This is a genomic window from Gulosibacter sediminis (assembly GCF_030011715.1).
Taxonomy (GTDB): Bacteria; Actinomycetota; Actinomycetes; order Actinomycetales; family Microbacteriaceae; genus Gulosibacter; species Gulosibacter sediminis.
In genome coordinates this window covers 1-53,520 of record NZ_JASCYH010000015.1, presented here as the reverse complement: position 1 = coordinate 53,520, position 53,520 = coordinate 1, and the positions used below count along the sequence as shown (strand labels likewise).

Below are 53,520 nucleotides of genomic sequence, written 5' to 3'. Positions count from 1 at the left end.
AAGCGACGCATCGCGTCGCGCGGCGGGCGCCGGCGAAGCCGGTTCCCGGGTTCTGAAGATTCCCGAAGACCCGACAGACGCAGCGAAGCTGCGGATGGAGGGGATGACGGGAATCGAACCCCGCACGCCGATCAAGCGACGCATCGCGTCGCGCGGCGGGCGCCGGCGAAGCCGGTTCCCGGGTTCTGAAGATTCCCGAAGACCCGACAGACGCAGCGAAGCTGCGGATGGAGGGGATGACGGGAATCGAACCCGCGTGACCAGTTTGGAAGACTGGGGCTCTACCATTGAGCTACATCCCCGCGTCGTGCAATACGACTTAGCAAGTCTAGCGGAAAACTGCTGAATCCCGCGCGCCGCATACCTTGCGTCAGCTTTCGGCTACTCGTTGTCGTCCTGAAGGTGTCCTTTGTGGATAAACCGGCGACCCGTGATCCACGTTCGCCTAATCTGCGAAGAGGACGGGACTTCAAGGAGCGGCTATGGACTCGGGCAATGGCACCCACGCACCGCGGTTTCCGGAAAGCCCGCAGGATCTTCGGTCGACGACGACGTGCCCCTATTGCTTCACGCCGACGCACGGCGCCCCGCAGTGCGTGAGCTGCGGCATCGACCTCACGAACCCGCGGCTCGCCGAGGTGTTCAAGCTCTCGACGCAGAGTGCCGAGCTGATAACGCGGCGGGGGCGCCTGCTCGCCGAGATTCGGGCGGAGCAGGACGCGCAGTTCGTGGCGGCAGCGCCCGTCGAGGAACCTGTCGAAGCACCTGCCGCGGCCCCAGTGAACGAGATGCCGCCTCTGCCCGCGCTGCCCCAGCAGGCGCAGGAGCAGCACCCACACGGCTCCATCGCCGGCGCCTGGCTCAACCAACCGGCACCGCCGCTGCCGGAACAGCCTCAAGCAGCGCCTTCTGCGCCAAAGCGCTCCGGCGTGCAGCTCGCCATGCTCATCACGGGCATCGGGTTCCTCGCCGTCGCCGCGCTCGTCTTCGTGACGGTGGCGTTCGTGCTGTTCGACCTCGTGGTGCGCGCGGCGATCACGGTCGCGATCACGGCGGGCGTCATCGGCCTCGCCAGTTGGCTGCGGCGCCGCAAGCTCGGCGCGACGGCGGAGGGCGTCGCGGTGCTCGGCGCCGTGCTGCTCGCGCTCGACGCGTGGGCGATACCGGCGCTGAAACTCTTCGGGCTCGACCAAGCCGACCCGGCCCTCTACTGGGGCATGGCGCTGCTCGTGCTCACAGCTATCTTCGGCGCCTGGTGGCGCTGGTCGAAGCTCGCGACGCCCAAGCTACTCGCGTCGATCACCTTGCTCCCGGCCATCACACTGCTCGTGGCCTGGCTCGCCCACCTCCCGCTCGACGACCACCTCGGCTGGGCGCTCGGCCTGGCCACGACGAGCGTCGCGAGCGTGGGCGCCGCCCGCGCCTGGCAGCGCGCGGCCGAGGCACGCAACGACACCGACCCGCTGCCTGTGGGCATCTCGCTCTCGCTCGGCGTCGCCTCCCTGCTCATGGTGCCGACGGTGCTCGGCGTCGCGCCCGAGCCAGATGCGGGCATCCTCGTCGCGATCCTCGCGCTCGCGATCGCTGCAGTCGCGGCCGTGCTCATGGTGCTCTGGGCGACCCGCGAGCCGCAGGCGCGCAACTTCGCCTCCTTCGCCGACCTCGCGGCAGCCTTCGCCGCGGTGCTGCTGCTCGGCATCGGCATTCGCACCGGGGCCGCGATCGTGCGTGCCCTGCCCGAGTATCCGAGCGGCATCGGCGACGGCCCGGTCGTCGTGGGCTTCGGCTTCGCGCTCCCCTTCCTGTTCGCGGGCGTGCTCGCGTGGCGCGTGATCGCGAGCAAGCAGCCCGCGCTGCGTCGCAGCGCCGCGTTCGGCTCATACAGCGCGGCCGCCCTCGCCGTCATTCCCCTCCTCGTCATCCTCCTCCAGCTCGCGCACGCCGGCATCGTCTTCACCGACCGGGGTGCGGATGCGCCGGCCCACCTCGCGCTCCTGCTCGCGAGCCTCCTCGGCCTGATCGTGAGCGCCGTGCCGCTGTTCGGGCGCGTCGACGCGCAGCTCGGCAAGGGCTTCCCGAATCTCCTGCCGATAGCCGCCCCTGTTGCCGGCACCCTCGCTACGGTGACCGCCGCGGCGCTCCCCGGCGCAGCTCTCGGCGCCGGCCTCAGCGTCATCACCACGGCGGCCTGCGCCGGACTCGTCGCGACCCGCTTTATGTCGCCCGAGCGCACCGTCACGCTGCGGTTCGCCTCAATCGCCGCGCTCGCCTCGTCGCTCGTGCTCATCACGCTGTTCGTCGGCGTCGGAGAGTTGCTGCCGACGGTGCTGCTCGCGAGCGTCGCGGGCATCCTGCTCGTCGCGCGCACGCTACGCCCCGCAACCCCGGGCCTCGCGCTCACCATCTTCGCGATCATCCTGGCCGGTATCTCCTGGTGCAGCGTCATCGCGGGGATCGCGCTCGAGCTCGAAGTCGTGGCGAGCGCTGGGTTCATGGTGCGCATGGTCACGGGCGTGGTGATCGTCGCGATGCTGCTCGTGGTCGGCGCCGCAGGGGCTCGACTTGAGCTGCCCCGGGGTGAATCGCACTTGGTCGCCATCGTCGGCTTCGTGATCGCGTACACCAGCATGCTGCTGTTCACCTTCGACACCAGCGACATCACCAGCGACAGCGACTGGATGTTCTGGTGCCTGGGTGCGCTATTCCTGCTCGTCGTGGCGAGCCTCGTCGTGGCAATCCTCTGGGATGCCCGAGGCAGTTCTCCGCAGCCGACGCCGCGCTTCCAGGGCACGATCGCACTCACCTCGCTGTGGATGCTCGTCGGCACCGCCATGTTCGCGTTCGGTCGGCCGCTCACCGACGAGTTCCGCTTCGGCTGGGGCTACGCGCTGATAGGCGTCATCGTCTTCGGTCTCACCCTGCTCATCCGGCGCGCGACCAACGGGCATGTCAACACGGTGCCGGCCGAGGCCTTTGGGCTAGTAGGCGTTATCAGCGCGTTCGGCGCAGCCTTCATTCGTGCCGACCCGGACCGGCTCTGGCCCTGGTTCGTGTTCGCGATCGCCTGCGCGACGCCGCTGCTCGCCCGAGTTCGCCCCGACGCGGTTCACCCCGGATGGTCGCGCGCTGCGACCTGGATCAGCGCGAGCAGCCTCGCCGTGATTGGCCCGATCTTCGTAGCTAGGGCGGTGCCGGATGCGCTGGCCGTCGTGATTGCCGCGCCGACCCTGCTCGCGCTCGCGATCGTCGCCACCGTCGCCGTGGTGCGCGCGTCGCGCTACTCGGCCGCTCCCGCGCAGGCGACGATTGCGCTGTCGCTCGGGCTCTCGCTCGCGACCGCCACCCTGCTCGCCGACTGGCAGACCTCGCCCACGGCCTGGTTCGCGTTCGCGCTCGGTGCCGCCGCCATCGTTGCGGCCATCCAGCTGCCCGCCCGCGGCGTGTGGGAGTGGGCCCGGCTCGGGCTCGCGGCGCCCGGCGGCCTCGGGGCGTCCCTCGGTCTCGCCGCGCTCGGCCTCGAGCCGCTCGCCGCCATCGAGCGCACCGGCAGCATCCCGGGCGGTCTCGCCTCGACTCTCTTCGTCGTTCTCGGGCTAGTCGTGCCGCTCGTCTCGCTCGCGCCCATCAGCCGCGTGCTCGGCACCTCCCCCGGCATCGACCCCGAGCTTCGCCGCAATCTGCTGCTTGGCGTTTGGGCCGCGGTGCTGCTCACGACGACGATCGCGCCCATCGGCATCGCGGCCACGAACGCGCGCTCGGTCGACCTCGTCGGCACGCTCGTCGGTGTGGCCGCGGCAGTCGCCGTGCTCACCGCGATGTTCCGGCGCACCAACCTGCTCGTCTGGGTCGTTGTCGCGCTCATCGCGGGCGGCGCGCACGCGTTCTTCATCGCCACCGAACCCGTCGGCGTCTCGAGCGAGCTGCCGCTCGTCGTCGCCTCGCTCATCGGCCTCGGCGCGCTCGCGACTCTGAAGAGCGCCAGGCCGCTGCTGCCACTCGCCGCCTGGCTCGTGCTCACGGCGCTGCCGCTCGCCGGCACCGGGCTCAGCCTGTGGTGGACCGTGATCGCCGCGGGCCTGCCCGCAGTCGCCGTCGCGATCCTCGCCGTGGTGCGGTGCCGCCGTGACCGCGACGCGACGCCGACGCTCGATCTGCTCACCCTGCTGCTGCCGCTGTTCGCGACCGGCCTCACGCTCGACACCGACGTCATCAAGCTCGGCCTGCTGCTCAGCGCGGTCTCGGGCCTGGTGGCGGCATTCGGCATCACGCTGCCCCGGCCCCGCACGAGCTGGGGTCCGGTCGCCCGGGCGGGCACGGCCGTCGCGACCATCGCGGCGGTGCTCTGGCTCTGGGAGGGCAGCGACGAACTCGCGATCGGCGTGCCGGTCGGCGTCATCCTCGCCGCCTTCGTCGCTGGGCTCTGGCTGCTGCTACGCCTCGCCGAGCGTGCGAGCAGCGATGCGGAACGGGCCGGCTACGCCGTGGCGGTGCCCGTGGCCTTCACGATCGCCGCGGTGCCGGCGCTGCTCGAGCATCCGGTCGCAGCCGGCGTCGCGGCCGTCGTCGGCGCGGCTGTCGCAGCCACGCTCGCCAGCGTCTCGTTCTTCGCCCGCCGCCTCGACCTCCGGCTCGGCGGCATCGGCTTCGGCGTGGTGAGCGTCTGGTTCGCGGCGATCACGGTCACTCAGGGCGTCACGGCGAGCGACGCCTGGGTGCTGCAGCCACTCTGCCTCGCCGCCGCCACCGTCGGCGCCGTCGCCCTGCGCGCGTTCCCGAAGCTGCGCAGCTGGGCGGCGCTCGGTGCGCCGATCATCGCGTCGCTCGCCATCGCGCTCGCGGCCGAGCTGCCGCAGCCGACCTGGTGGCGCATCGGGCTCGCGACGGTGCTCATCGTCGCTGCGATCCTCATCGGCGCCCTGCTGCGCCTCCAGGCGCCGCTGCTGCTCGGCATCGTCGCGGCGGTGCTCCACATCGTCGTGATGTGGCAGGTGTTCCTGCCGCCGATCGCGGTGCCGTGGTGGGCGTGGCTCGCGGCCGCGGGCGTCGTACTCGTGTTCGTCGCGGCGACCTACGAAAAGCGGATGCGCGACGCCCGCAAGCTCGCGGCGAGCATCGGCAGCCTGCGCTAGCTCAGGCCTGGCAGCTCGGGCACCAGTAGAGCTTGCGGTTCTGCATCTCGGCGAGCGAGATCGGGGTGCCGCAGCGACGGCAGGGCTCGCCCGCGCGACCGTAGACCCAGTGGCGATGCCGAACATCCTGCAGCGCCGCCTGATATTCGTCGCCGGTGAGCCCGTCGATCGTCATCATGCGGCCAACCTCGACACCGACGTTGAGCAGCTTGACCCAGTCATCCCAAATGCCGTGCAGGACGTCGAGCGGCACCGCATTGCCCGGCGTGTAGGGGTTGAGCCGGGCGCGGAACAGGATCTCGGCGCGATAGATATTGCCGATGCCCGCGACGACCGACTGGTCCATAAGCAGCTGCCCGATAGGCACGCGCCGCTTGCTCGCGCGCTCGATAAAGCGGCGCTCCCCCACCTCGAGCTCGTCGACGAGCGGGTCGGGGCCGAGGCGGTCGAGCACGGTGTTCACGCCGGCGGCGTCGAGCACCTCGCAGGCGGTCGGACCGCGCAGGTCGGCCACGACATCCTCGGTGAGCAGGCGCAGCCGCACAGCACCGACCGGCTCGGGCGGCCAGCCCTGGTCGAGCTCGGTTTCCTTCTCCTGTTCGGCCATGCGCAGGCGGGCGCGACGCGGCGCACCGATCGACGACAGTGAGTCCTCGGCATCCGCATCCTCGATGCGCGTGCCGCGACCGTACTCGCCAGTCTGGCCGAGCTTCGTCGAGAAGTCGCCCGCGAAGTCCCAGGCACCGTAGATGCCGAGGTGCACGCGCAGCCAGACAGACGCATCCGCGTCGGGCGCCGCCGGGTCATCGCCGAACTCGGCGAACATCTGCTTACCGACGGCGAAGCAGCGCAACATCTCGCGCCCCGACAGCACCGACGCGCCCTCGGCGAAGCGCCCCTGCGGGCTCGAGGCCTCGCAGATGCGCCCGACGAAGTGCTTCGTGAACTGGCGCGCGATGCGATGAACGGAATGCCCCTCGGGCACCCCTATGCCTCCGCCATGGGAAGAACTGCCGGCACGTCGGGGTTCGTCGGCGCCAGCACCTCCTTGCCCGCGATCGCGCCGGTCTGCTCGTACTCGCGCAGCTGCGAGATGCGACGTACGTGGCGCTCTTCGCCGGGGAATGGCTCGGCGAGGAACGTGTCGACGAGCGTAACGGCCTCCTCGAGCGAGTGCTGGCGGGCGCCGATCGAGATAACGTTCGCGTTGTTGTGCTCGCGCGCAAGCTTTGCGGTCGCTTCGCTCCACACGAGCGCTGCGCGCACGCCAGCGACCTTGTTCGCCGCAATCTGCTCGCCGTTGCCGGAGCCGCCGAACACGACGCCGAGCGAGAACTCGCCCGCCGCCCAGTCGTTCGCGACCGCCTGGGCGGCGTTGATGCAGAACGACGGGTAGTCGTCGACCGCGTCGTACTCTTCGGGACCGTGATCGACGACCTCATGCCCTGCATCGCGCAGGTGCTTCTGCAACTGCTGCGAGAACTCGAGGCCGGCGTGGTCGGTCGCTAGGTGGACCCGCATTAGTCGAACTGCGGGCCGCGCGTGCGCGAGCGCTTGATCTCGAAGAACCCCTCGTAGCCAGCCGCGGCAACAACGCCGTCGAACAGCTGCAGCGCCATGTCACCCTTCGGGGCCGGCGAAATCACGGGGCCGAAGAACGCGACGCCGTTGACGGCGATGACGGGCGTGCCGACCTCGTCGCCGACGCGGTCAATCGCGCCGTTGTGCGAGGCGAGCAGCACCTCGTCGAACTCGCCGGCGTCGGCGCGGGTGAGGATCTCGGCCGGGATGCCGGCCTTCTCAGCCGCCTCCTCGAGCGTGCCCGCCTCGCCCGAGCGACCCTCGGGGTGGTTGATGGTGCCGATGGCGTCATAGAACTTCACCATCGCCTCGTTGCCGAGCTCGGCCTTGACGCCGGCGGCGACGAGGCAGGAGCGCTTCGAGAACGCGTGCGCCTTGCGGTGCTCGTCAGACATGTCGCTGCCCTCGTTGAGGATCGCGAGCGACATGACGTTCCAGTCGACCTCGACGTCGTCGCGCAGGCGCTCGACCTCCTGAATCCAACGGGACGTCATCCATGCCCACGGGCAAATCGGATCAAACCAAAACTCAACCTTGGTGCTTTCAGCCATGCCCCAAGACTACTGGGTGCTACAGCGACTCTTGCCAGGCCCGGTACAGCTGCGCGAAGCGCCCGCCGGCCGCGATGAGCTCGCGCGGCGAACCGTCCTCGGCGATGCGGCCGTCGTGCACGACGAGCACACGATCGGCGATCATCACGGTCGCGAGCCGGTGCGCGATCATGATCGCGGTGCGGTCGCCGAGCAGCTGCTCGAGGCCGTTCTGCACGGCCCGCTCGCTCGGGATATCAAGCGAGCTCGTCGCCTCATCGAGGATGAGCACGCGCGGGTCGGCGAGGAACGCACGGGCAAACGAGACGAGCTGTCGCTGCCCTGCCGAGAGACGGCCGCCGCGCGTGTGCACGTCGGTGTCGTAGCCGTCCGGCATGCGCTCAATGAACGCGTGCGCGCCGATCGCCTTCGCCGCGGCCTCGATCTCGTCGCGGGTCGCGCCGGGCTTGCCGATCGCGATGTTGTCGGCGATCGAGCCGCCGAACAGGTACGACTCCTGCGTCACCATGACCATCGCTCGGCGCAGGTCTTCGTCGCGAAGATCGCGCAGGTCGACGCCGTCGAGCGTCACCCGGCCCTCGCTCGCGTCATAGAACCTCGAGATGAGTTTCGCCACGGTCGACTTGCCCGCGCCGGTCTGCCCAACGAGCGCGATGGTCTGCCCGGCGGGGATGCTGAGGTCGAGCGGATGCAGCACCGTCGGCCCATCCTCGGTGTAGCGAAACGACGTGCCCTCGAAGCGGATCGCGCCGCCGCCCGACGCGGGCAGCTGCTTTGGCTCGGTGGGCTCGGGGATCTCGGGGTCTTCGGCGAGCAGCGCCGAGATCTTTTCGAGCGCCGACACGGCCGACTGCAGCACGTTGTAGAAGTTCGCGATCATGTCGATCGGCTGGAAGAAGCGACGCGAGTAGAGCACGAGCGCGAGCAGCATGCCGACGTCGAGGTTGCCGCTGAGCACGCGCAGGCCGCCCACGACGAGCACGATGACGACGATCACGTTGCCGAGCAGGCGCAGGCTCGGCTGGTAGATACCCCAGATCTTGATGGCGGCGAGCGACGAGCGGCGGTAATCGTTCGCGATCTCGCCATAGCGGCGGTCGTTCGCGGCCTCGCGGCGGAACGCCTGCACCGCGCGCATCCCGCCCATCGTCTCGACGAACTCGACCGTGAGCCGCGCCGAGTGCGTGCGCTGCTCACGGTAGGTGCGGCTCGAGGCCTTCTGAAACCAGCGGCTCATGAACACCGCCGGGATGAGCATGAGCAGCATGATGAGGCCGGTGACCCAGTCCATCCAGAGGATCGTGATGACGGTGAGCACCATGAGCACGGGCGCGCCGACGATGGTCTCGACGCCGAACTCGAGCAGCTCGCGCAGCGACTCGGTGTCGTTCGTCTGTCGCGAGATGACGCGGCCCGAGGTGTAGCGCTCGTGGAAGCCGAGGCTGAGGCGCTGCGTGTGGCGGAACATGCGGCGGCGCAGGTTGTAGAGGATGTTCTGGCCGGTCCAGGTGGAGATGCGCAGGTACCAGTAGGTGGCGAGCGCCCGCGCGATCGCGGTGAGGATGTAGGCGACGCCGACGCCCACCGCGAGGGCCGCATCGCCCGCGATGAGACGCGGCAGCGCGGTGTCGATGCCGTACGCGATGAGCGCGGGACCGATGACGGTGCCGAGCTGCACAAGCAGCGTGAGCACCGCGACCCAGGCGACTTGCCAGCGGTACGGCTTGATGAGCCCGCGGAGGAGCCCAAGCGAGCGACGGCGCTTGTCCTTATCGCTCAGCGCGTCGGCGGCGAGGCCGCCATCGAGGTCTTCCTGGGTGGTGTCGCTGCTCATCGTTCCTCCTCCCGGAGCTGTTCGAGGTCGAGCGCGCCCGTGAGGTTGAAGCTCGAGCTCGAGAGATTGGCCATGACGAAGCCGTAGCGCGGGTCGTTGAGCAGCAGCTCGGTGTGCGTGCCGACGGCGACGACGCGGCCGCCGTCGAGCAGCGCGACCCGGTCCGCAAGCGCGACGGTCGAGGTGCGGTGGGCGACGACGATCGTGGTCGTGCCGGCGAGCACCTCGCGCAGGCGTGCCGTGACGCGTTCCTCGGTGCTCGTGTCGAGCGCCGAGAGCGGGTCGTCAAGCAGCAGCACCTTTGGCTTCGCGGCGATCGCGCGGGCGAGAGCAACGCGCTGGCGCTGCCCACCCGAAAGTGACATGCCCTGCTCGCCGATGCGGGTCTCGATGCCGTCCGGCAGCTCGTAGGCAAACAGTGCGTCGGCGGTCTCGAGGGCGAGGCGCGCGAGCTCGTCGAGCTCCTCCTCGCTCATGCCGGCCGCCGCACCGAGCAGCACGTTCTCGCGCACGCTGCCCGAGAGCAGCGTCGCGTCCTCGAACGCGACCGAGGTGAGCTGGCGCAGACGGTCGAGTGCGTAGTCACGCACGTCGACACCGTCGATACGGATGCTGCCCTCGGTGACGTCGTAGAGGCGCGGCACGAGCTGCAGCAGCGTCGACTTACCCGAGCCCGTGATGCCGACGAGCGCGAGCGTCTCGCCCGGGCGCACCCGCAGGTTTGCGTCCTGCAACAGCAGGTCTTCCTCGGCCGCATCCGGGTAGCGGAAGGTGACGTCGTCGAACACGACCTCGCCGCGCACGAGCTCGGGCTCGGTCGCGTGTGCCGGCGTCGTGATGGTCGCCGGCTCGTCGTGCACCTCATTGATGCGCTGCAGCGAGGTGATGGTCGAGATGAGGTCGCTGATCTGCATGCCGAGCATCGCAACCGGCATCGTGATGAGCATCGCGGTGGCGAAGAACGCGCTCAGTGCGGCCACGGTCGTTGTGCCGTCGGCCACCTGGAACAGGCCGACGAGCAGAGCGACGCCGAGCGCGATCTCAGGCAAGAGCGCGATGACCGAGTCGAAGCTCGCGACGAGGCGGCCGCGGCGAATCTCGGTAGCGCGCACCCGGCCGGCGTACCCGGAGTAATCGTCGAGCGCATCCTCGGCCCGGCCGAAGGCCTTGAGCACGCGGATGCCGTGCACCGACTGCTCGACGTTGGTCGCGAGGTCGCCCGCCTGGTCTTGGCTGAGGCGCGAGATCTTCTGGAACCGGGTGCCGAAGTTCGCGAGGATGATGACGAGCGGCAGGGCCCCGGCGAGATAGATGAGTGCGAGCCAGCCGCTCGCAAACGACATGAGCACGATGCCGACCACGAGCATAAACACATCGTTGACGAGCATGATCGAGCCGAACGCGAGCCAGCGGCGGATGCTCGTGTGGTCGCTCATCGAGCGCGACAGCAGCTGCCCCGACTCCCACGCGTCATGGAAGCTCATCTGCAGCCGCTGCACTTTGGAGAAGAAGCCGCGACGCATCTGGTACTCGACGCCCATCGCCGGGTCGACCGTGAAGACGCGGCGGAGCCAGATGAACACGGCGTCGAGGATGCCGATGCCGAGTAGCGCCGAGCCGGCCACGAGCACGGTCGTGACCGACGCATCCTCGCCAAGCACGTTGCTCACGAACGCCGCGAGAATCTGCGGCATGGCGAGGGTGGTCACGGCTGCGAGCAACGCCACCACGAGGCCGAGCAGCATTCGGCCGCGAATTGGTTTGGTGACTGCCCACAAACGCCGCATTCAGCCCATTATGCCCCGTCGGCCGCCGTGACCGACATCCGTCGAGCGGCGGACAGTCGCCCGTCGTGCATCTCGTACTGGGCGTCGAAGCGCGGCAGCTGCCCGAGGTCGTGCGTCACGACGACCGTGGCAAGTTTGCGCTCGTGCGTGAGGTCGCGCAGCAGGCACATGATCTCGTCGGAGCGGGCCTCGTCGAGGGCGCTCGTGGGCTCGTCGACGAGCATGACCTGGGGGTCGTTGACGATGGCGCGGGCGATATTGACGCGCTGACGCTGACCACCCGAGAGCTGTGAGGGCATGAAGTGGGCGCGGTCGAGCATGCCGACTTCGTCGAGCGCGTGCTTAATGCGCTCGCGCAACTCGCCCTTCGAAAGGCCAGCGAGCGGCTTCGCACCCATGCGGGCCACGACCTCGAGCTGCTCGCGCACCTTGAGCGAGCCGATGAGGTTCGGGGCTTGGAACACGATGCCGAGTTTGTCGCGGCGCAGCTGGGCGGCCTGCGCGGTCGAGAGGGCGGATGCGGTGACGCCGTCGATCGTGACGGTGCCGCGGTCGGCGGTTACGAGCGTCGAGGCGAGCGCGAGCAGGCTCGACTTGCCCGAGCCCGAGGGCCCGGTGACGGCGATGAATTCGCCGGGCGCGACGGTGAGGTTCGCGTCGTCGACAGCGGTGAGGCGGCGGTCGCCGTCCTGGTAGGTGAGCGTGAGGTGGTCGAGCTTGAGCATGGCGGTTCTCCTTAGGCGAGTTACGCGGCGGTGGCGTTGAGGGCGACGAGCGGGTCGACGCGGTTGATCTGGCGCAGCGACACGAGGGCGCCGATGAGGCCGGCGACGAGCATCGCGAGGGCGGGCGGCAGGATCGTCCACCACGCCACGATGAAGGGGGCGACCGGGGCGATGAGCGCGCCGAGGCCGAGCGCGAGGCCCGAGCCGATGGCGATCGCGACGACGAGCAGGAACGCGGCCTGGCCGAGGGCGTCGCGGCGCAGCCACCCCATCGGGGCGCCGAGCGCCTTGAGCACCGAGATGTCGCGCTGGCGCTGCATCGACCAGACGAGGAAGAAGACGCCGACGATGAGGGCCGAGATGCCGAACAGCATGCCGAACAGCATGCCGAGCGTGCCGATCTCACTCTTGAAGGCCTCGAGGCCGAGGAGCGAGGGCAGCAGGCCCTGCGCCTGGGTGTCGCTGTCGGCGGCGACGGTGTCGGCCTGGTCGATCGTGCCGTTGACCAGCAGCACGCTCGCGGTGCGCTCGGGCTGCATGGTGTCGCGGAGGTAGCCGCGCCAGTCGTCGAGGGTGAGACGGGCGATGTCGGTGTGCGAGAACTGGCCCGTGTCGGCGACGGCCGCGACGGTGAGCTGCTTCCCCGCGAGCTCGATGGTGTCGCCGGTGCCGACGCCGAGGCTCGTCGCCGCGTCCTCGGGCAGCACGATCTGGCCGGTTTCGAGCGGCGCGAGATCGGTGCCGAGCGGGGTCGCGTCGGCGGGCTCAGCCCAGAGCGTGACGGCAGCGCTCGCGTCGCCGTCCTCAAGGCGGGTGGTCGAGACGCCGACAGGCGTGACGGTCGCGTCGGTGCCGGCGGCCGCATCCTGCCAGGCGGCGAGCTGGGCCTGGTCGACCTGCGCGGTCGACCAGCTGAAGTCGTCGTCAGAGTTGGCGGCGACGACCGACGAGGCACCGGTGCCGAGGATGCCTGAAATGTTCTGCCCCGCGAGGCCACCGGTGAGGCCGGTGAGGAAGCCGACGAGCAGCATCATGAGGGCGATGACGGCTCCGATGAGGGCGAAGCGTCCGGGTGCGTGCCGCTGGTCACGAAGTGCGAGGTACATGCGAAGTCCTTTCTGGGATCTCTGATCCGATACCTCCACAGTCCTCGCGCCCGGGCCCGCGCACAGCGGCAGAACGGTCGGATTCGATCCCCTCCGTTTGGAGGAGGCGCTCGGCCGTAGGACACCTAGCATCGAGGTATGGCTGACCCGACAGCGCCCAGCGCGACCCGCCGCATACAGCTGGCCACGCTCGCCGCGCTCTCGCTGCTGCTCGCGGTGCTGCTCTGGGTGCCCATCGCGGTCGCGGTGGCCGACCCGATCACCGCGATCAGCGGCCGACTCGGCTGGATGCTGTTCTCAGCGATCACGGGCACGGGCATCGCCGCCGGTGTCGCGGTCATCGCCTGGCGTCGCCCCGACGCGTTCGGCGCGCCCGCGCGACAGCTCAACCCGCTCGGCATCGTCTGCGCGGCGCTGCTCGCGCTGCCGGTCGCCGCAATGACCGCGTTTTCGGTCGAGGGCGCCTACTCGGCGCTCGCCCTCTTCTTTATCGTGCTTTGGCTGCTGCCCGAGGGCCTCGGCGTGGTCACGGTGCTGGCGCTCACGCTTGGTGTCGTCGCGGGTGTGGCAGTGCACCACGGCCTCGGCTTCGGCGGCGTTGCGGGCCCCGTGATCAGCGCGATCGCCGCGATCGCGGTGATGTGGGGCTACCGCATGCTCGTGCGCTCTGCCGACGAGAACGCGAGCCTCGTCACTGAGCTGCGCGAGACGCAGGCGGCCCTCGCCGCGACCGAGCGTGAGGCGGGCCGAGGCGCCGAACGCGCCCGGCTCGCCCGAGACCTCCATGACACGACCGCCCAGCACCTGTCGAGCATCCGGCTGCTCGCCTCGAGCGGCGCCAGCCTCACCGACATCGAGCGCACCTCAGGCGAGGCCCTGCGCGAGGTGCGCGGCATCATCGCCGACCTCACCCCGCCCGAACTGCGCGACGTTGACCTCGCGGCGGCGCTCGACCGCCTCGCCGCGGCGCGCCCGGGTGTCAGCTTCCGTGCCTCCGGTGACGCGTGGCCGCTCAGCGTCGGCGCGAGCACCGCCCTGCTGCGGGTCACGCAGGAGGCGCTGAACAACGCCGAGACCCACGGCCAGGCCGCGCACATCGCGGTGCGTCTGCAGTTTGCCGACGACGCCGTCAGCGTCGAGGTCGACGACGACGGTGTCGGCTTCGATGCCGAGCGCTGGTTCGAGCAACCCGAGCTCGCCGCGGCACGCCCCGACGGCAGCGGCACCGGACTGCGCGGCCTGCAGGCCCGCCTGCGCGAGCTCGGCGGCTTCGTCTCGGTCGTCGCCGACCCCGGCGAGGGCACGCTCGTGCGCGCCGAGCTCCCCCGCTCCGCCGCCGAATCGAGGCCCTCATGACCCGCGTGCTCATCTGCGACGACCACCCGATCGTGCGCGCCGGCCTGCGCGCCGTGCTCGAGCACGCCGACGGTCTCGACGTCATCGGCGAGGCCGCGAGCGCCGACGAAGCCGTCGCCCTCGCGCCGGACGCCGACGTCGTCACGATGGACCTTCGCCTCGGCGACGGCGGCGACGGGGTCGACGCGACCGCGCGCATCCGGGCCCTGCCCTCGCCGCCCGCCGTGCTCATCCTCACCAACTACGACACCGACAACCACATCCTCACCGCCATCGAGGCCGGGGCGTGCGGCTACCTGCTCAAGGATGCGCCGCCCGAGCGACTCGTGCGCGCCGTGCAGCGTGCTGCGGCGGGCGAGAACGTCATGGACGCCGACATTCTCGAACGGCTCGTCGGCACCCTGCGCGCGCCCCGCATCCACCTCACCCCGCGCGAGGCCGACGTGCTGCGCCAACTCGCGACCGGCGCGAGGAATCAGACGATCGGCGAGCGCCTGCACCTCAGCCCGACGACGGTGAAAAGCCACCTCGCCGCGATCTACGGCAAGCTCGGCGTCTCGAGCCGCACGGCCGCCGTGAGTCGGGCGCGCGAACAGGGCCTGCTCGACTGACCGCACTAGGCTGGTCGGGTTGCCAAAAGCGGCACTCAATACAACTGAACGAAAGGACGCACATGCCGGGCGAAAACCTCACCCGAGTCGAAGCCGACGAGCGTGCAGACCTCATCGCGGTCGACCACTACGACGTGGCGCTTGACCTGACGACTTCGGACACGACGTTCCGCACCATCACGAAGGTCACCTTCTCTGCCACGGCCGGCTCGTCGAGCTTCATCGACGCCATCACCGCGACCGTGCACCGCATCGAGCTCAACGGCGAATCGCTCGACCCCGCCCAGCACGCCGACGGCGTGCGCATCGCGCTGCCGAACCTCGCCGAGCGCAACGAGCTGCTCGTTGAAGCTGACATGTTCTACATGAACACCGGCGAGGGTCTGCACCGTTTCGTCGACCCCGCCGACGGCGAGGTCTACCTCTACTCGCAGTTCGAGGTGCCCGACGCGCGTCGCATGTACCCGAACTTCGAGCAGCCGAACCTCAAGGCGACGTTCGCGTTCACCGTCACCGCGCCCGCGGCGTGGAAGGTTGTGTCGAACCAGCCGATCGCGCAGCGCACCGAGCTCGGCGAGGGCGTCGCGAAGTGGGAGTTCGAGACCACCGCACGCATCTCGAGCTACATCACCGCGCTCGTCGCAGGCCCGTACCAGGAGTGGACCGACGAGCTCACCTTGTCGGACGGCCGCACGATTCCGCTCGGCGTATTCAGCCGCGCCTCGCTCGGCGAGTTCATGGACCCGGAGTACATCTTCGACATCACGAAGCGCGGCTTCGAGTTCTACGAGCGCGAGTTCGGCGTGCCGTACCCGTTCGACAAGTACGACCAGCTGTTTGTGCCCGAGTACAACATGGGCGCGATGGAGAACGCGGGCTGCGTCACCTTCACTGAAACGTACGTCTTCCGCTCAAAGGTGGCGGATGCGGTGCGCGAGCGCCGCGTCGTCACCATCCTGCACGAGCTCGGCCACATGTGGTTCGGCGACCTCGTCACGATGAACTGGTGGAACGACCTCTGGCTCAACGAGTCGTTCGCCGAGTTCATCTCGACGCTCGCGACCGCCGAGGCGACTGAGTGGACGAACAACTGGGTCACCTTCCTCGCCTCCGAGAAGACCTGGGCCTACCGCCAGGACCAGCTGCCCTCGACGCACCCGATCGTCGCCGAGATCCGCGATCTTGACGACGTGCAGGTGAACTTCGACGGCATCACCTACGCCAAGGGCGGTTCTGTGCTGAAGCAGCTGTTCTTCTGGGTCGGCCGCGAGGCGTTCTTCAAGGGCGTCAACGCGTACTTCACGAAGCACGCGTTCGGCAACACCGAACTGCGCGACCTGCTCGTTGAGCTCGAGGCGGCCTCGGGCCGCGACCTCAAGGACTGGTCACAGAAGTGGCTCGAGACGGCCGGCGTGAACACGCTGCGCCCGAAGATCGAGGTCGACGCCGAGGGCGTCATCACGAAGTTCGTGATCGAGCAGACCGCGCCGGCCGACTACCCGACGCTGCGCCCACACCGCCTCGGTGTTGGCCTCTACGACCTCAGCGACTCGGGCGACCTCGTGCGCCGCGAGCACCTCGAGCTCGACGTCGATGGCGCCGAGACCGACGTGCCGGAGCTCGTCGGCAAGGTGCGCGGTGACCTCGTGCTCGTCAACGACGAGGACCTCGCGTACGCGAAGATCCGCTTCGACGAGCAGTCGCTCGCGACCGCGCTCGCGCACGTCTCGGGCATGACCGACCCGATGGCCCGCGGCCTCGTGCTCGCGAGCCTGTGGGATGCAACGCGCGACGGCGAGCTGCCCGTGGCCGACTTTATCCAACACCTGCTCACCTCGGTCGAGCACGAGACCGAGTCGACGACGCGTCGTCAGCAGCTCGGCCAGCTCGTGGTCGCCGCCCGCCGCTTCACGCCGAAGGCGCAGCGCCAGGCGACGGTTGAGGGGGTGGCCGACCGCCTGCTCGAGCTTGCGAAGGGCGCCGAGCCAGGCTCAGATGCGCAGTTCGCGTTCGTCCGTTCGTTCAGTGACTTCGCCGCGACCGACGCGCAGCTCGACGCCGTGCAGGCGCTGCTTGACGGCAGCCTCGCGCTCGAGGGTCTCGAGATCGACACCGACCTCGGCTGGGAGCTGCTCACCGCGCTCGTCGCCGGGGGTCGGGCCGGCGAGGCCGAGATCGTCGCTCGCAACGAGCAGGACAAGACGTCGGGCGGCAACAAGCACGCCGCCGTCGCCCGCGCCGCAGCCCCCAACGCCGACGCGAAGCGCGCGGCCTGGGACCTCGTGTGGGTCGGCAGCGACCAGCCGAACGAGATCGTGCGCGCCACGATCTCGGGCTTCTGGCACGCTGACGACGAGCAGCTCGTCGCCTCGTACCTCGCGCCGTACTTCGCCGAGTTGCGCAGCATCTGGGATTCGCGCAGCTTTCACAGCGCGGAAGACCTCATTGAGGGCTTCTACCCCACTTCGCTGCCGAGCGACGAGGTCGTCACGGCCGCTGAGGCCTGGCTCGAGGCGAATGCGGATGCGCCCGCCGCGCTGCGCCGCATGATCGTCGAGGGCCTCGACGACACCCGCCGTTGCCTGCGCGTGCAGGCTGCCGCGAAGTAACCGCTCGCAACGCAACAACGCCCGGCGCCCATTTGGGTGCCGGGCGTTGTCGTTGATGCCGCGTTACGGGAACAGCACGCCGAAGAGCAGCGATGACAGGGCGAGGCCCGCGAGGAGGTTGACGATCGTGCCGGCGAAGAATACGAGCACCGGCTTCCACCCCGCGTCGCGCAGCGCGCCGAAGCGGAACTCGAGACCGATCGACACGAATGCGAGCGTGAAGAACACCGTCTGCAGCGTCTTCGCGGCGCTCATGCCGTTGTCGAGCCACGCGCCGTCCTCGAGGGCGGCCGGGAACGCGGCGGCGAGCATCGACACAACGAGCGAGGCGGCGATGAAGCCGAGCACGAACTTCGGGAAGCGCGACCAGACCTCGCCCCAGCCCGAGCGGGTGACCTTCATCGCATCCACGCCGGCCGGGCGGTCGACGCGCAGGGTGAAGTAGATCGAGAGCGCCACCGCGACGAAGCCGATGAGGGCGTTCTGAATCATCTTGACGATCGAGGCGTACTGCAGCACCTCGTCGCCCGCGACGGCGCCGGCAGCGGTCACGGCGGCGGTCGTGTCGATGTTGCCGCCGATCCAGGCGCCGGTGACGATCGGCGAGAGGCCCATGAGGTCGGCGAGCCACGGCAGCAGGAAGATCGCGGGCAACGCGAAGACGATCACGAGGCCGGCGACGTAGGCGAGCTGCTCCTTCTTCGCGTGCACGGCACCTGCCGCGGCGACGGCGGCCGAGACGCCGCAGATCGAGAGCGCGGAGGCGAGCAGCGCGCGCAGGTGCGGCTCGAGGCCGATGAGGCCGGCGAACCACCAGGTGAAGAAGAAGACGACGGCGATGAGCAGGAGCGCCTGAAGCACCGCGGGCAGGCCCATGTCGAGGATCACGGTGACGTTCACTCCCGCGCCGAGCAGCACGAGGCCGATCTTGATGAAGAACTCGGTGCGGAAGCCGCCCGACATGCGGTCGCGAATGCCGAGCAGCGAGAGGATGCCGTTGAAGGCGAAGCCGAGGATGATCGCGTAGACGGGGAACTCGATCGACTTCGAGACTTGGCCGAACCAGGTGCCCTCCGTCCAGTCGGGCAGGTTCGTCGTGAGCACCTGGACGACCCAGGCGAGCACGAGCACGAGCACGAAGCCCGCGAAGCCCCAGGCGGGAGAACCCTGCGGCTGCTCCTGCGCGTCCTCGTGAACGATGGGCTCGTTCGTATTCGTAGTCGCCATCAGAGGAACAGCCCCTTGATGTCGGGGATGACCTGCAGCAGGCACAGCCCGAGAATCACGAGACCGACGGCGGTCGCCGCCCAGTCTTCGTTGAGCGAAAACTTGCCGTGCGCATCCGGCGCTTCGACGTTGCTCGGCGGCACGTCGACGTATTCGCCAGATTGGTTCGCCTGGGACATGGCGGCTCCTGTGTTACAAGATGTTCCGGTGACCTAACAATTCGTCATTGTAACCACGGCGCGTGGCTCTGAGGTTGCCCCGAGGTAACGGGCGATGCAGGATTTCTCACGGTTGGCGCCCTACGCTCGTGGACGATATGCAAGAGTTTTTCGACAACGTCATCACCGCACTCGGCCCGTTGTGGCCACTGGTGCAGGTCATCCTCATCATCGTCGGCGCCTGGCTGGCGCACTGGTTGCTGCAACAGCTGATCAAGCGGTTCGTGCGGCAGATTGTCGAGGGGGTGAAGCGCAAGCGAGGCGTCGACGACACCCAGATGCTCGCGATTCGCTCGCCGCTCGAGTCGGTGCGCACCGTGCAGCGCACCCGCACGATCGGGCAGGTGCTGTCGAACATCCTCACCGTCGTCATCGTCATCATCGTGGTGCTCTGGTGTATCGGAGTCATCAGCCCGAGCTTCCTCCAGTCGCTCACCGTGCTTTCCGCTGCGATCGGTGCCGGCCTCGGTTTCGGTGCGCAGAAGGTCGTCGGCGACGTACTCAACGGCATGTTCATGGTGATCGAAGACCAGATCGGCGTCGGCGACGACGTCGACATGGAGTACGCGATCGGCACGGTCGAGGCCGTCGGCATTCGCGTCACCCAGGTGCGCGACGTCTACGGCCAGCTCTGGTACGTACGCAACGGTGAGATTCAGCGGGTCGGAAACTACTCGCAGGGCTGGAACCGGGCGATCATCGACCTGCCTGTGCCGTATTCCGAAGACCGCGAGCGCGTTCAGCGCCTCGTCGAGCAGGTCGGCAGCGACATGTACGAAGACATCGACTGGATGATGAAGCTGCTCGAGAAGCCGAGCGTGTGGGGTCTCCAGACCCTCTCGGCCGACGCGGTCATCATGCGCCTCGCGGTGAAGACCTCACCGGGCGAGCGCTGGAGCGTCGAGCGCGAGTTGCGCGCGCGCATCCAGGATGCACTCAAAGCCGAGAATATCGCGCTGCCGCCAATGAACCTCGTGCGCTTCGACGGCCCCAACGGCATCGAGCCCCGCCCGGCCGAGGAGAACTAAACCGGCGTGCCTCGGCCGCGGAAGTGATCCATGCCGTGGTTAAGACCGAACGCGTCGAGGATGCGCTCGGCGGCGGGCACCGGCACGAGTCGTGTCGCGTAGATCGTCGAGGCGAACGGCGGCGTGACGAGTCGCGCCCGGCCTCGCTCGATCGCCTTGAGGATCTGAATCGCGACGGCGCGCGGCTGCTGGATCGGTAGGAGGTGCGGGAAGCGCGTGGTCACCCCGGCGAACATGCCCGTGTCGATGTAATACGGGCACACGACGAGCGTGCGCACTCGCGACCCCTCGGCACGAAGCTCGTTGCGCAGCGCCTCGGTGAAGCCGACCGCCGCGAACTTGGACGCGGAATAGTCGGACTGCCGAGCGACCCCGACCAGCCCCGCGGCCGAGGCGATGTTGACGATGAGCCCGCGGTCGCGCCGCACCATGCCTGGCAACACATACCGGGTCGTCGTGTGCAGCGCGATCGCGTTCACCTCGTAGGTGCGGCGCACCTCCTCGCCGCTCGTGGCGGCGAAGGGCTTGCCCGTTGCGATGCCCGCGTTGTTGATCAGGATGTGGACGACGCCGAAGCGTGCCTCGGCCTGCGCCGCCGCGTCGGCCACCGCATCCTCATCGGTGACGTCAACGCGGGCGGTGATCACCTCGCTACCGAGCCGGCGCACCTGGGCTGCGACCCCATCGAGCTCGGCGAGGTCGCGATCCCAGAGCACCACGCCTGCCGCGCCGCGCGTGGCGGCGCCGAGCGCGAGGAGTCGACCAATGCCGCGCGCGGCACCCGTAATCAGCACGATTCGTCCCTGAATCTTCATGGGACGATGCTACGGCGGGCCGCCTAGGTAGTCGCCACCTGGCTAGGCTGGAGGCATGTCTGATGCGCCGCTCCACACCCTCTATGACGAAGTCGGCGGAATGACGACCTTCGAAACGCTTGTGCGTCGCTTCTACGACGGCGTGCAGCAAGATCCGGTGCTCTGGCCCATGTACCCGGCCGACGACCTCGAGGGTGCGATTTGGCGCCTGAGCCGGTTTCTCGGCCAGTACTTCGGTGGGCCGGCCACCTACTCGTCGATGCGCGGGCACCCTCGCCTGCGCATGCGCCACGTCGAATTTCATGTGAACCCCGACGCCCGCGACCGCTGGCTCACGCACATGAGCGCGGCCCTCGACACCATGGGCTTTTCGCCGATGGTGCGCTCGTCGATGGATGCCTACTTCGACCGCGCCGCGCACGCGATGGTGAACACGTTCGAGCCGACGCCCGAGCAATAACCACCACGCGGAAAACGAGCAACGCCCCGCCTGATGACCGGGGCGTTGCTCGTAGTGCGGTGCTTACTGTTCGAAGACGAGCACGGGCTTGATAACCTCGCCCGACTTCGACGCCTCGAAGGCCTCGTTGATCTGCTCGAACGAGAAGGTCTTCGAAATCTTCTCGATCGGGAACTTGCCGAGGCGCCACAGGTGCACGAGGCGCGGAATGAAGTCCTGCGGCACGGCGTCGCCCTCGACGATGGTCTTGAACGACCAGCCCTTGATGAGCGAGGCGCCCACCTCGAAGTTCACCTCGGCGCCGGGCTTCGCGGCACCGACGAGGCCAAGGGTGCCCTTCACTGCGAGCAGCGGCGCGGCCGAGCTCGTCACGGCGGGCACGCCGGTGGTGTCGAGCACGAAGTCGAGCCCGCGGCCGCCGGTGATCTCGGCCACGCGAGCCTCGACGTCCTCCTTGCCCGAGTTGATGCTGTGGGTCGCCCCAAGCTCCTTCGCGAGCGCGAGGCGGTCGTCGTTGAGGTCGAGCGCGATGATCGTCGTGGCGCCGATCGCGGCGGCGGCCATGATCGCGGCCGAGCCGACCGCGCCGGTGCCGAAGACACCAACGCTTGCGCCCGCGCCGACCTGGAGCGAGTTGATGATCGCGCCCGCGCCGGTCGAGAGGCCGCAGCCGAGGGGGCCGAGCAGCTCGAGCGGGGCGTCGTCGTCAACCTTCACGACGTTGCGCTCGGTGGCGATCGCGTAGGTCGCGAAGCTCGACTGGCCGAAGAAGTTGCTGCTGACGGGCTCGCCGTCGCGGCTGATGGCGCTCGAGCCGTCGGTGCGGCCGCCGCCGAAGTTGTAGGCGTTGAACTCGAGGCAGTACGCGGGCTTGCCGCCGAGGCAGTTGTCGCAGTGGCCGCACGAGTTAAAGCCGAGCACGACGCGGTCGCCGGGCTTCACCGAGGTGACGGCGGCGCCGACCGACTCGACGACGCCGGCGCCCTCGTGGCCGAGCACGACCGGGAAGTTCGTGGGGTACCCGCCGTCGCGGATGAACGCGTCGGTGTGACAGACACCGGTCGCGACGAGCTTGACGCGAATCTCGTTCGCGCGAGGATCCTCGAGGTCGAGGGTCTGAACTTCAAAACCGGCGGAGGCCGCCGAAACGACTGCTGCACTGATTTGCATGCGTTTTCCTCTTTTCTGACGGGAGTAACCGTACTCCCCCTGCAAGAGGAAAGCATGCAGGTTCGTTGATACGTGTGTGTTAGGCGTCGCCGAGGCGAATCGACGAGTCGATCGTCTCGATCAGCGCCACACTGTCGTCGGTGTCCGCGCCGGTAAATTCGACGGCGTAGATGGTGCCGGTCTTCTCGTCCTGGAGAAACCACCAGTGCCTGACCATCTCGGTGCCGGCCTCGGTCACGAAAGAGTGCTCGGCGGTGCGAGCGGTCACCGCGCCCGGATATGGCTGGCCGGGCTGCATCGTCGAGCCGGTGATGCCGTGCTCGGTCTCGGCGTCCTCGTCGGGCGCACTCACCTGTGAGACCGCCTCGGCGACGGTCGTCGCGTCGTGATAATCGGGCGAGAACCGCAGCGTCGAGGTCTCGCCACCCTTGTCGGTGCTCGAGTAGGCGACGGGATACACCTCGGTCGCGTCCGAGCGGCTCACGTCTTCCCAACTCGTGGGGACGTCGCAGCGCAGCGCCGCGATCGAGATCGTCTCGGTCGCCATCGTCTCGCCCTGGCTGTCGGCCGCGCTCCATTGACTCGAGGTAGTCGACAGCGTCGGGGCGCAGCCAGTGAGGCACACAGCAACCAGGGCCGACAACGCTGTCACCACTACTCGCCTCGATTGCACCCCTAGACACTAGCAACACCTGAACCGATGCAAAAACTGATTCTGCTTGACTGGCTACATGCGCACATACGAGGTGTCCCCCGCCAACCCCAAACCTCGGCGCTGGCCTGCGGTTTTGCATCCCGCCGTGCTGCTCGCGGTGATGTGGCTCGTCGAGATCTTTGACCGGATCCTCCCAGGTCAATGGGAACGCTTCGGCCTACGGGCATGGGATTTCTCATCGCTGCCGGGCATCGTGCTCGCGCCGCTGCTCCACAGCGACTGGAATCACCTCATCGGCAACTCCGTGCCGTTCCTCGTGCTCGGCATGCTCATCGCGTTCGAAGGTGCGCGGCGATTCTGGCTGGTGACGCTCATCGTCGCGGTAATCGGCGCGCTCGGGCCGCTCTTCCTCACCGCGCCGGGCACCATCACGGTCGGCGCATCCGGGCTCGTGTTCGGCTACTTCGCCTACCTGCTCACCCGCGTCTTCGTCGCGCGCGAGATGCGCCACCGGCTGCTCTTCGGCGTCATCGCGGTGGTCGTCGCGCTGCTCTACGGCAGCGCGATGCTCACCGGCATCTTCGCGGCGGGCGCGGGTGTCTCGTGGCAGGGCCACCTCACGGGTGCGCTTGGCGGGGTCGCCGCGGCCCTAGTGCTGCGAGGTCGACCACGCGATCCGCAATCGTCGTCGCCTCTTGGCGGTCGTGCGTGACGTAGATCGCGGCCGTGCCCGTCGACTTGAGAATCGTGCGGAGGTCGACCGCGAGCCGCCCGCGCAGCTCGGTGTCGAGCGCCGACAGCGGCTCATCGAGCAGCAATAAGCGCGGCGTCACCGCGAGCGACCGAGCGAGGGCGACCCGCTGCGCCTGCCCGCCCGAGAGGGTCTGCACCGCGCGGTCTTCGTAGCCGGGCAGGTCGACGAGCTCGAGCATCTCCGCGACGCGCTCGCGGCGCTGCGCCTTCGGCATGCCCGCGACCTCGAGCCCGTAGGCGAGGTTCTTCGCGACGGAGCGGTAGGGAAACAGCTGGCCGTCCTGAAACACCATGCCGCACCCACGGCGGTGGGTGGGCAGCTCGTTCACGAGCTCGCCGCGCATCCGCACCTCGCCCGCGCTGACGCGTTCGAGGCCCGCGATGCCACGCAGGAGCGACGACTTGCCGAGGCCGGATGCGCCGAGCAGCGCGACGACCTCGCCATCGGCGACCGTGAGGTCGATGTCGCGCACGGGCGTGCTGCCGTCGGGGTAGCGCACGGTCACGCCGCGCAGTTCGAGTGCCGGTTCGGTCACCAGGCACCTCCGATCGTGGTTCGGGCCGGGCGTGGGCGCAGGTACTCGCTGAGCAGCATCATGGTGCCGCAGATGACGGCGAGGAGCACCGACGCCGCGAGCGCCATGCCGTAGTTGTCGCCGCCGGGTCGGCCGAGCAGGCGAGCGATGAGAATAGGCAGGGTCGCGCGCTCGGGCGAGGCGAGGAAGCTCGTGGCCCCGAACTCGCCAAGCGAGGTGGCGAACGCGAAGCCCGCCCCGATGCCGAGCGCCCGCGCGAGTACGGGTCCGTCGACGGTGCGCAGGATGCGCCAGGGCGTCGCGCCGAGGGTCGCTGCAGCGTCACGCAGTCGCGGGTCGATGGCGCGCATCGCGGGCACGAGTGAGCGCACGACGAGCGGCAGGGCGACAACCGCCTGCGCGAGCGGCACGAGCGTGCCGGAGTGCGCGAGCTGCGGAGCGACGGCCTGGAGCGAGACCACGTAGCCGAAGCCGAGGGTCACCGCCGAGACGCCGAGCGGCAGCATGATCGCGAGGTCGAGCACGCGCTGGCCGGCGGCCGCGACCCCACGCACGCGCCGTGATAACAGCAGCGCGAGGGGAATGCCGAAGAGCAGCGAGATCCAGGTGGCGTCGACCGCCGCCTGCAGCGAGTGCTGTAGCGCGGCGAGCACGGTCACTCCCCCAGAGAAGCCGTCGCCGCTGCTCGAGAGCGCCGCGTAGTTGTGCAGACTCCAAGCGCCGTCGACGCGCACCGAGCGGATGAGCAGGGTCGCGAGCGGCAGCAGCTCGAGACCGAACACCGTGAATGCGGCGATCACGGCGGCGGGGACGTCCTCGCGGCCCAGCGGCAGCTCGGGGTTGTCGCGAAGCTTGAGGCGCGACTCGGTGCGGCGGTTCAGCCGGGCCGAGACGACCAAGGTCGCGACGACGATGAGCAGTTGCAGAGTCGAAAGCACCGCCGCGGTCCGCAGGTCGAGGAACACCGTGGTCTGGGTGTAAATCTCGGTCTCGAGCGTACCCGGCGCGGGCGTGCCGAGCGTCAGCACGATGCCGAACGCGGTCGAGCAGAACAGCAGCACGAGACACGCCGAGGCGACGATCGCCGGCACGAGCTGCGGCAGCGTGACGGTGAGGAACGCGCGCGTTGGCGACGCGCCAAGGGTGCGCGCCGCCTCGGCGAGACGCGGGTCGAGGCCGCGCCAGAAACTCCCCACCTGCCGGGCAACGACCGCGACATTAAAGAAGACGAGCGCGAGCACGACCGAGAATGTCGTGCCGTCGAGCCCGAGCCAACCGAGGGGGCCGGTCGACCCAAGCAGCGCCCGGAAGGCGACACCGACCACCACGGTGGGGAGCACGAACGGCACGGTGATGAGGCCGCGCAGCAGCGCGCCGCCGGGCACGCGCCGGCGGTAGAGGATGCTCGCGGTCGGCACGCCCAGCACCACCGCGCCGAGCGCGGCGGCGAGGGCGAGGCCGATCGTGTTCGCAAGCAGCTGCCAGGTGCGAGCGCTGGTAAGCACCTCACCGTAGCCGGTGAGGTCGATGCCGGAGTCGCTCGAAATGCCTCGCCACAACATGCTGGCCACGGGCCAACCGAAGAAGACGGCGAGGAACGCGAGAACTGCGGCGCCCGCGACCCAGCTAGCTCGCCTCATACAGTGTGTTCCACTCCTCCAGCCAAGTGTCGCGGTTGCTCGCGACCTCAGCCGCGTCGAGGTCGAGTGGCTCATCGACGAGGCTCGCGTGCTTGGCCCACTCGCTCGGCAGCTCGACGGCGTCGTCGACCGGGTACATGTACATCGACTCGGGCAGTGCTTGCTGGAACTCCGTGCTCAGCATGAAGTCGATGAATGCCTGCGCGCCGGTCGGGTTCTCGGCGCCCTTCGTGACGCCGGCGTACTCGACCTGGGTCGTGCAGCTCGCCTCGAGCACGCCCGTGGTGCCGCCCGATTCGGCCGGCGACGACGAATAGCTCAGCACGAGCGGGAACTCGCCCGCGCCCTCGGCTCCCGAGAAATCGACGTAGTAGACGTCCGACCAGCTGCCCTCGACCTTGGCGCCGCCGTCGAGCAGTTGCTGCCAGTAGTCCTGCCAGCCGTCGCCGTACTCGGCGATGGTCGCGACGAGGAACGCGAGGCCGGGCGAGGAGGTGAGCGGGTTCGTCACGGCGAGCAGCGGCGCGTACTCGTCGGTGGCGAGGTCGTCGAGCGTCGTCGGCTCGTCGATGCCGTTTGATTCGAACCACTCGTGGTCGATGTTGACGCACACCTGGCCCTGGTCGATCGGCGTGAGCTGGTCGCTGAGCACCAGGTCGTCGGCGGATGCGGGCAGGCTCGGCGAGGTGTACGACGCGAGCACGTCGGCGTCGACCACGGTCTGCGCTGAGTAGTTGTCGAGGCCGTATACACCGTCGACGCCCGGGGCATCGCCCGCGAGCAGCAGCTGGCTCGTCACGACGCCGGCGTCGCCGGGCGAGGTGATGACGAGGTCATAGCCGGTCGCCGATTCGAACTCGGCGATGAGCTCGTCGCTCACGTTGAACGAGTCGTGCGTGAGCATCGTGACGGTGCCCGGGGCGGACGAGCTCGGCTCGTTTCCCCCAGCACCGCCGACAAGCGTGCACCCGCTCAGTAGCAGCCCCGTCGCCACGAGGGCGGCGGTTGAGGCAAGTCGGGTAGATGATCGACGTAGCATTCAGTCCTCCATTCGCATGGAGGGCATCCGCGCGCGACACAGCGCCCGGATGGAGAGAACTCGACTTCCTTCGCCGGTACTAGCCGGATCAGGTTCGAGGGTCTGCCAGTGTGGCACTCTCAGCGCCGCTCGGCGCTCCCCTGTCGTTCTCGTTCATCCTACCCGGCTGGCGGGCAGGGGCGAATCGGCCTAGACGAGGCCCTGCGCGATCATCGCGTCGACGACCTTGGTGACACCGGCGATGTTCGCGCCGAGCACGTAGTCGCTCGGGGCGCCGTACTCCTGCGCGGTGGCACGGCAGGTCTCGTGCACATCGACCATAATCTCTTCGAGGCGCGTCTCGGTGTAGTCGAAGGTCCAGCGGTCGCGCGAGGCGTTCTGCTGCATCTCGAGCGCGCTCGTGGCGACGCCACCGGCATTCACGGCCTTCGCCGGGCCGAACAGCACGCCTTCGGTCTCGCGCATGAGCGAGGCGGCGTCGGCGGTGAGCGGCATGTTCGCGCCCTCGGCGACGACCTTGAGGCCGTTGTTGATCAGCGTCTGCGCGGCGTGCACGTCGAGCTCGTTCTGTGTGGCGCAGGGCAGCGCGACGTCGACGGGTACCTGCCACACGTCGTTGCGGTTCTCGTGGAACTCAACGCGGCTGCTGCGGCGGTCGGCGTACTCGCTGATGCGGCCGCGCTCTTCGAGCTTGATCTGCTTGAGCAGGTCGAGGTCGATGCCGTCGGGGTCGTAGATCGAGCCCTTCGAGTCCGAGGCGGTCACGACGACCGCGCCGAGCTCCTGCGCCTTCTCGATCGCGTAGATCGCGACATTGCCCGAGCCTGAGACCGAGACGCGCTTGCCGTCGAAATCTTCGCCCTGGGTCGCGAGCATCTCGCGAGCGAAGAAGATGGTACCGTAGCCGGTCGCCTCGGGGCGCACGAGCGAGCCGCCCCACGAGAGGCCCTTGCCCGTGAGCACGCCCGACTCGAAGCGGTTGGTGATGCGCTTGTACTGGCCGAACATGTAGCCGATCTCGCGCGTGCCGACGCCGATGTCGCCCGCGGGCACGTCGGTGTACTCACCGATGTGGCGGTAGAGCTCGGTCATGAACGACTGGCAGAACGCCATGATGTCGCGGTCGCTGCGGCCGTGCGGGTCGAAGTCGCTGCCACCCTTACCCCCGCCGATGGGCAGTCCCGTGAGCGAGTTCTTGAAGGTCTGCTCGAAGCCGAGGAACTTCACGATGCCGAGGTTGACCGTCGGATGGAAGCGCAGCCCACCCTTGTACGGGCCGAGGGCCGAGTTGAACTCGACGCGGTACCCGCGGTTGATGTTGACGTTGCCCTTCGAGTCGATCCACGGCACACGGAAAATCACCTGACGCTCGGGCTCGCAAAGGCGGCGGATGACGTCCTGGTCGAGGTACTCCGGGTGCGTTTCGAGCACCGGGGCGAGTGAGTCGAGGACCTCGACCACTGCCTGATGGAACTCCGGCTCACCGGCGTTGCGGGCGAGCACATCGTTCTTGAGCGCCTCGATGGTGGCGTGCATTGTGGTCAAGGTGTGGATCCTCTCGGTTATCGTCCCTAGCCTTTGCAGCCTACTGCGCGCTGGCGTAATTTCTGCGCCGCACCAGCACTTGGCCCGCGGCGAAGCCGAGGCGCCACCAGCCCGGTGCCGTCGAAAGTGTCCCAGTTTCTCCGGTACGAAGAAACCCCAGAGCGTGTGCCGCGAAGGCCGCGCCCGCAGGCGGAAGCCGATCAGGAGCATCCTGATCGGCGATGTCGCTCGCGATCACGTCGTCGGGCAGCATGCGCGTCCACACATCGGTGCGCACCCGCTCGGCGAGCAGCTGGCCGAGTTCGTTGCCGGTTGCCTGCGTGATTTCGGCGATGCCCGCATCCGCGACGCGCGTGAGCACACCGGCGTCGATGGTCGTGACGCGGTGCCAGCCGCCGAGCGGCGGTCGGGTACCGGTCCAGGCCTCGTGCAGCCGCTCGGGCGGGAGCGGGATGCTGCGGGCCTCGGCGTCGGTCTCGGGTTCGCGGGCGAGGCGGTCGAGCATGCCCCGCAGCGGCACGACGGCGTCGAAGTAGCCGTCGAGCCGGTCGGATTCGTCGGCGTCGGTCACCCGTGCGCTCAGCGCGCGCACGCCGATGACGAGCGGCGAGTTGGTGAGGATGCCCGCGGGCCGCAGCACCGGCACCCAGAGCGCGATGCCGGATTCGGCGACCTGTTGGATGCGCACGCCCGAGTCCTCGATGCGGCCGGCGCGGCCGAGATAGGTCGCGAGGTCGGCGCGGGCGATGGGATTGCCGAGTTGCAGGGTCGCGGTCATGCGCGCAGCTTCTTGTCGGCGCGCATCTCGACCCGGGGGCCGACGTACGGCTGCCAGGCGGCGCGTTCGGCGTCGGTCAGCCGACGTGGGCGACCGCTCGCGGCGTCAATGAACACGATCGTGCTGCGCGCAACGGTGAAGAGCGTGCGCTCGGCGTCGCCCACGGGGCTCCACACCTCGTACGACACCTCGGCCGAGGCCGCGCCGATCTCACTGATCCACAGCGCGATGTCGAGGGGACGATGCAGTTGCGGAATCGGCGCTCGGTACTCGATCGACTGCGCGGCGATGAGCGTGTTCGTGTCGGCATCCGCGCCGGCGTTGACGACGCCGAGCGGCCTGGGTGGTTCGCCACTTTCAGGCGGAACCACCCAGAACGCCTGCACGCGGGCCTCTTCGAGCAGCGTGAACATGGTCGCGTTGTTGACGTGACCGTAGCCGTCGAGGTCGCGCCAGCGCACCGGAATCGGCACGTGGTAGCGACGCTCGCCGTCGACGTCGCCGCTCGACCAGCACTGTGCGCCGCTCGACATTAGTCGCGCGTGAGCTTGCGGTAGGTCACCCGCGACGGCTTGGCCGCCTCGGGGCCGAGCCGCTCGACCTTGTTCGCCTCGTAGCCCTCGAAGTTCCCCTCGAACCAGTACCAGTTCGATGGGTTCTCTTCGGTGCCCTCGTAGGCGAGGATGTGCGTCGCGACCCGGTCGAGGAACCACCGGTCGTGGGTGATGACCACAGCGCAGCCGGGGAACTCGAGCAGCGCGTTCTCGAGGCTCGAGAGGGTCTCGACGTCGAGGTCGTTCGTCGGCTCGTCAAGCAGCAGCAGGTTGCCTCCCTGCTTCAGCGTGAGCGCGAGGTTGAGGCGGTTGCGCTCACCACCCGAGAGCACGCCGGCCTTCTTCTGCTGGTCGGGACCCTTGAAGCCGAATGACGAGACGTAAGCGCGCGAGGGAATCTCGACCTGGCCGACCTGGATGTAGTCAAGTCCGTCGGAGACGACCTCCCACACCGACTTTTCGGAGTCGATGCCCGAGCGGCCCTGGTCGACGTACGAGATCTTGACGGTCTCGCCGACTTTGAGGTCGCCGCTGTCGAGGGGTTCGAAGCCGACGATGGTCTTGAACAGCGTCGACTTACCGACACCGTTCGGGCCGATGATGCCGACGATGCCGTTGCGCGGCAGCGAGAACGAGAGGTTGTCGAAGAGCACACGGTCGCCGAAGCCCTTCTTCAGGTCTTTCGCCTCGATGATGATGCTGCCGAGGCGCGGCCCCGGCGGAATCTGGATCTCTTCGAAGTCGAGTTTGCGGGTGCGCTCGGCCTCGGCAGCCATCTCTTCGTAGCGCGCGAGACGCGCCTTCGACTTCGCCTGGCGGCCCTTCGAGTTCGAGCGAACCCACTCGAGCTCTTCGGCGAGACGCTTCGCGAGCTTCGCATCCTTCTTGCCCTGCACCTGCAAGCGGGCCTGCTTCTGCTCAAGGTAAGTCGAGTAGTTGCCCTCGTAGGGGTAGAGGCGACCGCGGTCTACCTCGGCGATCCACTGGGCGACGTGGTCGAGGAAGTACCGGTCGTGCGTTACGGCGATGACTGCGCCGGGATACTTCTGCAGGTGCTGCTCGAGCCAGAGCACGCTCTCGGCATCGAGGTGGTTGGTGGGCTCGTCGAGGAGCAGCAGGTCGGGCTTCTCGAGCAGGAGCTTGCACAGCGCGACGCGGCGACGCTCGCCACCCGACAGATTCGTGACGGGCTCGTCGGCGGGCGGGCAGCGCAGCGCATCCATCGCCTGCTCGAGCTGGTTGTCGAGGTCCCACGCGTCGGCCGCGTCGATCTCGGTCTGCAGCGAGCCCATTTCTTCCATGAGCGCGTCGAAGTCGGCGTCGGGGTTTGCCATCTCGGCCGAGATCTCGTTGAATCGGTCGAGCTTCGCCTTGATGGCGCCGACACCCTCCTCGACGTTCTCGCGGACGGTCTTCTCCTCATTCAGCGGCGGCTCCTGCAGCAGGATGCCGACGGTGAAGCCCGGCGTGAGCTTCGCATCGCCGTTCGAGGGCTCATCGAGACCGGCCATGATCTTGAGGATGGTGGACTTACCGGCACCGTTGGGACCAACCATGCCGATCTTGGCGCCGGGGATGAAGGACATGGTCACGTCGTCGAGGATGAGCTTGTCGCCCACCTTCTTGCGAGCGCGGACCATTTGATAGATGTACTCGGCCATATGTTCCAGTCTACTTACCAGTCGATGTCTTGGGTCTTACCGATGAGGCACTTGCCAGTGCTCATGGGCTCGGCAACCATCGAGGCGTACCCCTTGCTGCCGCGCTGCCCGATGAGGCACTGGTCGTCGGGCATCTTGACCGACACGATGATGTAGTCAGTGTCGAGGTCGATGGTGGTCTTGTCGAACGTGACCTCCATCTGTGACTTGTCGAAGCCCGCGTCGACGAGGGTGTCGACGAAATCGTGCGAGCTCGCCTTGTCGTTGTCGGCGAGCATGCCCTTCAGCGTCGCATCGAAGAAGGCCTTGTTCGCCTCGGCTCCCCCGTTCGGGTCAAACGTTGGCTCGGCGGTCTGCGTCGCCTGCGTCTCATTGGGTTCGGGGTCGGCGTTGCCGGCACAACCCGCGAGGAGGGCGATCGCTGCCGCCGCGGTCACAAGCAGGCGGAACGGGCCGGGCGTCCGAGACGTGCGCACTCGCATCCTTTCAACGACTCTCTAGAGGCGATGGCCGAGAGGCGGCCATGACGAACCCACACTACTGGAGCGGCATGGCCGGTCCCTCCGTTGAGCCGCTGACTGCTCGGCCCAGCTGAAGCAGGTCACGGTGCGTCCTGCCACCGCTTCAGCAGTTGGTCTGGAGCGGACGTCAGCGCCGTGTCGGACGTGGTGGTGGCGCGTACTTTCTGTTGGCGGTGTCGCCTCGCGCGGGTTGCGGAGGTACCTGCCACCAAACTTGGCCCGCCTCCAGCCCGGCCAGCAAGAATGCAGCGCCACTACTGGCTCAGAACGTCGGCTCGACCACCGCGTCGGTAAGACCTGCCCACGCAGGCGGCGCCGTTACAGACTCGGGCTCGCTCGCCGAGGGGGTCTCGATCTGCTGCGGCTTCGGCCGTTGCGCATAGGCGAGGTCGCGACCGATGTGCGAGGCAATGACTTCGATGCCGTTGCCGGTCGAGCCGTCGGAGCGCTCGAAGGTCGTCACGCGCTGCTTTCCAGTGAGGATGACGCGCTGACCCTTGTCGAGCACCTCGCTGGCGTTGTTCGCGAGCTTGCCGAACGCGGTAACCGAGTACCAATTCGTGTGCACGTCCTCCCACTCACCATCGCGCTTCTGGCGGCGCTCGGAGCTCGCAAGGCGGAAAGTGAGGCGGTCGATCGCGTTGCCGGCGCCGACTTTACGGAGCTCGGGTTCGGTGCCGATGGTGCCGGTGAGGGTGATGTGGTCGGTCATGATGCTCCTTCGTTCGAGAGTGTGCGCGGCCCGGCGCGGAGGTGCCGTGCGAGGTGGTGGTTCCGCGCCGGGACGCCCCCACAGCTTGCGGGGCCGCGCCGACCGCCGCAGTTACCGGGCGTTGCGCGGTGGAAAACCACGCATCCACAGCTCGCCCGGTTGCGGAGCCGGCTGAACGCGACCTGCGGGTTTCGGCGACGTGAGCTGCTCGCCGGGCACGCACCGCGAAGGCACCGGAGGCCTACTGGCCGCTCGCCTCTTCGGCCGCGACGCGACGTGCCTCGACCCGCGCAGCAGCCGCATCCGCGGCCTCCTTGCGGCCGCGAATGGCGACGATCGCGCCCGTCTCAGTGAACTCCCGCTCGATCTCCTCGTTCGGCTTCGGCGCCGCGACGCTGACGATCATCGCCGCGGCGAGCGCGAGGATGAACGCCGGCAGGAGCTCGTAGAGGCCGATGCCGAGCGCCGAGTCGATCGCCTTGTAGACGAACACGGTTACCGCGCCGACGACCATGCCCGCGAGCGCGCCCCAGTTCGTGAGCTTGCGCCAGTAGAGGCTGAGCAGCACGATCGGACCGAAGGCGGCGCCGAAGCCGGCCCACGCGAAGCTGACGAGGCCGAGGATCGAGTCGTTCGGGCTGATCGCGAGCACGCCCGCGATGATCGCGATGACGAGCACGCCGGCGCGACCCAACCAGAGCAGATTCTTCTGGCTCGGCGGGGTCTTCTTGAGCGCACGGTACGTGTCCTCGACGAGCGCCGACGAGCAGACGATGAGCTGGCTCGACAGGGTGCTCATGATCGCCGCGAGCACGGCAGCGAGCACGAGGCCCGCGACGAGCGGGTGCAGCAGCACCTGCGAGAGCAGCAGCACGACCGTCTCGGGGTCGGAGGGGCCGTCGCCGAACTTCGCGAAGTACGCGATACCGACGAGACCGCTCACCACGGCGCCCAAGAGCGAGAGGAACTGCCAGCTCGTGCCGATGCGGCGGGCCGAAGCTGCCTCCTGCGGCGAGCGCAGCGCCATGAAGCGCACGATGATGTGCGGCTGGCCGAAGTAGCCGAGGCCCCACGCGAGGCCCGAGAGGATGAACATGACGACCGCGACCGTCGAGAGCGAGCCGTCGCCGAACAGTGAGAGCGCGACGGGGTTGTTCTCGGTGATGAGCGTCGTTGTCTCTTGGAAGTTACCGATCGTGAACAGCGCGACGATCGGCACGACGATGAGGGCGATGACCATCATGAGGCCCTGCACGACGTCGGTCATCGAGGCGCCAAGGAAGCCACCGAACAGCGTGTACGCGAGCGTGACGACCACGACGAGGATCATGCCGAGCGTGTAGTCACCGCCGAACGCCGACTCAAAGAACTTGCCACCGGCAACCATGCCGCTCGACGCGTAGAGCGTGAAGAACACGAGGATGATGATGCTCGAGACCGTGCGCAGCAGTCGCGTGCGGTCGCGCGTGCGGTTCTCGAAGAAGCTCGGGATCGTGATCGAGTTGCGCGAGACCTCGGTGTAGGCGCGCAGTCGCGGTGCGACGAGGCGCCAGTTGAGGTACGAGCCAATCAGCAGGCCGATCGCAATCCAGCTTTCGAGCAGGCCGCTCACGAAGATCGCGCCGGGCAGGCCCATGATGAGCCAGCCCGACATGTCGGAGGCGCCGGCGCTCAGCGCCGCCACCCACGGGGGCAGGCCGCGCCCTCCGAGCATGTAGTCCTCGTGGTCGCTGGTTCGGCGGAACGCGAGGTAGCCGATCAGCAGCATGGCGACGAAATAGATTCCGAGTGCGATATAGAGGTACACCTGGTCAGACACCGTTGTCACCTTTCTCTCTCTATTGGGCGGCCGCGACGCGGCCAGGATAGTCGGACGATAGGCCGTCGGAGACTAAATGAGCCCCTCCGACAGATGGTTCGGTGTGCCGAAACGATGGGCGGTGATGGAGACCGCCTGCTCACGCAAGTGTGGCAGCATTTCGACCCGCCCGGCGCGAACGACGTCACCCGAGTACACGGCAATGTCGGGCTTGCCGGCGCTCGCCTCGATGATCGCGGCGAGTTCGGAGGGGTGCGAGGCACCGGCGACGAGGCGGATGCGCGCCCCCGCGTGCGGCCCGTCCTGCGCGGCGAGGCGCGCGACTCGGCCACACCAGATGTCGTCGTCCTCGACCACGACGGTGGCGCCGAGGCCGCGCAGCTGCTCGGCGATTCCGGCGGGCAACGCGGTGGCGGTCGAGACCGTCGGCGCCGACTCGGCGGCGAGTGCGGCCGCGAGCACGCGCACGGCGTCGCGCAGCTGGGCGTCGGCTGCGATGCGCACCGTGACGGGCACGGGGCGGTAGCGCAGTAGGTTGCGCTCGACGCCGAGCTGCGACGCGTCGCGGGCGATGCCGAACTCGTCGTTCCACGCGTGGGCGTCGGAGCTCGCGGCGTCGCGCAGCCACTCGAGGTCGCTACCCGCGACGCCAGCGCGCTCCGCCGAGTCGAGCAGCTCGGCCACGCGCGGACGGGGAGCTGCGGGCGCGGCCGTGACCGGCGCATCCGCCCACTCGCCCAGCGCGTGCAGGTAGTTCGGGCCACCGGCCTTCGTGCCGGGGCCGATCGCCGACTTCTTCCAGCCACCGAACGATTGGCGGCGCACGATCGCGCCCGTGATGCCGCGGTTGATGTAAAGGTTTCCGGCCTCGGTGCGCTCGAGCCAGGTCGCGAGGTCGCCACGGTCGAGCGAGTGCAGGCCCGAGGTGAGGCCGTAGTCGATCTCGTTGACGATGTCGATCGCCTCGTCGATGGTGTCGGCGGTCATGATGCCGAGGATCGGGCCGAAGTACTCGGTGAGGTGATATTCGGAACCGCGGCGCACGCCCTCGCGCACACCCGGGGTCCAGAGCTTGACGTTGCCGTCGGCGTCGCTCGCGAGCGGGCCCGCGTGTTCGACGGGCTTCGGCTCGACGAGCCACGACTCACCCTCGCCGAGCGTCGTGAGGCCGCGCAGCAGCTTGCCGCCGGGCGCCGCGATGATCGGGCCCATCTGGCTCTCGAGGCGGTCGGGGGTGCCGACCTTGAGCGAGTTCACCGCGTCGAGCAGCTGGCGGCGGAAGCGCTTCGACTTCGCCACCGAGCCGACGAGCACGACGAGCGACGCGGCCGAGCACTTCTGGCCCGCGTGGCCGAAGGCCGAGTTCACGACATCCTTGACCGCGAGGTCGAGATCCGCGTGCGGCGTGACGATGATCGCGTTCTTGCCGCTTGTCTCGGCGAGGATCGGCAGCGCGGGGCGCAGTTTGCGCATCTGCACGGCGGTCTCGTAGGCGCCGGTGAGGATCACGCGGTCGACCCGCTCGTCGGCGACGAGCTTCGACGAGAGCCCGCGGTCGGCGAACTGCACGTACTGCAGCACCTCGCGCGGCACCCCGGCCTCCCAGAGCGCCTCGACCATGACCGCACCGGTGCGGGCGGCCGCTGAGGCGGGCTTGAAGATGACGGATGCGCCCGCGGCGAGCGCCGCGAGGGTGCCGCCGGCCGGGATCGCGGTGGGGAAGTTCCACGGCGGAATCACGGCGATGAGGCGCTTCGGCGCGTAGTTCGCGCCGTCGACCTGCTCGAGCGCCTGCCCGAGGCTCGCGTAGTAGTGGGCGAAGTCGATCGCCTCGCTCACCTCGGGGTCGCCCTGGTCGAGCGTCTTGCCGCACTCCGAGCCCATCGCTTCGAGCAACTCCGCGCGACGGGCCTCAAGACGTTCGCCGGCGCGGTGAAGGATGCGCGTGCGCTCCTCGACGCCAAGGTCTTGCCAGGCCTGCTGGGCGTCGACGCCGCGGGCGATGACCTCGTCGAGTGCAGCCTCATCGGCGATGCGCGAGCTGCCGGCGAGCTCGACACCGAGCTGCGACGCGACCATTCGCTCGGCGATGCCGCGGCCCCACGCGCGGTTGCCTGGGAGGTCGGGGTCGGTGTCGGGGGTGTTGTGGAAGCCGTCGATGCCGCCGGTCGTCCACTCGGCGACGCGCGCCTCAAGGCCGGCCTCGTCGAACTCGCGGCGGTCCTGGCGCCGATTCGGTAGCGGCACCGCGTAGTGCTCCTCCGAGCCGTCGCCGGTGATGGTCTCGAGCTCGGCGAGCGAGGCGAGGAAGCGACCGCGTTCGCGGTCGAACAGCGTGGGCGAGTCGTGCAGCTCGAACACTGCTGACATGAAGTTCTCGTGGCTCGCGCCCTCTTCGAGTCGGCGAATGAGGTAGGCGATGGCGACGTCGAACTCGTTCGGGTGCACCACCGGCGTGTAGAGCAGCAGCGAACCGACCTCGCTCTTGATGACCTCGGCCTGCCCGGTCGCCATGCCGAGCAGCATCTCGAACTCAACGCCCGTCTCGGCGCCGCGCGCCTTCGCGAGCAGCCAGGCGAGCGCGACGTCGAAGAGGTTGTGGCCGGCGACGCCGACGCGCACGTGCCGCACGTGTTCGGGTCGCAGTGCGTAGTCGAGCACAGCCTTGTAGCTCGTGTCGCTGCCGCGCTTCGTCGACCAGGTGGCCTGCGGCCAGCCGTGGACCATCGCATCGACGTGCTCCATCGGCAGGTTCGCGCCCTTGACGACACGCACTTTGACCGGCGCCCCGCCGAGCGCGACGCGCTCGGCGGACCACTCCTGCAGCCGCATCATTGCGCCGAGCGCATCGGGCAGGTAGGCCTGCAGCACGATGCCAGCCTCGAGGTTGCGGAACTCCGGGCGGTCGAGGATGCGCATGAACACCGCCATGGTCAGGTCGAGGTCCTTGTACTCCTCCATGTCGAGGTTGATGAACTTCCGCGGCGTCGCGGCAGCGGCCTTCGCGAACAACGGCACGAGCTGCGATTCGATGTGGTCGACGGCTTCGTCGAACGACCAGTGGTTGTGCGGCGCGACGGTCGCCGACACCTTGATCGACACGTAGTCGACGTCGTCGCGGTCGAGCAGTCGGTGGGTACCCTCGAGGCGGCGCTGGGCCTCGTTGTCGCCGAGGATGGCCTCGCCAAGCAGGTTGATGTTGAGGCGGACGTCGTCGCGCTTGATCTTCGCGATGGCGGGGCCGAGCTTCTCGTCGGTTGCGTCGATGATGAGGTGGCGAACCATTTGGCGCAGCACCGTGCGCGCGATCGGCACGACCACGCCGGGCAGCACCTTGCCGGCCGCGCCGCCGAGCCCGATGGCGCCGCGCAGGGGTGCAGCGAGGAACTTCGGGGTGATCGGCGTGAGCTTGGCGAGGTTGGCGGCGGCCGCCGAAAGGTCTTCGGGGCGCACGACGCCGTCGACGAAGCCGACGGTGAAGTCGAGGCCGTTTTCGTCGCGGAGCACACCGGCGAGTCGCTCGGCCGCGGCGTCGACGGGCTGATTCGCCGATTCATCGAGCCAGCGCCGCACGAGGGCGATCACCTCGTCAGCGAGGTCTTGCGGGCGAACTTCACGGGTCACGTTGGGGTGCGACAGCACAATCGGCCTTCCGACAGATCGAGCACGGCTCGATGAATGGGGCGTCGCGTCAAACCATCTTTGGCCCGCGGTCGCCGGGATTGACTCAAGTGTGCCGCCGAGAAACCTTGACGTAAAGTAACGACTTGTACCGATTACGGTGCAGTTTTTCTACCGTATTTGACTGGAGTCGACCTTGCTCGAGATGAAGCGCCTGCGCCTGCTCTGGGAGCTCAGCACCCGCGGCACCGTCGCGGCCGTCGCCGACGCACTCCGCTACACACCGTCGGCAGTCTCGCAGCAGCTCGCGCTGCTCGAACGCGAGGCCGGTGTGCCGCTGCTGCGCAAGTCGGGCCGGCGGCTCGAGTTCACGGCCGCAGGCTTGTCACTCGTGCGCGAGGTCGAGGGCCTCCTCAACGGCCTCGAGCGCGCCGAAGCGATGCTCCACTCCGCTGGCGACGAGATCACCGGCACGATTCGCGTCGCCTCGTTTCAGACCGCGGTGCTCGCGCTCTTTCCCTCCGCGCTCCGCCACCTGCGCGAGACAGCGCCGCACCTGCGCGTCGAGCTCGTGCAGTACGAGCCCGGCGCGGCGCTGAGCGAGACCTGGGCCCGCAGCTTCGACCTCGTCGTCGCCGAGCAGTACCCGCATCACGCGACCCGGCACATCCCTGGGCTCGACCGCATGCCGCTGACGACCGACCGCATCCAGCTCGCCGTGCCGCCGCGCGGCAGTGGCGTCGCCGAGTTTGATGCGGTCGAGTCGATCGCCGACACGGCCGGGCTGCCCTGGGTGATGGAGCCGCAGGACGCCGCCACCCGGCACTGGGCCGAGCAGGCGTGTCGGATCGCGGGGTTCGAGCCGGATGTGCGGTTCGAGACTGCCGATCTCCAGGCACACGTGCGACTCATCGAAACTGGCAACGCCGTCGCGCTGCTGCCGTCGCTCGTGCACATCTCGACGCCACGGGTGCGCCTGCTCGAGATCGAGGGCGCGCCGAAGCGCACGCTGTTCACGGCGGCGCGGGAAGCGAGTCGGGGGCACCCTGCGATCTCGGCCGTGCGCGACGCGCTCGACGTCGTCGTGCGCGAGGCCGAGGCGGCGCGGCTTACTTCATCCACTCCGTAAAGCCGGCGCGCACCTTGTTCACCTTGGGCACGGCGACCGCGAGACAGTAGCCCTGGCCCGGGTTCTTCGCGAAAAAGTCCTGGTGGTAGTCCTCGGCGTCGTAGAACACATCGGCGTCCTCGAGCGAGGTGACGACACCGCCGCCCCACATCTCATTCGCGCGCTCGACGGCGGCCTCGAAGAGCTCCCACTGGTCTTCGTCACTCGGGAACATCGCTGAGCGGTACTGCGTGCCGATGTCGTTGCCCTGACGGTTGAGCTGGCGCGGGTCGTGCAGCGTGAAGAACATGTCGAGGATGACGTCGCCGGGAATCACCGACTCGTCGAACACCACCTTGACCGCCTCGGCATGGCCGGTGCTGCCGGTGCAGACGAGCTCGTAGTTCGGGTGCTCGACCGTGCCACCGATGTAGCCGGAGATGACGTCGTCAACACCCTTGACGTTGCGGTACACCGCATCGAGGCACCAGAAGCATCCACCCGCAAGAACGTACGTCGTAGTCATGCGTCAATGCTAGGCGCCGTTGCTGCGCGGCCGCCAAGTGCGGCGGGTTCGACGCCATGTCGGAGGCTCGGCTTAGCGTGCGAGTACGCAGCACGCGGCGCCACAGGCGCCTTTGCGGAAGGAATCACGATGACCATCACCCTCCTGCCCCGAACCACCGACCTCGTCCGCGAGCGCGCGGGCCTGCGCATCCACCAACTCACCGAGACTCGCTGGCGCGTGTCGCAGCCCGCCGGCGCCATCGTCGGCTATCTCGAGCAACGCGGCGACGAGGTCGCGGTCATGCGCATGACCGCCGACCGGCGCAGTTTCTTCGACCTCGGCATGTTCGACGACGTTGACGAGGCGTTCGACGCACTGCGCCGCATGTAGCCGGGGCTAGCGCCACCAGGTATCGAAGGGCGTCACCGGCACGGTGCGCTTGTGACGCGTGCGGGTGAAGTAGCTCTCGAGTTTCTCGGCGACTTCGTCGGCCACCTCGCCGCCGGTGAGGTAGGTGTCGATGTCGGCGTAGCTGAGGCCGAGTTCGTCTTCATCGGCGCGACCGGGCGTGCCGTCGAGGAGGTCGGCCGTGGGCTGCTTGAGATAGAGGCGCTCGGGCGCGCCGAGGTGCTCGAGCAGCTGTCGCCCCTGCCCCTTCGTGAGACCGGTGAGCGGCGTGAGGTCGCAGGCGCCGTCGCCAAACTTCGTGAAGAAGCCGGTGACGGCCTCAGCGGCGTGGTCGGTGCCAATGACGAGCGCGCGACGCTCGGCGGCGATCGCGTACTGCGCGACCATGCGGGTGCGCGCCTTCGAGTTGCCGCGGGTGAAGTCGGCGAAGGTAAGGCCCTCGGAACCCTCGTCGAGGCCGTCAACCGCGGGCTTGATGTTAAACGTCACCGCGTCGTCGGCCTGGATGAACTCGAGCGCGAGCTGCGCATCCGCTTCATCGGCCTGCACGCCGTACGGCAGGCGCACGGCGGTGAACCGTGCGTCGTGGCCCCCGGCGCGCAGCCGCTCTACTGCGAGCTGCGCGAGGCGGCCGGCGAGGCTCGAATCCTGGCCGCCCGAGATGCCGAGCACGAAGCCATGGCTGCCGGTGGCGACGGCGTAGTCGTGCAAGAAGGCGACGCGCGCCTCGACCTCCGCGCCGGGGTCGATCTGCGCTTTCACGTCGAGTGCTTCGATGATCGCTGCCTGTGCCTCTCGCATGCGACTAGTTTTGCACGATGCGCGACAGTTGACGCGAAATATTTAACTTAGGCTAGGCTTACCTACCTGGAATCCTTGCCGCCTCCCCCACGAGAACGAGTCATGTCAGAACCTCACTCGCTGCACGCCAACAATCTCGTCCTGCGATACGGCGGCACCGAAGTAGTTCACGAGGTGTCGCTCGACCTCACGCCGGGGCGCGTCACCGCGCTCGTCGGCCCGAACGGCAGCGGCAAGTCGACGGTGCTGCGCTCGATCGCCCGGCTGCATCCGCTCAGCTCGGGCACCGTTGACCTCGTCGATGCCACGAGTGCCGAGGCGACGCCGACCGCGACCCGGGTCTTCAACCCACGCGAATTCGCGCAGCTCGTGACCCTCTTCTCGCAGTCGCGCCAGGCGCCGCAGGGCATCCCGGTGCGCGAGGTCGTCGCGTTCGGGCGGCACCCCTACCGCCGCCGCTTCAGCGGCCTGGCCCCCGCCGACCGCGAGGCGATCGAGTCGGCGATGCAGGTGACGGGCATCGAATCGATGGCCGACCGCACCGCCGGCGAGCTCTCGGGCGGCGAGCTGCAGCGCGTCTGGCTCGCGGTCTGCCTCGCCCAGGACACCGGCGTCGTGCTGCTCGACGAGCCGACGAACCACCTCGACCTGCGCTACCAGTTCGAGACCCTCGAGGTCGTGCGCGACCTCGTTGAGCTCAAGGGCGCCGCCGTCGGCATCGTGTTGCACGATCTCGACCAGGCGGCCTCGATCGCCGACACCCTCATCCTCATGCATTCCGGGCGTATCCACGCCGCCGGGGCGCCCCTCGATGTGCTCACCGCCGAGAACATCCGAGAGGTCTACGAAATCGACGTCGAGGTGGGGTTCGACCCGGCCGCGAAGCGCCTGCGCATCGACCCCGTGGGTCGGCGCGCGCACCCGACGCCAGACGACGGCGCGGACACCCGCGTCGCGATCCCCTACGAAAGTGAGCACCTGTCATGACCCGCACTTCGCGGCTCGCCGCTCTGACCGCGACGGCTAGCATCGCCGCCGTGGCGCTCGTCGGCTGCGGCACCACCGACGTCGAAACGCCCGCCACCGATGACGCGGCCGCCGACGTTTCGGCGACCTGCGCCGGCGACACGACGACCACGTCGACCGACCCCGTCAGCCTCACCGACCAGCTCGGCCGCACGGTCGAGCTCGACAAGCCCGCCGAGCGCGTCGTCGTGCTCGAGTGGCAGGACGTCGAAGATGTGCTGAGCCTCTGCGTCAACCCCGTTGGCGTGGCCGACCCCGAGGGCTACAGCACCTGGGTGAGCGCCGAGGAGCTGCCCGAGGGCACCGCCGACGTCGGCCAGCGAGGCGAGCCCGACCTCGACTCGATCTACGCGCTCGACCCCGACCTCATCATCGTCGAGGCGTTCAGCGCCGACGACGAGCAGCTCCAGCTGCTCGAAGAGGGCGACGTGCCGGTGCTCGCGACCGTGGGCGCCGACAGCGCCGGCCAGATCGACAACATGAAGACGGTGTTCTCGACCATCGCCGAGGCGCTCGGCCGCAGCGACTGGGGCGACCAGGTGCTCGACGAGTACGACGCGCACCTTGCCGCCGCGAAGGAGACCCTCGCCGACGCCGACCTCGAGGGTCAGAAGTTCCTCTACATCGACGGCTGGCTCGAGAGCGGCAACCTCTCGATTCGCGCCTACGGCGAGGGCGCGCTCATGACCGAGCTCGGCGCCGACCTCGGCCTGACCCCGGTGTGGACCTCGGAGCTCGACGCCGAGTACGGCGACGGCGGCGTCAACGACGCCTATGGCCTCTCGCAGATCGACGTCGAATCGCTCACCGCGATCGGTGACGCCATGATCATCTACGCGAACGACGGCAGCGAAGAGAACTCCGCGACCGAACTGCAGAAGAACGAGGTCTGGCAGTCGCTGCCAGCAGTGCAGGAGGACCGCGCCTACGCGTTCCCGCCGAACGTCTGGGGCGCCGGCGGCCCCCGCTCGAACATGCAGGCGATCGACGGCTACGTCGACATCCTCTCGTAGCTTGACCGCCACCCTCGAAACCGCACCCCGGGAGCGCGCCGCACGTCGGCCCGCTCCCGGGGGCATTCCCGACGCCCTCGTCACGATCGCCGGGCTCATCGTCGCCGTCGCGCTCGTCGCCGGCTGGCACCTCACCCAGGGCACCTCGGGCGTCGGGCTCGGCGATCTGCTCGCATATTTCGGCGGCGCCGAAGACACGGTCGGCGGCGTGCCGATCGGCGACATCTTCGCCGGCTCGCGCCTGCCCCGCCTCCTCGCGGGCATCGCGGTCGGCCTCGCGCTCGGCGTCGGCGGCCTGCTGCTGCAGTCGATCACGCGCAACGTGCTTGCCTCGCCCGACACCCTCGCGGTCACCTCGGGCGCGCATCTCGCACTCACCGCGGTTGCGGCGTTCGGCCTCTCTGTGCCGATCTGGGCCTCGACCGGCGTCGCGTTCATCGGCGGCATCTCGGCGGCCGCGATCGTCTTGCTCCTCGCGGGCCGCTCCTCGGGCACCTCCACGACCCGGCTCATCCTCGCCGGCTCGGCCCTCGCGATGGCGTTCGACGCCATCACGGGCATGCTGCTCATCCTCTTCAAGGAGTCGACCCTCGGCCTGTTCGCCTGGGGGTCGGGCTCGCTCGCGCAGCTCAACGCCGACGCCTCGCTGCGCGCGCTGCCGATCATCCTGGTCGTGCTCGTCGCGGCCATGCTGCTGAGCCGCCGCCTCGACGTGCTCGGCCTCGGCGACGACGCTGCCGCCTCGCTCGGCGTGCCGCTGCGCCCGACCATGCTCATCGCCATCGTCCTGGCCGTGCTGCTGTCGAGCACGGCCGTCACCGTCGCCGGCCCCATCGCCTTCGTCGGCCTCGGCGCACCGGTGCTCACGCGGCTGCTCGCGACCAAGGTGCGCGGCCTGAGCCTGCACGCGCTGCGGCTGCCCGCATCCGGCCTCATCGGCGCCTTCATCGTCATTCTCGCCGATGCCGTCCTGCGCGCCATCCTCGGCGCCGAGTCGGCCGCCTCGATTCCCACCGGCGTTCCCACCGCGCTGCTCGGCGCCGTGCTCATCGTCGTGCTCGCGATGCGCCTGCGCGACTCGGGCCCCGTGCGCCAGCCCCCGCAGGCGAACCACGGCCTGCGCACCGCGCGCCGATTCACCTCGGTGTGGGTCATCGCCGCGGCGGCCCTCATCTTCGCCGCGTTCGTCGGCCTGCTCGCCGGCAGCATCTGGTTCAAGGCGGGCGACCTGGCGCTCTGGCTGCAGGGCAGCGCCCCGAGCCTCATCGACCGTGCCTTCGACGAACGATTGCCCCGCGTCGGCGCCGCCGTGCTCGCGGGCATGGCGCTCGCCCTCGCGGGCACCGTCGTGCAGTCGACGGTGCGCAACCCGCTCGCCGAACCCGGCCTGCTCGGCATCACCGCCGGCGCGGGGCTCGGTGCCGTGTTCATCGTCACCTCGGGCATCGCCGGCCGCGCGCCGCTCATCGCGGCGGCCGTCATCATGGGGCTGCTCACCTTCGGCCTCATTTCGGTGCTCGCCTGGCGCGGCGGACTGCTGCCCGACCGCTTCGTGCTCGTCGGCATCGGCTGCGGCACGGGGTTGAGCGCGATCAGCACGTTCCTGCTGCTGCGCGCGAACCCCTACGACACCCCGCGCATCTTCACGTGGCTGTCGGGCACGACCTACGGCCGCTCGCTCGAGGACATCGCGCCGGTCGCGATTGCGCTCGTGCTCGCCGTGCCGCTGCTGCTGCACCATCGACGCGAGCTCGACCTGCTCGCCGTCGACGAGGACACCCCGCGCGTGCTCGGCGTGAAGCTCGACCGCACCCGGTTCATCGTGCTCGCGATCGCGGCGGTGCTCGCGGCGGTGAGCGTCGTCGCGGTCGGCGTCATCGGCTTCGTCGGGCTCATCGCCCCGCACCTCGCACGGGCGCTCGTCGGGGCCCGCCACTCGCGGGTGATTCCGGTATCGATGCTGCTCGGTGGCCTGCTCGTCTGCATCGCCGACACGCTCGGCCGCACGCTGATCGCGCCGTCGCAGCTGCCCGCTGGCCTGATGATCGCGATCATCGGCGCCCCGTACTTCGTGTGGCTACTGCGCAGTTCGCGCAGCTAGACGAGCCCGGGGCTACGCCTCGACCTCATCGAGAAATTCGACGATGAGGCGCGTCACGAGCTCGGGCTTGTCGGTCACGATCCAATGGCTGGTGCCCGGCACGATCGCGAGTTGGGCGCGAGGGATGCCCGCGGCCACCGAGAGCACGTGGTCGGGCCGCACGGCGTCGCGGTCGGCACCCATGATCAGGGTGCGCGTGCGAATGCCCGCGAGGTCGGCCGTCGTGAGGTTCGGCTCCCTCCCCCACAGCCGCAGCAGCTTGTCGAGCACGATGTCGTGGTGCTCGGGGCCGTCGGGCGTGAGGCGCTCGTAGATCTCGCGCTCGACCTCGACGCGCTCGGGTTCGCCCTCAAGCGGCGCGAGCGCCGGGATCGGCCCGGCGTCGGGCTGGAACGCCGTCGGGTCGAGATTCGGGCTGATCGCCACGAGCGAGCGCAGCCGCTCGGGCTGCCGCATCGCGAGCAGCAAACCGAGAATCGCGCCATCGCTGTAGCCGACGAGGTGCGGATGCTCGAGGTCGTGCGCGTCGAGGTACGCGACGAGCTCGGCGTACATCTGCTCGTAGTCGTACTCGCCCTCGAGGTCGGCGGTGCGGCCGTGACCGGGGCGTTCGTAGGCGTGGACGCGATGCGATGCGGCCAGCGCGGTCTGTTGCGCCCGCATCGATTCGAGCGAGCAGTAGCCGCCGTGCAGCAGCACGACCGGCGAGCCGTCGCCCTCGACCTCGTCATAGAGGTCGTTGCCGTTGATGGCGATGCGCGTCACTGCTGTGCCCTCGCGAGCTCGGCGAGCAGCTCGCGCTCTTCGGCGTCGGTGAGGCCCGCGCCGTGGGGGTTCGGGATGCCGTGCTCAAGTTCGTGGCGCAGCGAGTCGCCAAGCGTTTCGGCGAGCGGGCGAAGCGTGAGGCCGGCCGCGCGGGCACGTTCGGTGGAGCGGGCGTTCATGCCGTACCAGTCGCGGGCGGCGAACCACAGCGGCAGCGAGCGCGGGCCCATCCACTGCGTGACCTCGCACTTGTGGAGCCAGGTTTCGGGTGCGGGTACGACCTCGGCCGAGCTCTCGGCGGCGGCCCGGGCGGCGTCGAGGTGGGCCGGCAGCGGATGCGCGTCGCCAAGCGCATTGAACGCGCCGGTCGCGCCGCCGGTCGCGAGGGCGACGATGAAGTCGGCGAGGTCGCGCTCGTCGATGATCGCAGTCGGGAGCTCGGGGGCGTCGGGCGCGAGTACCTGTTCCTGCTCATTCGAGGGGGCGGCAAAGCGGCGCACCCAGTAGCTCGTGCGTCCCGTCGGGTCGCCGGGGCCGCCGATGAGCCCGGAGCGCACGATCGCGGCGCGCTGCTCGCCGAAGGCATCGAGCACGGCATTCTCGCAGGCGGACTTCGCCTCGCCGTACTGCTCCATGCCCGCCATCGAGTCGGCTTCGAGCGGCGGCAGCAGCTCGGTCGACTCGTCCGCGCCGATCGTCGCGTGGCTCGCGTACACGCTGCAGCTCGAGACGAAGACATACTTCGCTGCCACCGGCTCGAGGTCGCGCACGGCGCGGCGCACCTGGCCGGGCTCGCTCGCGAGGTCGACCACGGCATCCCAGCGCTCTTGGCTGACTTCGTGCAGGGCGCCGGCGGCGTCACGGTCGGCGCGGACGAAGCGCGCGCCCTCCGGTGCCGGGGCGCTGCCGCGCGCGAGGCAGGTGACGTCGTGGGCTTCGCGGAGGGCGGCTTCGGCAACCGCGTGGCCGAGCCAGGCGGTGCCACCGAGCAGGAGCAGCTTCATGGCTCCAGCCTCGCAGCCGCGCCCAAACGCGGGGTGGCCGTTCGCGCTCGGCGGAGGCGGCGCATCCGGGCCGACAAGTGTCGATTGCTAGGGTCGGCGGCACTACGTGACGAAGGAGACACGCATGAAGAAGCCACGTTTGTACCTCGTGCCGGTCGCAATCGCGGCGCTCGCGCTCACCGGCTGCCAGTCCGGCAGCGATGCCGCCTCGACGGACGCGGCCGCCCCGGATGCGGGCACCACCGCCCCGGCTACGGCCGAGTCGGCTGCCCTCGACGACGGCGTGCTGCAGGCCTGCTACACCGGCGACTACCGGCCGTTCAGCTACGACGCCCCCGACACCGACGAGCGCACGGGCATCGATGTCGCGCTCATGGAAGACCTCGCCGATGACCTCGGCGTCGAGCTGGAGTGGGTCAAGACCTCGTGGTCTGACCTGATGTCGACCTTCCTGAGCTCGTGCGACATCGCGGTCGGCGGCATTTCCGTCACCGACGAGCGCGCCGAGCAGGTGGCCTTCAGCGACCCCGTCATCGTCGGCGGCAAGGCCGCGATCACGATCTGCGGGCGCGAGGACGAGTTCGACGAGCTCGAGGAGGTGAACCAGCCCGACACCACGCTCATCACGCCCGTGGGCGGCACGAACGAGGCGTTCGCCGACGAGCACGCGCCCGAGGCCGACATCGTGCGCTACGACGACAACAACACGATCTTCGATCAGATCGTCGCGGGTGATGCCGATGTCATGGTCACCGATGCGCCCGAGGTCGTCTGGGCCGCCCACGAGCATCCCGAACTCTGCGAGGTCAACGCCGACGACCCGCTCACCGACGCGACCCTCGCCTACATGCTGCCGCTCGAAGATGCCGAGTTCGCTGCGACAGTGAACTCGTGGCTCGCGAGCACCTATGAAGATGGCACCTGGGACGCGGCCGTCAGCGACTGGTTCGGCGACGACTCGGTGTTCTCGGCCGAGCAGTTGCAGGAGGCGCTCGACTAGCGCTTAGGCCTCCGGGTCGATGCGCACGAGCATCTTGCCGGTGTTCGCGCCGCGCATCATCTCGAGGAAGGCGTCGACCGCGTGGTCGATGCCGTCGACGATCGTCTCGTCGTAGGCAATCTTGCCCTCGCCGAACCAGCCCGCCATGTGCTGCTGGAATTCGGGGGCGAGGTGGATGTAGCTGCCGAGCGTGAAGCCCTTGAGTGACAGGGCGCGCGTGATGATGTTCGCCATGTTGTCGGGGCCCGCGGGCTTATCAACGGCGTTGTAGCCCGCGATCGCGCCGCAGAGCGCAACGCGGCCACCGTCGTTCATGACGTCAAGCGCCGCCTCGAGGTGGTCGCCGCCGACGTTGTCAAAGAAGACGTCGACGCCCTCGGGCGCGATCTCGCGCAGCTGCTCGCGCACCGGCGCATCCTTGTAGTTGATGGCGGCGTCGTAGCCGTACTTCTCGGTGAGCAGCGCGACCTTCTCGGCCGAACCCGCCGAGCCGATGACGCGCTTCGCGCCGAGGAGGCGCGCGATCTGGCCCGCGGCGGTGCCGACGGCGCCGGCAGCGCCCGAGATAAAGACGGTGTCGCCCTCCTTGAGGCCGGCGATCGCGGTGAGGCCGACGTAGGCGGTCATGCCGGTCATGCCGAGGATGCCCATGCGCACCGAGTGCGGCACACCCGGCAGCTCGGGAACGGCGCGGAATGCGCTGGCGTCAGCCTGGGCGATGTCGCGCCAGCCGAGGTCGTGCTGCACGAGCGTGCCGACGGGCAGCGCATCCGAAGCCGACTCGACGACGCGGCCGATCGCGCCGCCGGTCATCGTCTCGCCGAGCACGTACGGCGGGGTGTAGCTCTTGACGTCGTTCATGCGGCCGCGCATGTACGGGTCGACTGAGATGAACTCGTTGCGCACCCGAACCTGGCCGGGCTCGAGGTCGGCGTACTCGACCTCGACGTAGCGGAAGTCCTCGTGCATCGGCCATCCCTGCGGTCGGGCGACGAGTTGAACCTGGGTGCTGACGGCTGCGGGCATGCGGTTGCTGCTTTCCGTTGGTTCGGTTGGTGGCTTCGGGTGGGTTGACGGACTAGAGCGCGACGCCGATGGCGAGGGCGATCACGCCGAGCGCCGGGATGACGCCCTGTTTGAGGGCAGCCGAGGCCTTGTCGGAGCTCGTAAGGAGCAGCACGAGCGAGGCGGCGACCATCGAGCCAGCGCCGGTGAAGACGAGCGTCGCGCCGATGGCCGGCTGGCCCGCGGCGTAGAAGATGATGCCGAGGATCACCGCGATGGCGAGGAAGAGGTTGTAGAAGCCCTGGTTGAAGGCGAGTTCCTTCTGCAGGGCTGCCTCGTCTGCGGTGCCGGTGCCGAAGGTCTTGCGGGCGAGCGGGCCCGTCCAGGCGATCGACTCGAGGTAGAAGATGAAGACGTGCACGAGCGCCGCGATGCCGGCGAGTACGAGACCTGCGATGACTATGATGAAGCTGCTCCCCCTTGCGTCGAGCGACGCTGTCCATTCTGAACCGACCGGTTTAGAATATACTGAACCGGTCAGTTCACGCAATGGAGGAATTCATGGGCCGCACCCAGACCTTTGACACCACCGAGGTTGTTCGGGCGGCGCGCGCGGTCTTCTGGCAGCACGGCTTCGAGAACGCCTCGCTCGCCGAGCTCGAGCAGGCCACCGGCCTCAATCGCTCGAGTATCTACTACGCGTTTGGCTCGAAGCGCGGGCTGTTCGACGCCGCCGTTGAGAGCTATCTCGACGAGATCATCCGGCCGCGGTTGCAGCCACTGAAGGGCGATGTGGTCGCGGCAGATGCGCTCGAGCAGTATCTTGTCGGGCTTCGCGCCGCACTACTGCAGGTTGGCTCGCTGCCAGCGACACACGGATGCATGCTGGTCAACACCGCCGGCGCGCCGATCGGCCACGACGAGGCGGTCGCACAGACGATTCGGGCCTACACCGCGGAGCTGCGCGAGGCGATGACCGCGGGCGTGCGGGCCGCGCGGCCCGATGCTTCTTCTTCGACAGTGGAGGCGCTCGCCGAGTCATGCACCAGCCACGTCATTACCGCGATGGCGATTGTGCCGATCAGCCCCGAAGATGCGGCCCGGGCGCTGGATGCGGCGCGCGCGTTGATTGCTGCGGGGTAATTCGCGGGGCCCAGCTGCGAACTGGTTGGATCGCAGCCTTGACAGTGGGTCGTCGTCATATTGCAGTAGCCCAGGGCCCACCCGGCGCTAGCGCGCGCTGCCCGATAGCCATGCCAATGTCGGATGGTCGTGGTGAACTGAAACCAGTCGGCAATCCGCCACGAAACTGAACCGCCGAGGGCATGTCGGTGGCTCATGCCAGAGTGAACACAGTCCAGAAACCTTCCCGCCAATGCTCGAAACCTCGAACATTCCGCCCGACTTGAATAGAACATTATTTCTATTGCATTTATGCGTGCATGCGTATATGCTTGCTACAACGGTTCTCCCATTGACGCACCTTCGAGGAGGTGACGCACGATGACCGCAACGACCCCTCCCCCAGGCTCTGACTCAGATGAGCCGATTCGTCGTGCACCGAAGCACCGGCCAGACGGCACCACTCCTCCACCAGAGAACGATGGGCTGAATGACGCGCTCGGGGCGATCGAAGAGATGGTGCTCAACGGGGGGAAGCTCGAGCAGACCGGCGCGTACCTGAAGATGATGGGCCTCGCGCAGGCGTATGCCGTCGCGGAGCACCGCACCTATGCGCAGTTGAAGGAACGCTCGTCGATAGTGAGTCCCGATGACCTGCTGCGGTTGAACCTGCGATCGATCGTGGCCGAGTTCGGCATCCACACGAACGAGTCCGACACCGCGCTTTTGAACCGGGCGTATGACGCGCACCGGCTTGGTACCGACTTCACGGTGTGGCTTGACCCGCTGCGTGAGGCGGCGGTGACGATGCGGCACGCCCGCGCACTCCTCCGGCACGCCGGGATTGTGCCCGACGGACGCCTCGACGAATACGCGTCGAAAGTGCTGGAACTCGCGAAGGGCGCCACCGTCGCGGCGACTGACGCATTCGCGCGGAAACTCGCCGCCGAATTCGGCGCGGAAGAGTTTGAAGCGGCGTTCGAGCACGAGTACCAAGCCCGGCACGTGACCATCGAGGACCGCGAGTTCGGGATGTCCCGCATCACCGCCGACGTCCCGACACTGCAGGCGCACGCCGTGTACGACCTCATGAACAAGCAAGCCAAGGCCTTGCGTGAGGAGAACGTGAACGAGGCCGACGAACACCGACGTCGCGTGCGCGAGGCGCAGGCACGCGGGGAAGACCTCTCCCCCGCCGATGCCGAGTTCGTTGAGGACCCGCGCACCGTTCGCCAGTTGATGGCCGACCTGTTCGTCGAAACCTTCCTCACGACGACGCCGCAGAGCATGCGCGAACACGAGGCCAAGGGCGGCTCGCGCGTGAACGCGACGGTGAGCATCGTCATCCCGGTGCTCAACCTCCTCAACCCCGACGCGCCGCGCGATGTCGCAACGATCAACGGGATGACCCCGATCAGCATGACCGAAGCCCGCGAGATGGCGGGCAAGGCGAAGTGCTTCCAACGAATCCTGACCGACCCGATCACCGGGCACGTGCTCACCGTCGACTCGCGCAACGCGACCCCCTCGATGCGCAGATTCCTGCAAGCACGGGACCAAGTCTGTCTCTTTCCGGGGTGTCGCAGACCCGCGCATCAAAGCGAACTCGATCACACGAAACCGTGGGCCGCGGGCGGCAAAACCGACGTCGAAAACCTGGGACACCTCTGCCCAAAACACCACACCCTGAAACATCAGCGCCCGTGGGAGTGCGAACAACTCGGCGGCGGCTGGGTCCGGTGGCGCACCCCGCGCGGCGAACGGGTGACGGTCGAACCCGCACGAGTCGGGCCCATCTTCAAACCCGTCGACGACCAGGAGTATGACGCGATCAACGACCCGGCACCGTTCTAACGTGGCGGGACTCCGTCTCCAGGTTGCGCCCCCGGCAGGAATCGAACCTGCGACCAAGAGATTAGAAGGCTCCTGCTCTATCCGCTGAGCTACGGAGGCAACCATCTCAGTCTAGCGAGTTATGCACATCCGACGGGCATACGGCCCGCACGGAACTACGATGAATTGCATGAGTGCCTCGAGTGACAAGAATGGCCACATGGTGTGGATCGACTGCGAAATGACGGGGCTCGACATCGGCGTCGACGAGCTCTGCGAAATCGCGGTGTTTGTCACCGACTCCGAGCTCAACGTGCTCGATACCAAGGGCCTCGACGTCGTCATTAAGCCGTCGCAGGCCGCCATGGACAACATGGGCGACTTCGTGACGAACATGCACAAGACGTCAGGCCTCGCCGAGGAGATCCCGAACGGAGTCACCGTCGAGGAGGCGCAACAGCGGGTGCTCGACTACGTGAAGCAGTTCGTGCCTGGCGAGCGCACCGCTCCCCTGGCCGGCAACACCATCGGCACCGACCGCATGTTCCTCGCGAAGCAGATGCCTGAACTCGACACCTACTTGCACTACCGAAACATCGACGTGTCGACGCTGAAGGAGCTCGCCCGACGCTGGTACCCGCGCATCTACTTCCAGTCGCCCGAGAAGCACGGCGGCCACCGCGCGGCGGCCGACATCCTCGAGTCGATTCGCGAGTTGCGCTACTACCGCCAGGCCATGATCGTGTCGGCGCCCGGCCCCGACACCGAGTCGCTTAAGCAGATTTCGAAAAGCATCGTCGACGAGTTTTCACCCCTGCTCGAATCGTGATGTAAGATCGTGTGGTTGCCGCGCGAACGGTGCGGCGACATGGTGGGTATAGCTCAGCTGGTAGAGCGCTTGGTTGTGGTCCAGGAGGTCGCGGGTTCAAGCCCCGTTACTCACCCCAGATGGGTCAGGTTTGACCTTTCGACCAAGGGCCCGCCCTTGGTCAGGGTTCCAACCTGGCCCTTTTTCTTTTCTTGGGCAGACCAGCCCAGGGCGTCGGCATGGAGGCCGGGGACGCTCAGCCCGTCGCACGGGTTGCGGTAGCCGACGCGCACGTCGTTGTCCTCGTCGATGCAGATCGTCTTGAACAGCGCCAGGTTGAGGAGCCGACGGTTCGCGTCATCGCCATGCTCGTAGATGTCGGCCGCGTTGGACAGCAGCTTCTGTGAGTCGTCGAGGTTCTCCCGCGCGTCGGCATAGTGGCGGTGGTGCGCGGTGATCCGGTACTCGATGGTCTCCAGCGACGCGGTGATCCGGTCCTGGAGGTCGGGCGGGATCGCTCCTGCGTAGTGAGCCTGGAGCAGCTCGTGTTGCTCGCCTTCGCGATGGGTCCTCCGGGACGCGAGGTCGGTGAGTTCGGCGGCGCCTTCAGCCATCATCTCGTCGAACCGGGCGTTAATCATCGCCGAGACCGCCTCGATCGTCTCCGGGTCTATCTGCACCTTGGCGTAGAAACGTTCGACGAGTCGTTCGACCTGCTCGATCAGCATCGCCTGTTGGGGGAAGTCGCCCCTGCCGCCATGCCGGCTCGCACACACGGAGTTGAATCGGCCTGGGTTTCGTTCCTATCGGTTTCCCTGTCCGGCGGTCGCCGGGAGGCCTGATTCGAGGCCAGCGTAGTACGCGTCCTCGATCTCGATCGGGGTGCGCATGCCGAGTTCGCCGTGCAGGCGTTGATGGTTCCACCACCACACCCATTCGAGCGTCGCGAGCTCGACCTGCTCGACGGTCCTCCAGGG

At 68.5% G+C, this 53,520-nt stretch carries 47 protein-coding genes, 3 tRNA genes and 1 riboswitch; of the genes, 17 read left to right on the top strand and 33 right to left on the bottom strand.

The window, feature by feature from the left end; genetic code table 11:
* Window positions 1–228: 228 nt before the first annotated feature.
* Window positions 229–302 (bottom strand) — tRNA-Gly (locus QM019_RS06975).
* A gap of 180 nt (window positions 303–482) precedes the next feature.
* Here QM019_RS06975 and QM019_RS06970 point away from each other — a divergent pair.
* Entirely contained in the window at window positions 483–5,129 is a 4,647-nt protein-coding gene (locus QM019_RS06970) for an SCO7613 C-terminal domain-containing membrane protein (RefSeq protein ID WP_282852402.1), read from the top strand.
* Window position 5,130: 1 nt separating this feature from the next.
* Here the strand turns inward: QM019_RS06970 and QM019_RS06965 are convergent, their stop codons facing one another.
* From QM019_RS06965 to QM019_RS06935, 7 genes are read right to left on the bottom strand one after another with little or no spacing between them, the layout of a single operon-like run.
* Window positions 5,131–6,114, bottom strand: coding sequence for an Fpg/Nei family DNA glycosylase (locus QM019_RS06965; RefSeq protein ID WP_282852400.1), 984 nt, complete (start codon window positions 6,112–6,114; stop codon window positions 5,131–5,133).
* A gap of 2 nt (window positions 6,115–6,116) precedes the next feature.
* A complete protein-coding gene (locus tag QM019_RS06960; protein WP_282852399.1) occupies window positions 6,117–6,650 on the bottom strand; it encodes a ribose-5-phosphate isomerase in 534 nt (177 codons plus the stop codon).
* Window positions 6,650–7,261 carry a mycothiol-dependent nitroreductase Rv2466c family protein gene (locus QM019_RS06955; protein WP_282852397.1) on the bottom strand — a complete coding sequence of 204 codons (612 nt, stop codon included), beginning with the start codon at window positions 7,259–7,261 and terminating at the stop codon, window positions 6,650–6,652. The genes QM019_RS06960 and QM019_RS06955 overlap by 1 nt, the downstream gene beginning before the upstream one ends.
* Window positions 7,262–7,280: 19 nt before the next feature.
* Window positions 7,281–9,095: an ABC transporter ATP-binding protein gene (locus tag QM019_RS06950; protein WP_282852396.1), complete on the bottom strand. Its 1,815-nt coding sequence runs from the start codon at window positions 9,093–9,095 to the stop codon at window positions 7,281–7,283.
* Complete coding sequence (locus QM019_RS06945; protein ID WP_282852395.1) at window positions 9,092–10,840, bottom strand: ABC transporter ATP-binding protein; 1,749 nt, start codon at window positions 10,838–10,840, stop codon at window positions 9,092–9,094. The genes QM019_RS06950 and QM019_RS06945 overlap by 4 nt, the downstream gene beginning before the upstream one ends.
* 50 nt (window positions 10,841–10,890) lie before the next feature.
* The gene (locus QM019_RS06940; protein WP_282852394.1) at window positions 10,891–11,607 is read right to left on the bottom strand and encodes an ABC transporter ATP-binding protein; all 717 of its coding nucleotides are present in this window, start codon (window positions 11,605–11,607) and stop codon (window positions 10,891–10,893) included.
* Between the two features lie 20 nt (window positions 11,608–11,627).
* Complete coding sequence (locus QM019_RS06935; protein WP_282852393.1) at window positions 11,628–12,713, bottom strand: ABC transporter permease; 1,086 nt, start codon at window positions 12,711–12,713, stop codon at window positions 11,628–11,630.
* 138 nt (window positions 12,714–12,851) lie between these two features.
* Here QM019_RS06935 and QM019_RS06930 point away from each other — a divergent pair, with 138 nt between their 5' ends.
* The 3 genes from QM019_RS06930 to pepN all read left to right on the top strand — a co-directional run bounded on the left by QM019_RS06930 (window position 12,852) and on the right by pepN (window position 17,289).
* Window positions 12,852–14,069, top strand: coding sequence for a sensor histidine kinase (locus tag QM019_RS06930; RefSeq protein WP_282852392.1), 1,218 nt, complete (start codon window positions 12,852–12,854; stop codon window positions 14,067–14,069).
* Window positions 14,066–14,680 carry a response regulator gene (locus QM019_RS06925; RefSeq protein WP_193127888.1) on the top strand — a complete coding sequence of 205 codons (615 nt, stop codon included), beginning with the start codon at window positions 14,066–14,068 and terminating at the stop codon, window positions 14,678–14,680. Before QM019_RS06930 ends, QM019_RS06925 begins: the two co-directional genes overlap by 4 nt.
* A gap of 62 nt (window positions 14,681–14,742) precedes the next feature.
* Complete coding sequence (pepN, locus tag QM019_RS06920; RefSeq protein WP_282852391.1) at window positions 14,743–17,289, top strand: aminopeptidase N; 2,547 nt, start codon at window positions 14,743–14,745, stop codon at window positions 17,287–17,289.
* A gap of 63 nt (window positions 17,290–17,352) precedes the next feature.
* On the opposite strand, the gene QM019_RS06915 is transcribed toward pepN, so the two are convergent.
* Window positions 17,353–18,516, bottom strand: coding sequence for a YeiH family protein (locus QM019_RS06915; RefSeq protein WP_282852390.1), 1,164 nt, complete (start codon window positions 18,514–18,516; stop codon window positions 17,353–17,355).
* Complete coding sequence (locus QM019_RS06910) at window positions 18,516–18,695, bottom strand: hypothetical protein (RefSeq protein ID WP_282824734.1); 180 nt, start codon at window positions 18,693–18,695, stop codon at window positions 18,516–18,518. Before QM019_RS06910 ends, QM019_RS06915 begins: the two co-directional genes overlap by 1 nt.
* Before the next feature lie 137 nt (window positions 18,696–18,832).
* Between QM019_RS06910 and QM019_RS06905 the strand changes: the two genes are divergently transcribed.
* Window positions 18,833–19,762 carry a mechanosensitive ion channel family protein gene (locus tag QM019_RS06905; protein ID WP_282824733.1) on the top strand — a complete coding sequence of 310 codons (930 nt, stop codon included), beginning with the start codon at window positions 18,833–18,835 and terminating at the stop codon, window positions 19,760–19,762.
* Here the strand turns inward: QM019_RS06905 and QM019_RS06900 are convergent.
* Complete coding sequence (locus QM019_RS06900) at window positions 19,759–20,577, bottom strand: SDR family NAD(P)-dependent oxidoreductase (protein ID WP_282852389.1); 819 nt, start codon at window positions 20,575–20,577, stop codon at window positions 19,759–19,761. The two genes, QM019_RS06905 and QM019_RS06900, sit on opposite strands and share 4 nt — an antisense overlap.
* Before the next feature lie 55 nt (window positions 20,578–20,632).
* Here QM019_RS06900 and QM019_RS06895 point away from each other — a divergent pair, with 55 nt between their 5' ends.
* The gene (locus tag QM019_RS06895; RefSeq protein ID WP_282852388.1) at window positions 20,633–21,037 is read left to right on the top strand and encodes a globin; all 405 of its coding nucleotides are present in this window, start codon (window positions 20,633–20,635) and stop codon (window positions 21,035–21,037) included.
* Between the two features lie 63 nt (window positions 21,038–21,100).
* Here QM019_RS06895 and QM019_RS06890 read toward each other — a convergent pair whose 3' ends face one another.
* On the bottom strand, window positions 21,101–22,207 hold the full coding sequence (locus QM019_RS06890; protein ID WP_282852387.1) for an NAD(P)-dependent alcohol dehydrogenase: 1,107 nt from the start codon (window positions 22,205–22,207) through the stop codon (window positions 21,101–21,103).
* Window positions 22,208–22,286: 79 nt separating this feature from the next.
* Window positions 22,287–22,862 carry a hypothetical protein gene (locus QM019_RS06885; protein ID WP_282852386.1) on the bottom strand — a complete coding sequence of 192 codons (576 nt, stop codon included), beginning with the start codon at window positions 22,860–22,862 and terminating at the stop codon, window positions 22,287–22,289.
* A gap of 76 nt (window positions 22,863–22,938) precedes the next feature.
* Between QM019_RS06885 and QM019_RS06880 the strand changes: the two genes are divergently transcribed.
* Window positions 22,939–23,574 carry a rhomboid family intramembrane serine protease gene (locus tag QM019_RS06880; RefSeq protein ID WP_282852385.1) on the top strand — a complete coding sequence of 212 codons (636 nt, stop codon included), beginning with the start codon at window positions 22,939–22,941 and terminating at the stop codon, window positions 23,572–23,574.
* Here QM019_RS06880 and QM019_RS06875 read toward each other — a convergent pair.
* The 11 genes from QM019_RS06875 to QM019_RS06825 all read right to left on the bottom strand — a co-directional run bounded on the left by QM019_RS06875 (window position 23,480) and on the right by QM019_RS06825 (window position 38,044).
* On the bottom strand, window positions 23,480–24,151 hold the full coding sequence (locus QM019_RS06875) for an ABC transporter ATP-binding protein (protein ID WP_282852384.1): 672 nt from the start codon (window positions 24,149–24,151) through the stop codon (window positions 23,480–23,482). The two genes, QM019_RS06880 and QM019_RS06875, sit on opposite strands and share 95 nt — an antisense overlap.
* A complete protein-coding gene (locus QM019_RS06870) occupies window positions 24,148–25,791 on the bottom strand; it encodes an ABC transporter permease (RefSeq protein ID WP_282852383.1) in 1,644 nt (547 codons plus the stop codon). The genes QM019_RS06875 and QM019_RS06870 overlap by 4 nt, the downstream gene beginning before the upstream one ends.
* Window positions 25,778–26,695 (bottom strand): thiamine ABC transporter substrate-binding protein, encoded by a 918-nt coding sequence (locus QM019_RS06865; protein WP_282852382.1) that lies wholly within the window; start codon window positions 26,693–26,695, stop codon window positions 25,778–25,780. The genes QM019_RS06870 and QM019_RS06865 overlap by 14 nt, the downstream gene beginning before the upstream one ends.
* A 183-nt stretch (window positions 26,696–26,878) precedes the next feature.
* A riboswitch (TPP riboswitch) is annotated at window positions 26,879–26,982 on the bottom strand.
* A gap of 37 nt (window positions 26,983–27,019) precedes the next feature.
* The gene (gdhA, locus tag QM019_RS06860; RefSeq protein ID WP_282852406.1) at window positions 27,020–28,366 is read right to left on the bottom strand and encodes an NADP-specific glutamate dehydrogenase; all 1,347 of its coding nucleotides are present in this window, start codon (window positions 28,364–28,366) and stop codon (window positions 27,020–27,022) included.
* A 49-nt stretch (window positions 28,367–28,415) separates the two neighbouring features.
* Window positions 28,416–29,153, bottom strand: coding sequence for a DUF8185 domain-containing protein (locus QM019_RS06855; protein ID WP_193127891.1), 738 nt, complete (start codon window positions 29,151–29,153; stop codon window positions 28,416–28,418).
* On the bottom strand, window positions 29,150–29,686 hold the full coding sequence (locus tag QM019_RS06850; protein WP_193127892.1) for an acyl-CoA thioesterase: 537 nt from the start codon (window positions 29,684–29,686) through the stop codon (window positions 29,150–29,152). Before QM019_RS06850 ends, QM019_RS06855 begins: the two co-directional genes overlap by 4 nt.
* Window positions 29,686–31,368, bottom strand: coding sequence for an energy-dependent translational throttle protein EttA (ettA, locus tag QM019_RS06845; protein ID WP_125106492.1), 1,683 nt, complete (start codon window positions 31,366–31,368; stop codon window positions 29,686–29,688). Before ettA ends, QM019_RS06850 begins: the two co-directional genes overlap by 1 nt.
* Window positions 31,369–31,382: 14 nt before the next feature.
* Window positions 31,383–31,844 carry a DUF6993 domain-containing protein gene (locus QM019_RS06840; RefSeq protein ID WP_282852381.1) on the bottom strand — a complete coding sequence of 154 codons (462 nt, stop codon included), beginning with the start codon at window positions 31,842–31,844 and terminating at the stop codon, window positions 31,383–31,385.
* A 307-nt stretch (window positions 31,845–32,151) separates the two neighbouring features.
* Complete coding sequence (locus tag QM019_RS06835; protein WP_282852380.1) at window positions 32,152–32,601, bottom strand: single-stranded DNA-binding protein; 450 nt, start codon at window positions 32,599–32,601, stop codon at window positions 32,152–32,154.
* Window positions 32,602–32,842: 241 nt separating this feature from the next.
* Entirely contained in the window at window positions 32,843–34,420 is a 1,578-nt protein-coding gene (gene putP, locus QM019_RS06830) for a sodium/proline symporter PutP (protein WP_282852379.1), read from the bottom strand.
* Window positions 34,421–34,492: 72 nt separating this feature from the next.
* The gene (locus QM019_RS06825) at window positions 34,493–38,044 is read right to left on the bottom strand and encodes a bifunctional proline dehydrogenase/L-glutamate gamma-semialdehyde dehydrogenase (RefSeq protein ID WP_282852378.1); all 3,552 of its coding nucleotides are present in this window, start codon (window positions 38,042–38,044) and stop codon (window positions 34,493–34,495) included.
* A gap of 193 nt (window positions 38,045–38,237) precedes the next feature.
* On the opposite strand from QM019_RS06825, the gene QM019_RS06820 reads away from it, so the two are divergent.
* The gene (locus QM019_RS06820) at window positions 38,238–39,170 is read left to right on the top strand and encodes a LysR family transcriptional regulator (RefSeq protein WP_282852377.1); all 933 of its coding nucleotides are present in this window, start codon (window positions 38,238–38,240) and stop codon (window positions 39,168–39,170) included.
* On the opposite strand, the gene msrA is transcribed toward QM019_RS06820, so the two are convergent.
* Window positions 39,151–39,675, bottom strand: coding sequence for a peptide-methionine (S)-S-oxide reductase MsrA (msrA, locus tag QM019_RS06815; RefSeq protein WP_125106498.1), 525 nt, complete (start codon window positions 39,673–39,675; stop codon window positions 39,151–39,153). The two genes, QM019_RS06820 and msrA, sit on opposite strands and share 20 nt — an antisense overlap.
* A gap of 129 nt (window positions 39,676–39,804) precedes the next feature.
* On the opposite strand from msrA, the gene QM019_RS06810 reads away from it, so the two are divergent.
* Window positions 39,805–40,047: a hypothetical protein gene (locus QM019_RS06810; protein ID WP_282852376.1), complete on the top strand. Its 243-nt coding sequence runs from the start codon at window positions 39,805–39,807 to the stop codon at window positions 40,045–40,047.
* 6 nt (window positions 40,048–40,053) lie between these two features.
* Here the strand turns inward: QM019_RS06810 and nadE are convergent, their stop codons facing one another.
* On the bottom strand, window positions 40,054–40,866 hold the full coding sequence (nadE, locus tag QM019_RS06805; protein WP_282852375.1) for an ammonia-dependent NAD(+) synthetase: 813 nt from the start codon (window positions 40,864–40,866) through the stop codon (window positions 40,054–40,056).
* 102 nt (window positions 40,867–40,968) lie between these two features.
* On the opposite strand from nadE, the gene QM019_RS06800 reads away from it, so the two are divergent.
* The 3 genes from QM019_RS06800 to QM019_RS06790 are packed head-to-tail and all read left to right on the top strand — an operon-like array spanning window position 40,969 to window position 45,006.
* On the top strand, window positions 40,969–41,853 hold the full coding sequence (locus tag QM019_RS06800) for an ABC transporter ATP-binding protein (protein WP_282852374.1): 885 nt from the start codon (window positions 40,969–40,971) through the stop codon (window positions 41,851–41,853).
* Entirely contained in the window at window positions 41,850–42,905 is a 1,056-nt protein-coding gene (locus QM019_RS06795; RefSeq protein ID WP_282852373.1) for an ABC transporter substrate-binding protein, read from the top strand. Before QM019_RS06800 ends, QM019_RS06795 begins: the two co-directional genes overlap by 4 nt.
* A 1-nt stretch (window position 42,906) precedes the next feature.
* Window positions 42,907–45,006, top strand: coding sequence for an iron ABC transporter permease (locus QM019_RS06790; RefSeq protein ID WP_282852372.1), 2,100 nt, complete (start codon window positions 42,907–42,909; stop codon window positions 45,004–45,006).
* Between the two features lie 12 nt (window positions 45,007–45,018).
* On the opposite strand, the gene QM019_RS06785 is transcribed toward QM019_RS06790, so the two are convergent.
* Both QM019_RS06785 and QM019_RS06780 read right to left on the bottom strand, forming a co-directional pair.
* Window positions 45,019–45,771, bottom strand: a complete 753-nt coding sequence (locus tag QM019_RS06785; RefSeq protein WP_282852371.1) for an alpha/beta fold hydrolase — start codon at window positions 45,769–45,771, stop codon at window positions 45,019–45,021.
* Entirely contained in the window at window positions 45,768–46,775 is a 1,008-nt protein-coding gene (locus tag QM019_RS06780; RefSeq protein WP_282852370.1) for an NAD-dependent epimerase/dehydratase family protein, read from the bottom strand. The genes QM019_RS06785 and QM019_RS06780 overlap by 4 nt, the downstream gene beginning before the upstream one ends.
* 124 nt (window positions 46,776–46,899) lie before the next feature.
* Here QM019_RS06780 and QM019_RS06775 point away from each other — a divergent pair, with 124 nt between their 5' ends.
* Window positions 46,900–47,775, top strand: coding sequence for a transporter substrate-binding domain-containing protein (locus tag QM019_RS06775; protein WP_282852369.1), 876 nt, complete (start codon window positions 46,900–46,902; stop codon window positions 47,773–47,775).
* A gap of 3 nt (window positions 47,776–47,778) precedes the next feature.
* Here QM019_RS06775 and QM019_RS06770 read toward each other — a convergent pair whose 3' ends face one another.
* Both QM019_RS06770 and QM019_RS06765 read right to left on the bottom strand, forming a co-directional pair.
* Window positions 47,779–48,801 (bottom strand): NADP-dependent oxidoreductase, encoded by a 1,023-nt coding sequence (locus tag QM019_RS06770; protein WP_282852368.1) that lies wholly within the window; start codon window positions 48,799–48,801, stop codon window positions 47,779–47,781.
* Window positions 48,802–48,853: 52 nt separating this feature from the next.
* Window positions 48,854–49,243: a DUF1304 domain-containing protein gene (locus tag QM019_RS06765; RefSeq protein WP_282852405.1), complete on the bottom strand. Its 390-nt coding sequence runs from the start codon at window positions 49,241–49,243 to the stop codon at window positions 48,854–48,856.
* A gap of 98 nt (window positions 49,244–49,341) precedes the next feature.
* On the opposite strand from QM019_RS06765, the gene QM019_RS06760 reads away from it, so the two are divergent.
* Together QM019_RS06760 and QM019_RS06755 are read left to right on the top strand one after the other, a co-directional pair.
* Complete coding sequence (locus tag QM019_RS06760) at window positions 49,342–49,923, top strand: TetR/AcrR family transcriptional regulator (RefSeq protein ID WP_282852367.1); 582 nt, start codon at window positions 49,342–49,344, stop codon at window positions 49,921–49,923.
* A 360-nt stretch (window positions 49,924–50,283) separates the two neighbouring features.
* The gene (locus QM019_RS06755; protein WP_282852366.1) at window positions 50,284–51,756 is read left to right on the top strand and encodes an HNH endonuclease signature motif containing protein; all 1,473 of its coding nucleotides are present in this window, start codon (window positions 50,284–50,286) and stop codon (window positions 51,754–51,756) included.
* 26 nt (window positions 51,757–51,782) lie between these two features.
* Here the strand turns inward: QM019_RS06755 and QM019_RS06750 are convergent.
* Window positions 51,783–51,855 (bottom strand) — tRNA-Arg (locus QM019_RS06750).
* 70 nt (window positions 51,856–51,925) lie between these two features.
* On the opposite strand from QM019_RS06750, the gene orn reads away from it, so the two are divergent.
* Window positions 51,926–52,564: an oligoribonuclease gene (gene orn, locus QM019_RS06745; RefSeq protein WP_282852365.1), complete on the top strand. Its 639-nt coding sequence runs from the start codon at window positions 51,926–51,928 to the stop codon at window positions 52,562–52,564.
* Between the two features lie 42 nt (window positions 52,565–52,606).
* Window positions 52,607–52,682 (top strand) — tRNA-His (locus QM019_RS06740).
* On the opposite strand, the gene QM019_RS06735 is transcribed toward QM019_RS06740, so the two are convergent.
* Both QM019_RS06735 and QM019_RS06730 read right to left on the bottom strand, forming a co-directional pair.
* On the bottom strand, window positions 52,675–53,271 hold the full coding sequence (locus QM019_RS06735) for a hypothetical protein (RefSeq protein ID WP_282852364.1): 597 nt from the start codon (window positions 53,269–53,271) through the stop codon (window positions 52,675–52,677). The two genes, QM019_RS06740 and QM019_RS06735, sit on opposite strands and share 8 nt — an antisense overlap.
* 75 nt (window positions 53,272–53,346) lie before the next feature.
* A partial coding sequence (locus QM019_RS06730; protein WP_282852403.1) for an integrase core domain-containing protein occupies window positions 53,347–53,520 on the bottom strand: 174 nt, incomplete at its 5' end.

What these genes read in the sequence shown, in the direction of transcription:
- QM019_RS06925 (WP_193127888.1), top strand. Translation starts at nt 14,066, where the DNA reads ATGACCCGCGTGCTCATCTGCGACGACCACCCGATCGTGCGCGCCGGC.
- orn (WP_282852365.1), top strand. Translation starts at nt 51,926, where the DNA reads ATGAGTGCCTCGAGTGACAAGAATGGCCACATGGTGTGGATCGACTGC.
- QM019_RS06935 (WP_282852393.1), bottom strand. Translation starts at nt 12,713, where the DNA reads ATGTACCTCGCACTTCGTGACCAGCGGCACGCACCCGGACGCTTCGCC.
- gdhA (WP_282852406.1), bottom strand. Translation starts at nt 28,366, where the DNA reads ATGCACGCCACCATCGAGGCGCTCAAGAACGATGTGCTCGCCCGCAAC.
- QM019_RS06850 (WP_193127892.1), bottom strand. Translation starts at nt 29,686, where the DNA reads ATGTCGAGCGGCGCACAGTGCTGGTCGAGCGGCGACGTCGACGGCGAG.
- QM019_RS06775 (WP_282852369.1), top strand. Translation starts at nt 46,900, where the DNA reads ATGAAGAAGCCACGTTTGTACCTCGTGCCGGTCGCAATCGCGGCGCTC.
- QM019_RS06735 (WP_282852364.1), bottom strand. Translation starts at nt 53,271, where the DNA reads ATGCTGATCGAGCAGGTCGAACGACTCGTCGAACGTTTCTACGCCAAG.
- ettA (WP_125106492.1), bottom strand. Translation starts at nt 31,368, where the DNA reads ATGGCCGAGTACATCTATCAAATGGTCCGCGCTCGCAAGAAGGTGGGC.
- nadE (WP_282852375.1), bottom strand. Translation starts at nt 40,866, where the DNA reads ATGCGAGAGGCACAGGCAGCGATCATCGAAGCACTCGACGTGAAAGCG.
- msrA (WP_125106498.1), bottom strand. Translation starts at nt 39,675, where the DNA reads ATGACTACGACGTACGTTCTTGCGGGTGGATGCTTCTGGTGCCTCGAT.
- QM019_RS06915 (WP_282852390.1), bottom strand. Translation starts at nt 18,516, where the DNA reads ATGGCGACTACGAATACGAACGAGCCCATCGTTCACGAGGACGCGCAG.
- QM019_RS06870 (WP_282852383.1), bottom strand. Translation starts at nt 25,791, where the DNA reads ATGAGGCGAGCTAGCTGGGTCGCGGGCGCCGCAGTTCTCGCGTTCCTC.
- QM019_RS06895 (WP_282852388.1), top strand. Translation starts at nt 20,633, where the DNA reads ATGTCTGATGCGCCGCTCCACACCCTCTATGACGAAGTCGGCGGAATG.
- QM019_RS06810 (WP_282852376.1), top strand. Translation starts at nt 39,805, where the DNA reads ATGACCATCACCCTCCTGCCCCGAACCACCGACCTCGTCCGCGAGCGC.
- QM019_RS06770 (WP_282852368.1), bottom strand. Translation starts at nt 48,801, where the DNA reads ATGCCCGCAGCCGTCAGCACCCAGGTTCAACTCGTCGCCCGACCGCAG.
- QM019_RS06940 (WP_282852394.1), bottom strand. Translation starts at nt 11,607, where the DNA reads ATGCTCAAGCTCGACCACCTCACGCTCACCTACCAGGACGGCGACCGC.
- pepN (WP_282852391.1), top strand. Translation starts at nt 14,743, where the DNA reads ATGCCGGGCGAAAACCTCACCCGAGTCGAAGCCGACGAGCGTGCAGAC.
- QM019_RS06835 (WP_282852380.1), bottom strand. Translation starts at nt 32,601, where the DNA reads ATGACCGACCACATCACCCTCACCGGCACCATCGGCACCGAACCCGAG.
- QM019_RS06910 (WP_282824734.1), bottom strand. Translation starts at nt 18,695, where the DNA reads ATGTCCCAGGCGAACCAATCTGGCGAATACGTCGACGTGCCGCCGAGC.
- QM019_RS06865 (WP_282852382.1), bottom strand. Translation starts at nt 26,695, where the DNA reads ATGCTCACGCACGACTCGTTCAACGTGAGCGACGAGCTCATCGCCGAG.
- QM019_RS06780 (WP_282852370.1), bottom strand. Translation starts at nt 46,775, where the DNA reads ATGAAGCTGCTCCTGCTCGGTGGCACCGCCTGGCTCGGCCACGCGGTT.
- QM019_RS06930 (WP_282852392.1), top strand. Translation starts at nt 12,852, where the DNA reads ATGGCTGACCCGACAGCGCCCAGCGCGACCCGCCGCATACAGCTGGCC.
- QM019_RS06760 (WP_282852367.1), top strand. Translation starts at nt 49,342, where the DNA reads ATGGGCCGCACCCAGACCTTTGACACCACCGAGGTTGTTCGGGCGGCG.
- QM019_RS06800 (WP_282852374.1), top strand. Translation starts at nt 40,969, where the DNA reads ATGTCAGAACCTCACTCGCTGCACGCCAACAATCTCGTCCTGCGATAC.
- QM019_RS06955 (WP_282852397.1), bottom strand. Translation starts at nt 7,261, where the DNA reads ATGGCTGAAAGCACCAAGGTTGAGTTTTGGTTTGATCCGATTTGCCCG.
- QM019_RS06905 (WP_282824733.1), top strand. Translation starts at nt 18,833, where the DNA reads ATGCAAGAGTTTTTCGACAACGTCATCACCGCACTCGGCCCGTTGTGG.
- QM019_RS06945 (WP_282852395.1), bottom strand. Translation starts at nt 10,840, where the DNA reads ATGCTGCTCGGCCTCGTGGTGGCGTTGCTCGCAGCCGTGACCACCCTC.
- QM019_RS06950 (WP_282852396.1), bottom strand. Translation starts at nt 9,095, where the DNA reads ATGAGCAGCGACACCACCCAGGAAGACCTCGATGGCGGCCTCGCCGCC.
- QM019_RS06880 (WP_282852385.1), top strand. Translation starts at nt 22,939, where the DNA reads ATGCGCACATACGAGGTGTCCCCCGCCAACCCCAAACCTCGGCGCTGG.
- QM019_RS06795 (WP_282852373.1), top strand. Translation starts at nt 41,850, where the DNA reads ATGACCCGCACTTCGCGGCTCGCCGCTCTGACCGCGACGGCTAGCATC.
- QM019_RS06755 (WP_282852366.1), top strand. Translation starts at nt 50,284, where the DNA reads ATGACCGCAACGACCCCTCCCCCAGGCTCTGACTCAGATGAGCCGATT.
- QM019_RS06960 (WP_282852399.1), bottom strand. Translation starts at nt 6,650, where the DNA reads ATGCGGGTCCACCTAGCGACCGACCACGCCGGCCTCGAGTTCTCGCAG.
- QM019_RS06890 (WP_282852387.1), bottom strand. Translation starts at nt 22,207, where the DNA reads ATGCAAATCAGTGCAGCAGTCGTTTCGGCGGCCTCCGCCGGTTTTGAA.
- QM019_RS06900 (WP_282852389.1), bottom strand. Translation starts at nt 20,577, where the DNA reads ATGAAGATTCAGGGACGAATCGTGCTGATTACGGGTGCCGCGCGCGGC.
- QM019_RS06970 (WP_282852402.1), top strand. Translation starts at nt 483, where the DNA reads ATGGACTCGGGCAATGGCACCCACGCACCGCGGTTTCCGGAAAGCCCG.
- QM019_RS06855 (WP_193127891.1), bottom strand. Translation starts at nt 29,153, where the DNA reads ATGACCGCGACCCTGCAACTCGGCAATCCCATCGCCCGCGCCGACCTC.